Below are 57671 nucleotides of genomic sequence, written 5' to 3' on the forward strand. Positions count from 1 at the left end.
GCGAGATAGAACCGCAGCACACTCGCGTGATGTGCTGCGGTTCTATCTCGCTGCAGTTCTATCTCGCCAGGGTTCTACTTCGGCGGAGCAGGCTCCGGCGGCTCCTCGTTCATCACCGTGACGAGCGAGCGCAGGCGGGCGTTGCTGAACAGGTCCTCCAGCAGCACGACGGTGCCCGCCGAGTCCGCCAGCGGCACCCGCCAGTTCGGGTACTCGGAGTCGGTGCCGGGCTGGTTCTGCGCCCGGCGCTCGCCCACGGCGTCGGCCAGGGACACGCCCACCAGGGCAGCCGGGGTGTCCTTGAGGTAGCGGTGCAGACCCTCGACCAGCTCGCGCTCGGACGGGTCGAACGTCGTCAGGCCGCGCCGCGACAGCGCCTCCACCAGCGACTCGCGCTCCTGGCGGGCCCGCGCGCGCAGGACCTGCGCGTCCTCCGTGAGCAGCCCCAGGCGTTCGCGCAGGTCCACGTGCTCGCCCGCGAGGTAGCCCGCCGTGGGTGGCAGGTCGTGCGTCGTGACGGTGGCCAGCGCCTGGGCGCGGTACGCCTCCGGCTCGACGGGCACACCGGCGGCGTCCCGCTCGAAGAGCAGCACGGACGTGCCGAGGATGCCGCGCTCCGCGAGGTAGTCGCGGATCCACGGCTCGAACGTGCCGAGGTCCTCGCCGACGACGGCGACGCCGGCACGGTGGGCCTCCAGGCACAGGATGCCGATGAGCGCCTCGTGGTCGTAGGTGACGTACGCGCCGGCCGACGCGCGCGCCCCGCCCGGGATCCACCAGAGCCGGAACAGCCCGAGCACGTGGTCCACGCGCAGGCCGCCGCAGTGCCGCAGCACGGTGCGCAGCATCTCGCGGTAGGGCGCGTAGCCCACCTTGGCGAGCGCGCGCGGGTGCCACGGCGGCTGGGACCAGTTCTGGCCCTGCTGGTTGTACATGTCGGGCGGGGCACCCACGGAGACGCCACGGGCCAGGACGGCGGCGTCGGCCCAGGCGTCGGCGCCCTCCGGGTTGGAGCCGACGGCGAGGTCCTTGAACACGCCCATCCGCATGCCCGCGTCGAGGCCGGCGCGGTGCGCGGCGCGCAGCTGCTCGTCGGCCACCCACTGGAGCCAGCAGTAAAACTGCACGCGGTCGGACAGCGCGTTGCGCAGCGTCTGGACGCCGGACGAGCCCGGGTCGGCGAGCTCGACGGGCCAGTCGCGGCCGTCGAGGTGCTCCTTGATGGCGCACCAGGTGGCGAAGTCGACCAGGCCCCGGCCCTGGGCCAGCACGAACTCGTCGAAGGCGGTCTGCCGGGCCGCGGAGCGCGGCGCGGTGTACACGACCTCCAGCGCGGCCTTCTTGGCCTCCCAGATCGCGTCGCGGTCGATCGGGCCGGAGTCCTCGGACAGCTCCCGGACGGGCTCGGCGGCCCACTCGACGAGCGAACGGTCCGCGGCGGAGAGGTACGCCGTCTCACGGATGTCCTCGACCCGGATGTACAGCGGCGACATGAACCGGCGGGAGGTGGGCAGGTACGGGCTCGGGGTCACCGGCAGCACCGGCTCGGTGGCGTGCAGCGGGTTGACCGCGACGAAGTCGGCCCCGCCGTTGTGCGCCGTCTGCCAGGCGAGGTCGCCCAGGTCGGCGAGGTCGCCCATCCCCCAGGAGTCGCGGGAGCGCACCGAGTAGAGCTGGACCATGAAGCCCCAGGCCTGCTTGCGGGCGATCTTCTTGCGCAGCTCCAGCCGGTCCGGGGTCACGACCAGCGTGGCCTGCGCCGTCTGCCCGCCCGACTCGGCGCGCAGCGTGTGCCAGCCGAGCGGCAGGGTGTCGGGGAGCGTGAACGTCGCGCGGCCCACCTTGCGGCTGTCCACGGTGCGCGGCTCGGTGAAGACGTCGGCCTGGCGCAGCTGCACGCGCGTGCCGCGCACGGTGGCGAACGAGCCCGTCGCGGTCGTGGCGCCGGGCGCGGACACCCGCCAGGGCGTGGCGCTGACCGGGACCGCGGGCGTCTCGCTCTGCTCCAGCTCGACCCACGCGGTCACGTCCGCGCCGTCGGCGACGTGCACCGCGACCTGTACCTCGGCGCCCTCTCGCGTGACGACCGTGGGCGGGAGCATCGTGCGCCACTCGTCGTCGCGGGCCCGCTCCAGGCTGGCCGTGACGGCCCCCGGGGTCGATGCCTGGACGCCGAGCGCCTCCAGCACCGCGACGAGCGTCGAGGAGCTGACCTGCTGCTCGACGCCGTCGTGGTCGGTGTACTCGCACTGCACGCCGTGGGCGGTCGCCAGCTCGGTCAGCTCCGCGGGCACGGCGGATCCGTCTCCGGTGGCCCCGGGCATCGGTTCGTCGGTCACAAGGAAAGATCCTGCCATCTACCGACGCGTACCGGGCGCAACCAGGCCCGAAAAGCTCACCCGGCGCTGCGCCGTCAGCTGACGCCGGGCGTGTCCCCCGCGACCGCCTCGTCGAACGGCGTGGGCGCGGAGCGCGCGACGATCCCGGCGTCCAGCAGCGCCGCGTGGGCCGCGACGCGCAGCGAGCGGGCGACGGCCCACTGCTGGGCGGGGCGCACCTGGGCGTGCAGCGTGAAGGTCAGGCCGCCCTGGTCGACGTCGTCCACGCCGCGCACCGACGGTGTCTCCAGGAGGCTGTCGGCCAGCTCGGGGTCGTTCTTGACCCGGTCGACGGCGCGGCCGAGGGCGGCGCGCACCGCGTCGATGTCGGCGCCCAGCGGCACCTGCACCGGGGCGACGGCACGGCTCCACTCCTGGGTGCGGTTGCCCGCCCGCAGGATCTCGCCGTTGCGGACGTACCAGAGGGTGCCGTCGAAGGCCCGCACCTGGGTGAGGCGCAGGCCCATGGTCTCGACGGTGCCGACCACGCCGGCGCCGAGGTCCACGTTGTCGCCCACGCCGAACTGGTCCTCGATGAGCAGGAACACACCCGAGATGAAGTCCTTGACCAGGCTCTGCGCGCCGAAACCGAGCGCGACGCCGACGACACCGGCGGAGGCCAGGAGCGGGGCGACGGGCCAGCCGACCGTCTGCATGATCGAGAGCACCATGACGGTGCCGATCACGATGTTCACCGCGGAGTTGAGCACCGAGCCGACGGTCCGCGCCCGCTGGGCGCGCCGCTCGGCCGCGCGGGGGTTGACCGCGCCGAAGACGTCGGCCAGCGCCTGGGGCGTCATCAGCGCGTTCTTGCGCTTCCGCTTGGTGGTGGCTCCCGAGACGGCGCCGGGCGTGGTCACCGGGATCGTGCCCGTGGTGGTGCCCACGGGCGGCGCCGCGGTCTCGACCACGCTGCGCGGCTTCTGGCCGATGGCGATGCGCTCTGTGAGGGCGGTGACCACACGGCGCAGCACGGCGATGGCGACAGTTCCGCCGACCAGGATCAGGATGACGGTCAGGGGCTTGTCGCCGAACCAGACCCAGAAGTCCTCGGCGCTGTCGAACACGGAGGCAGCAAGAGACTCGAACACGACACGAACGCTACTCGGGTCAGCGGCCGCGATCGGGCATCTCGGCCCGGGTCCGAGGGACCACTGCGCGATTTTCACAGCCCGTTCGCGTCGCGGTTGCACGCCGCCGGGCCGTCGTGAAGCAGATCACGGGCCCGGGACGAGTCCCGGGCCCGCGCACGTCACGCTCTCTGGCTCACGCCCTCGTGATCACACCCTGAGCGTGTCGAGCTCGGCCGCGAGGTTGTCCGCCTCGGGACCGACGATCACCTGAACCACCCTGCCTGACCGCACCACGCCGAACGCGCCCGACGACTTGAGTCCGGGCTCGTCCACCAGGGACGGATCGCTCACCTCGACACGGAGCCGGGTGATGCACGGTTCCAGCTCGACGACGTTCGAGGTTCCCCCGAGTGCCGCAAGGATCTGGTCAGCCTTGGTCATGTCTCAACTCCCACCGTGCGTCGCTGCAGGTATTGGTACCACCCTATCTGTGCTGGCAAGCCCTTCGCCCGGGCAATTGTCGACTCGCTCACACGAGACCGAGTTTCACCGGACCGTCATACACGGGTGGCAGGATGACAGGCGTGACCCAGGAACCCTCCTTCTTCGACGCCGTCGGCGGCCACGACACGTTCGTGCGCCTCGTCGACGCGTTCTACGACGGCGTCGCCGACGACCCCGTGCTGCGCCCCATGTACCCCGAGGAGGACCTCGGGCCGGCGAAGGAGCGGCTCACGCTGTTCCTGGAGCAGTACTGGGGCGGGCCGGGCACCTACTCCGCGCAGCGCGGGCACCCGCGGCTGCGGATGCGGCACGCGCCGTTCAAGGTGAACCCGGACGCCCGCGACCGCTGGCTCGCGCACATGCGGACCGCCGTCGACTCCCTGGGGCTCGCGCCGATCCACGAGTCGCAGCTGTGGGACTACCTGGAGCGCGCCGCCTTCAGCATGATCAACACCTTCGAAGACTGACCAGAGCACTGAAGGAGACGCCCCGCGTGGACGCCACCACCCCTGACCCGACCGCCGGCGAGACCTCCGGACGTGCGCCCGACGCGCTCGACCGCCTCCTGGAGGTGCTCGACCTGAGGCACCTCGAGGGCTGGGGGCCGCGCGGCGAGGAGGACGTGCTGCGCGGCAACAGCATGCCCGGCCCGGCGAACCGGGCCTACGGGGGCCAGGTGCTCGCGCAGGCCATCCTGGCCGCGGACCGCACGGTGCCCGACGGCCGGCAGATCCACTCGCTGCACGGCTACTTCCTGCGGGAGGGCCGCGTCGAGGAGCCCATCGACTTCGCGGTGGAGCGGCTGCGCGACGGGCGCTCGTTCAGCGCGCGGCGCACGCACGCGATCCAGTTCGGCAAGCCGATCCTGTCGATGATCGCCTCCTTCCAGGAGGACCAGCCCGGTTACGAGCACGCGATGCCGATGCCGCGGGACGTGCCCCCGCCGGACGAGGTCGGCTCCGCCTTCGACGAGCTCGCCGTGCTGCCCCCGGGTGCCGCCGTCCGGGCCCAGTTCTGGACGGACTCGGCGTTCGAGCTGCGCCACGTGGGCGGCTCCCTGTACCTGCACCCGGACGCCGCAGTGGCCGACGGCGGCCGCCCGCCCGCCACCCAGATGGTCTGGATGCGCGCCCGGCGGCCGCTGGGCAACAAGGACCAGGCCCTGCACCGCGCCCTGCTCGCGTTCGCCTGCGACCAGCTCATGCTGGAGCCCGCCCTGCGCGCCGCGGGCAAGTCGTGGCAGGAGGTGGGCGCGTCCGTACCCATGGCCAGCCTCGACCACGGCATGTGGTGGCACCGCGACGTCTGGGTCGACGAGTGGATGCTGTTCGTGCAGACCTCGCCGACGGCGCAGGGCGGCCGCGCCCTCGGTACCGCGGCGGTCTACACGCAGGACGGCGCCCTGGTCGCCACGGCGGGCCAGGAGGGCATGATCCGCCTGCCGGGCTGACCGGGGCCCGGGGCTAGGCCCCGAGCTCCGCCAGCCGGTCGCGGGCCGCCTGCTCCGCCAGGCGCACGGTCGCGACCTCCGCCGGCGACGCCGCGACGTCCACGCGCTGCTCCAGGGCGCGCACGAACAGGGCCAGCGCCTCCCCGAGGTAGGGGCGGGCCTGGTCGGCGTGCACCTCCAGCGCCTGGTCGTAGCGGCACCGGCCCCAGTCCTGCAGGGCGTGGAACTCCAGCTTGCGCGCGTGCTCGATGCTCGCGGCGTGCTCGCCGTAGTAGTGCGCGGCCTCCAGCGCCAGGCCGAACAGCAGGTCGGCCTCCGAGAACCGGTGCCGCCACTGGAGCACGTGGGCCAGCCGCAGCAGCGGCGCCACGGCCTTCAGGGGCACGTCGGCGGCGTGCGAGTGCGCGGCCGCGGCGTCGTCCGCGGGGCCGCCCGCGAGGTCGACGGCGAGCCAGCCGAGGCGCTCGGCCTCGGCCAGCTCGGCCTCGGGCTCGTCCGCCTCGGCGGCGAGCGCCCTGGTCAGGGGCACGCGGACGGCGAGCGTGGCCGGCTCGTCGCGGGCAGGGTCCCGCGCCAGCTCGGCGAGGTACGCCCGAGCCGCCGGGACGTCGTCGAACACCTCGTGCAGGGTGACCGGGTCAAGGTAGTGCGTGGGCAGATCCACTGTTCCTCCGTGGCCGAAACCAAGGGGGATGAATTTACCAATTCGGACACACTGAGGACCAATCAGCGGAGTGTCAGACGTACAGGTCACCCGGGTGATCTGTACGTCTGACACGTCAGCCGCGGTGGCGGAAGGTGATCGGCTCCTCCTCGAACGCCTTCCAGGCCAGGCGTTCCCCCTCGGTGAGGCGGCGCGGCCGGTCGGTGGCGGCGTCGACGAACACGAGCGTGGTGGTCGCCCGCGCATAGGGCTTGCCGCCCGACGTCGGGCCGGTCTTGGGCATGCTCGCCGCGCCGTCGTGCACCTCGTAGCAGACCTCGGCGCTGGCGCCGCCGATCCGGCCGAGCCACATCTCCACGCGCACCGGCGTGCGGGTGAACAGCAGCGGGCGCAGGTACTCGATGCGCTGCCCGGCCACGAGCGTGTGCGAGTCGGCGTCGGGGCCGGTCGGCACCACCGCCGTCGGCCAGGCCTCGCCCTCCGGCGCCTCGGGGTGCAGCCAGAAGGCCGTGATCCGGGCGTCCTCCAGGAGGCGGAACATCGCCACGTTGTTGACGTGGGCGTAGGCGTCCAGGTCGGACCAGCGCAGCGTGACGGGAACGTGCAGGCGTGTCATGGTGCCTATCCTCTCCCGGCGGCGCGGGCCTCAGCTCGCGGCGACCGTCGCCGCCGTCCGGCAGCTCGCGAGCCGGGCCAGCTCCTCCCCCACGGGTTCCCGCACGAGCCGGTCGGCGACCGTGCCCACGGACTGCCGCAGCCGGCGGCGCGCGGCCATCGCCCGGCGGCGGGCGCCCAGGGCGCCGAAGATCCGGCAGACCAGGGCGAGCAGCAGGCCGAGCAGCACCCCGCCCAGCACCAGGAGCGTGGGCCAGGGGATCGTGAAGAGGTCGACGCCGGCCCCCACGTCGGAGCCCGGTTCGGGCGCGCCGGGGAACACGACGCCGCCGTCCCCCGACCAGGTCGGCAGGGTCAGCACGGGCGTCGGCAGCGGCGGGAGCTGCAGGTACGTGAAGCCGAACAGCACGAACAGCCACACCAGGCCCGTGACCAGCGCGGCGACCAGGAGCCACTGGATCACGTTCACGAGCGACCACCACACCGGGCGACGCGACACCTCGACGCGGGTCGTGGCCACGGCCTGGTCCAGGGCGTCGGGCAGGGCGTCGATGCCCGCCTGGCCGCGCGAGCGCGCCGCCAGCACCCACGGGTCGGCGGCGCCGCGCGTGACGTCCTCGACGTACCGCCGCACGGCGGACGCCGCGGTGGAGCGCACCGCCGGCCGCGCCGTGGGCAGCGACGTGCGCACCAGGTCCTCGCGGCCCGACGGCGCCCGCTGCTCCCGGTCCGCCGAGCGCAGGCCGAGCCGCCGCAGCGGGTCCTTGCGCAGCCGCCCGATCCACCGGGTCAGCGGCCAGCCCGTCGCCGCCCGGGCGTCGCGGCGCGCCGAGCCGCGCACGGCGTCCACCACCGTGGGCACCCCCGCGGCGTCCTCCAGGGCCACCACCAGGTCGCCCCTGGCCTGGCTCCCGGCGCGCGACGGCGGCGGCGTGCCGCACTCGTCGACGATCCGCTGCGCCGCGACCCGCTCGTCCGCCGCGAGCCGGGCGGTCGCCGCCTCCCGCCTGGCCGCGGCCTTGGCCAGCAGCCCGCGCAGGTCGTCCATGCCCTGGCCGGTCTTCGCCGAGACCGCGAGCACGCGCGCGCCGTCCAGGCCGTCCTCGGCCACGAGCCGCTTGAGGTCGGCGAGCATCGCCGAAGTCTCCTCCGGCGTCAGGCGGTCGGCCTGGTTGAGGGCCACGACCACCACCTCGGCGCGGCCCGCGAGCGGGCGCAGGAAGCCTTCGTGCAGCGCGGCGTCGGCGTACTTCTGCGGGTCCACCACCCAGACCAGCAGGTCGGCGCGCTGCACCAGGCGCTCCGCGCGCATGCGGTGCTCGGTCACGACCGAGTCGTGGTCGGGCAGGTCCAGCAGCACGAGGCCGGTGGTGTCGCCGGCGGGGGTGCGCCGGCGGAAGGGGACGCGGGGCTCGACCGGCGGGTTCGGCTCGACCGGCGGGGTGCCACCGGCACCGTCCCCCGCCCCCACGTGGTGCCGGCGGCCGACCTCCAGCCAGTCGAGCAGCGGGTCCGCGCCGTCGCCCCAGACGGCGGCCATGGGGTGCGACGTCGTCGGACGCCGCACACCCGGCTGCGCGATCGCGAACCCGGCCACGGCGTTCAGCACCGACGACTTGCCCGACCCCGTGGCCCCGGCCAGCGCCACGACGGTGTGCTCGGCGGAGAGCCCGCCACGCTCGCGCGCCCGGGTCACGACGGCGCGCGCCTCGGCCAGGAGCGCGGGCTCGATGCGGCCCTCGGCGGCCTGGACGGCGGTGTCGAGCGCCGAGGTGCGGGCGGCCAGGTCGAGCCGGCTCATCGGTCGCCGTCCCCGAACAGGCGCTTCCAGAAGCCCTTCCGGGCGGGCTGCTCGGTCAGGTCGCCCCGGCCGTCGACCGGGCCCGTGCCCGCCGCCTTCGCGCGGACGCCGCGCAGCCCGCGGCCCTCGACCAGGTCCTGGCCGGACGCCGCCGGACCGGACGCCGCCGAGCCTGCTGCCGCCTCCGCCTCGCCGGCCCGCGACCGCCGTTCCGCCGAGGCCGCGGAGGCGACCGCCGCTGCCGCCGTGCGCAGGCCGGGACCGCCCGCCTCCGCGGAGCCGAGCGCGTCGAGCTGGGCCGTGTAGCGGGCGGCCTGCCCGTCCATGACCGCCTGGATGCGGGCGCGCAGCCGGTCGCGGGCCTGCACGGCGAGCCGCCGCACGGCGTCCTCCCCGAACACGGCCTCCAGCAGACGCTGGGCCAGCACGGCCGAGCCGCCCGCGATGCCGACCTCGATGCCGGTGAGCCCGCCCGTCGAGGCGAACACGAAGATCATCAGCGCCACGCCCAGGCCGTTGACCCCGAACGACAGTGCGCGGGCCCGGCCGCGCTTGGACTCGCCCTGCTCGCGCACGAGCCCCAGGACGTCGCCCTGCCAGCCGCGGATCTGCTCGCCCACCTCGGCGCGCAGCGCCGCCGGCGTCCGTGACAGCTCCAGGCCCTCCAGCAGCGCCGAGCCCGCGGCGTCGCCGCGCCAGCCCTGGTAGGAGCGCTCGGCGGCCTCCTCGGCGGCGTCGAGCACCACGGACTCCAGCCCGTGGGCGATCGCCTTCTCGACCTGGGGCGCCTCCTTGGGCCTGCCGCGGAAGAACGTGCCCACCGCGTCCCGGAACCGGCCGATGCCCTCCTCCACCGCGCGGAAGAACTCGCCGGTGCCCACGAAGTCCTGCCAGCGGGCCAGCACCTCGCCGCGCAGCAGCGCCCCGTCCGACGTCGCCGCGGCCACGTGCGCCACGGCGTCCGCGTAGGCGCGGTCCACGACGTGCCGCAGCCGCACGTCGGCGGCCTCCTGCTCGTCGGCCGCGTCGGCCAGGTCGCCCGCCCGGACCACGAGGGAGTCGACCACGCCGTCGCGGGTCGCGGCGATGACCCGACGGCGCGCGTCGGCGTCACCGCCCAGCCCCGTGAGCCAGCGGGAGACGTCCCCGACGCCGTCCTCGGGCAGCATCCCGTCAGCCAGCTCGCCCTCGGCGATGACGAACAGCGGGCTGTCGGGCAGGCCGTGCTCGACCATCATGTCGCGCAGGTCGTCGGCGGTGGCCTCCGCGCCCGGGTCCACCCGGTCCAGCACCATCGCGACCTGCGCCTTACGGGCGGCGGCCTGGTTCAGCAGGTCCCAGGGGACGGCGTCGGCGTAGCGGGCGGACGTCGTGACGAACAGCCAGAGGTCCGCCGCCCCGAGGAGCTGCGCGGCGAGCTCGCGGTTGGCGGTGTCGACCGAGTCGATGTCCGGCGCGTCCAGCAGGGCCAGGCCCCGGGGCAGGGCGTCGCTCGGCACAAGACGCAGGGTGCGGGAGGGCTCGGCCGGCGCGGCCGGGGCGGTGCCGCCCGGTGCGGCGCCTCCGTTGGCGCCGCCCGACGCCGTCGTGCGCGCCAGGCCCGGCAGCACCCGGTCCGTGGAGAACCAGCGGGCGTCCAGCGGATGGTGCACGAGCACCGGCGCCTTCGTGGTGGGCCGCAGCACGCCCGGCTGCGTCACCTTCTCACCCAGCACCGAGTTCACCAGGGTCGACTTGCCCGCCCCCGTGGACCCGCCGACCACCACGAGCAGCGGCGCCTTCTGGGCGCGCAGCCGCGGCAGCAGGTAGTCGTCGAGCTGGTCCGTGGACCGGCGCAGCTCGGTGCGCGCCGCGTCCACGCCCGTGGTCTCCAGCGGCAGGCGCAGCGCGCCGAGCCGGGCCCGGAGCACCTCGAGGGCCCCGGTCAGCCCGGACTCGTCGTCGGGCAGGGCGGGCGGGGCGGGCGGGGCGGGCACTCCGACGTCGGGTCCGGCGGGCGTTCCCCCGTCAGGTCCGACGGGCCGTCCGGCGGTCTGCCACGGGCTCGCGTCCCCTCGCGGTGTGCCGGGCACCGCGCCGTCGTCGCCCTTGTCGGTCATGGCGCTCAGTCTGCCGCAGCGGCGCAGGTCAGGCGCGCCCGTGATGTGGCAACGAGGTGAAAGCTCAGCCGCCGAGGCGGGACCGCAGCCAGTCCAGCGCCGCGTGCGCCACCTCGCGCTGGACGGCGCGGCCGTGCGGGGCGCCCGGCTCCGGCGGCCGCATCGACTCGAGCACCAGCGCGCCGGCGACGACGGTCACGGCGCAGGTCAGTGCCTCGGGGTCGACGTCGGGCAGGGGGTGCCGGTCGAGCACCACCCCGGGCGGCGGCGCGCCGTCGACCCGCAGGTACGGCAGCAGGAGGACGACGTCGAGGAAGGAGGCGCCGTGCGACGGCATGAACCAGTCGACGGCGTGGGCGCTGGTCGCGTCCCAGCCGTGGTCGGTGATCAGGATCGACTCCCGGCGCAGCGCGCCGTGCACCAGGCTCTTGCCCGACATCGCCTCGCCCGCGTAACCGGCGATGTCGGCCAGGTGCTCGACCTTGTCGGACAGCCACGGCGTGAACGCCGACAGCCCGGCCGGCCGCATCGCGGCGATCGTGGCCCAGGCGTCGACGTCGATCTGGTCGAGCGCGTCGGGCAGGCCCGGGGGCGCCTCGGTCGAGCCGATCTGGATCGCGAGCTCGACGGCGGCGGCGAGGTCGGCGTCGTCCCAGGGATCGCGCGGCGGGCGGATGGGCTCGTTCCGGTAGCCGAGCACCACCCAGCGGCCCGCGCCGGGGAGCTCCTCGTCGACGTACCACTCGCGCTCCAGGCTGGGCACGTCGTCGGGCAGCGTGGCGAGCGAGGCCGCCTCGGCGGCCATGCGGTCCTGGGTCACCGGGGCCTCCGGCCCCACCGCCCGCACGATCGACCGGCCCGACGCCGTCTGCAGCACCTCGAGCGGGGCCAGGTCCGTTCCGCTCATGGGCGCCGAGCCGATCACGCGGCCCCCCATCGACTCACTGACACGAGAACGGACAGACGGGGGTAGATCGGACCAAGCCGGTCGCCGCACAGCGCTCATGGCCGGAGTGTGCCGAACTGCGCTTTCACCCGCAAACCACAGTACGTGTTGCGAGAATCGTGCGGGTCAGAAACCGAGCCTGGTCTGCAGCCACTCCACGGCCGCGCGCGCCAGGCGGTGCTGGTACGCCCGCAGCTCCGGCATGTCGGTGGGCGGCAAGTCCATCGACGACTTCACGTAGTGGCCGGCGAGCACCGCGATCCAGCACGTGACCGCGTCCCGCTCCGTGCCGGGCGGCAGGCCGTACCGGCGCAGGGTGGCCTCGGGCGGCGGCCCGTCGCTGGTGCGCACGTGCAGCAGCATGGAGACCAGGTCGAGGTACGGCGCGCCGACGCTGCCGCGGATCCAGTCCGTCACCAGCGGCTTCTCGCCGAGCCGCGCGGGCAGCAGCACGTTCTGCACCCGCAGCGTGCCGTGCTGCAGGCTCGTGCCGGCGATCGCCTGGGGGGCGTGCGCCGCGATCTCCGCGAGCCCCTCCAGCCGGTTGGCGAGCCACGGCGAGTGGTTGGCCAGGCCAGCGGGCCGCTTGTCGGCGAGGTACTCCCACGAGTCCGTGGGGAAGACCTGCTCCTCGGGCAGGAACATCGGGTCGTCCGGAGCCTCGACCTCCCCGATGCCGCGCACGACCTTGACCATGGTCGCGACGTCCTCCTCGGGCCAGGACGGGTCGATCGGCCGCACGTTGGACTTCATCGCGTAGCCGACGGCCACCCAGGTGCCGAGGTTCGGCAGGACGTCGTCCAGCGACCAGAGGAGCTCGGGGTGCGGGGCCGCGGCGGGCAGCAGCGGCGAGAGCGCGATCTCCTGCCGCAGGAAGTTCAGCGGCCCGGGCTGCTCCGTGCCGATCGCCTTGACGAAGACGTGGCCCTTGGTGGTCTGCACCTCGAAGCGCGCGCCGGGCAGGATCCCGGAGTCGTCAGGGTGCCGCGCGGCGATCACGCGGGCGCCGAGCAGATCGGTGATGCGGTCGCGCAGCAGGGGCGGAAGCTCGCGCCATCCGGGACGTAGGGCAGGGCTCACTGCGGCATCTTGTCGAAGATGTCCCCTTGCAGCAAGGAACCGATGCGAAATTCGCCCGCTATGCCGGGTTGGGCCCTCGCCTTCGAGGCCTAAGTTTCTCCGCTTTGGGGCGGCCCAGAGCGGAGAAACTTAGGCCTCGAAGGAGGGTCAGTCGCAGAGCTGGTCGCGCGACTTCCGTAGCATCCGTCAGTCGCGGGTCAGCTTGCGGTACGTGACCCGGTGCGGGCGCGCCGCGTCGGCACCCAGGCGCTCGACCTTGTTGGCCTCGTACGACTCGAAGTTGCCCTCGAACCAGTACCAGTTCGCCGGGTTCTCCTCGGTGCCCTCGTAGGCCAGGATGTGCGTGGCCACCCGGTCGAGGAACCACCGGTCGTGAGAGACGACGACGGCGCAGCCGGGGAACTCCAGCAGGGCGTTCTCCAGCGAGCCGAGGGTCTCGACGTCGAGGTCGTTGGTGGGCTCGTCGAGCAGCAGCAGGTTGCCGCCCTGCTTGAGCGTCAGCGCCAGGTTGAGGCGGTTGCGCTCACCACCGGACAGCACGCCGGCGGGCTTCTGCTGGTCCGGGCCCTTGAACCCGAACGACGCCACGTAGGCGCGCGACGGGATCTCGACGTTGCCGACCTTGATGAAGTCGAGCCCATCGGACACGACCTCCCACAGGGTCTTCTTGGGGTCGATGCCGCCGCGCGACTGGTCGACGTAGGAAATCGACACGGTCTCGCCGACCTTCAGCTCACCGCTGTCGAGCGGCTCCAGGCCCACGATCGTCTTGAACAGCGTGGTCTTGCCGACGCCGTTCGGGCCGATGACGCCGACGATGCCGTTGCGCGGCAGCGTGAACGTCAGGCCGTCGATGAGCACGCGGTCGTCGAAGCCCTTCTTGAGGTTCGTGGCGTCCAGCACCAGCGAGCCCAGGCGCGGGCCGGCGGGGATCTGGATCTCCTCGAAGTCGAGCTTCCTGGTGCGGTCCGCCTCCGCGGCCATCTCCTCGTAGCGGGCCAGGCGAGCCTTCGACTTGGTCTGGCGGCCCTTGGCGTTGGACCGCACCCACTCCAGCTCCTCCTTGAGGCGCTTGGAGAGCTTGGCGTCCTTCTTGCCCTGGACCTCCAGACGCGCCTGCTTCTTCTCGAGGTAGGTCGAGTAGTTGCCCTCGTACGGGTAGAGGCGCCCGCGGTCGATCTCGCAGATCCACTCCGCGACGTGGTCGAGGAAGTACCGGTCGTGGGTCACGGCCAGGACGGCGCCCGCGTAGCCCGCGAGGTGCTGCTCGAGCCACAGCACGGACTCGGCGTCGAGGTGGTTGGTGGGCTCGTCGAGGAGCAGCAGGTCGGGCTTCTGCAGGAGCAGCTTGCACAGCGCGACGCGGCGGCGCTCACCTCCGGACAGCAGCGTCACGTCGGCGTCCGGCGGCGGGCAGCGCAGGGCGTCCATCGCCTGCTCGAGCTGGGAGTCGAGGTCCCACGCGTCGGCGGCGTCGATGTCCTCCTGCAGCGTGCCCATCTCGGCCAGCAGCGCGTCGAAGTCCGCGTCGGGCTGCGCCATGAGCTCGGAGATCTCGTCGAACCGGGCCTTCTTGCCCAGGATCTCGCCGACGGCCTCCTGCACGTTGCCGAGGACCGTCTTCTCCTCGTTCAGCGGCGGCTCCTGGAGCAGGATGCCCACGGTGTACCCGGGCGAGAGCCGTGCCTCACCGTTCGACGGCGTGTCCAGCCCGGCCATGATCTTGAGGATCGTGGACTTACCGGCACCGTTCGGGCCGACGACGCCGATCTTCGCGCCGGGCAGGAAGTTCAGCGAGACGTCATCGAGGATGACCTTGTCGCCGTGCGCCTTGCGCGCCTTGTACATGGAGTAGATGTATTCAGCCACTGCCTGTGTTCCACCGTTCACAGAAGGTACGTCGGATGGGGTGCGCTCACGCGGAGCGGGTGCCAGGGTTCGTCCGCGCAGGAGAACCCTGGCACCCGCGGACCGCTGAGCACGACTGGCACCAGCCTACGCGGTCACCAGCTCCCGCTGCCCGGCGCCCGCCTCGTCGTCCTCACGCTCCTGCGCGTCCGGGGCGTCGACGCCGAACGGGTCGACCGGCATGCCGTCCGCGTCCCGGGGCGCCGGCGCCGGCGCCCCGTGGTGCACGACCCGCGAGTACTCGACCTTGCCCCTGGTCGCGTCGACGCCGACCCCGGTCGCCTGGATCACCAGGTCGGAGCGCGGCTCGCCCTCAGCGGTGTGCCACTGGTCGTACTCGAGCCGGCCGGTGACGACCACCGGGTCGCCCTTGCGCACCGACCTGGCCAGGTTCACCGCCGCCGTCCGCCAGGTCTTCACCGTGAACCAGAGCGTGGGGCCGTCGGCCCAGTCGCCGTCGTCGTTCACGAAGCGCCGCGTGCTGGCCACGCGGAGCATGGCGTACTCCTTGTCCTTGCCGGTGTGCAGCGCGGGGGTGTTGCCGGCGCGGCCGGAGACGGTCACCGTCACGTCGTTCATGGAGCCCTCCTGGGTGTCCCGGGCCGGCCCTCGCGGCCGACCCGTACCCAGCATCAGGCGCGGACGGAGCGCAGATCCGTCAGCCGGGCGCCACCTGTGGACGAAACCCGGATCTGGCTGCCTGTGGTCGTGTTCTCTTCCACACGGAGCGGTACGGAGGGTCCGTCGTCCCGCGCACTCTGTGCGAGCTCGCGCACGGCGCGGTGCTCGTCGAGCAGCTTCTGGGTGGGCACGCCGAGGGTCTGCTGCAGCACCCTCTCCAGGGCGGCACGGCCCGAGGCGATGACGCCCTGCGCCCGGCGGGCGGCCAGGGCGCGCCGCATCTGCATCGCCACGAGGAACACCACGAGCGCCGCCACCGCGGCGACGACGGCGGCCACGCCGAGCACGGTGGTCCAGGTCTCGCCGACGGGCAGCACGTCGATCGAGGCCAGCACCGTCGCGATCCCGAGCAGCACCGCCAGCAGCACGGCGCCGAGGGCGAGCCGCCGGGTGAGCGGCTGCGTCGTCGGGCCGCGGGTGTCCAGGGTGATGCCCTGCAGCGCCGCCGACACCGCGCTCGCGACGTCCCGGGCGCTGGCCACGCTCTCGGCGAGCGACCGCTGCCAGCCGGGCTTGAGCGACTCCCCCGAGCCCGTGAGCCAGCGCGACCTGGACAGCGCGATCGAGTCGGGGTCCGGGTTGCGGAACTCGGGCGAGCCGTAGCCGTTGCGGACCGCCGCGCCGACCTGGGCGGCGACGGACTCCAGCCCGGCGGCGCGGGCCAGGGCGTCGACCTCGCGCTCCAGCACCGTGTCGATGTGCCACGGCACCTCGGCCGGCGTCTGGCTCAGCAGCAGCGTCGCGGCGGCGTCCAGCTCGCCCGCGGCGCGGCCGGCCGAGACCGACCGGCGGGCCACGGTCTGCTCCAGCAGCCCGCGCAGGTCCTCGATTCCGATGTCCGTCTTGCTCGACGCCGCGATGACCGGCACATCGTCCAGGCCGTCGTCCCGCAGGAGGCGCTTCACGTCGTTGACCAGGTTGTCGCGCTGCCCCACGGGCACCGTGTCGATCTGGTTGAGCACCACCACGGTCGAGGCCCGCATGCCCGACGAGTCGCGCAGGTAACCGGTGTGCAGGGCGTCGTCCGCGTACTTCTGCGGGTCCACCACCCAGACCAGGAGGTCCACGAGCGGCAGCACCTTGTCCACGACCTCGCGGTGCCCGGGGGCCACCGAGTCGTGGTCGGGCAGGTCGAGCAGCACGAGCCCGCTCAGCGCCGCCTCGTCGGCGGAGTCCAGCTCGCCCGCCCGGGTGATGCGGCGCTCGCGCTCCACGCCGAGCCAGTCGAGCAGGGTCGCGGCGTCGTCGCTCCACGAGCACGCGGTGACCTTGGCGGTGGTGGGGCGCTTGACGCCGACGTCGGCGAAGGTCAGGCGGGAGATCTTGTTGAAGGTGCTCGACTTGCCCGAACCGGTGCCGCCCGCGAGCGCCACGACGGTGTGGTCGACGCCGAGGGCGAGCCGTTCGCGCACGCCGGCGACCGAGCTGGCGACCTTGCCGAACACGGTGTCGTCGAGGCGGGATCCGGCGATCTGGAGGGCGCGGCCCAGGTCCTCGGTGCGAGCGCCGAGGGTCGCGTCTTGGCTCGTCATGTCAGCCTCCTGAGCTCGGCCAGCCGCACGCGGAGCGGAGCGGCCGCGTCGTCGGCTAGCGCGGGGACGTCAAGGGCACTCTGGACAGAACGGGCCTCTTCCGCAACCGCTAGCGCGACCTGGTCGGCAAGTTCGCCCTGCAGCTCCTCGATCGCGTCGCCCGCGGTCTCGCCGAGGACGCGGTCGACGAGCGTCGTGGAGTCCTCGTTGCCGAGCGCGACCGCCTGCAGGAGCGTGGCCAGCCCGAGGTCGCCGAAGGCCTTGCGGGCGCCGGCGGCCCGGGCGGCGGCCTCGGAGCCCGCGCTGTCGGGGTCGGAGTCGGCCATGCGCCCGACGACGTCGTCGGCCCGCCGGGACCAGTCGGCGGCCGCCTGCTGTCCCCAGGCCAGGCGGTCCTTGGCGCGGCCGCTGCCGGACGGCAGGATCGTCTCGCCGGCGGCCGGGGCGCCGGGCCCGGCGAGGGCGCCGCGCAGGCTCTCCTCGGTGCGGACGCCGGCGGCGACGAAGGCCCGGGTGGCGGTGGCCTCGACCTCCTCGCGCAGCCGGAGCAGCGCGGTCTCGCGGGCCTTGCCTGCGCGTTTGGTGGTGCGGGCGATGCCGTCGCGGACCGTGACGCGGGAGATGTGGTCGGTGCTGGCGATCTCCGCGAACCGTGCGGCCACGGTGCCCTCGCCCGCGGTGCCGGACAGGACGGCGGTGCGCGCGGAGAGCTGCTCGTCCGGGACCACGGACTGGACGGCGTTGCGCAGGTCGAAGGCGGCGGTGCCCTGCTGCTCCACCGCGGTGACGAGCCCCATGACCCACTCGGGCAGGGCACCGAGCGCGCCCTTGAGGGTGCGCAGGATCACGGTGCGCGAGCGCTCGGGCCCGGCCATCAGGTTGAGCCAGCGCTGGATGGGCGCCACCAGCTTGGCGTCGAGCAGGCCCTCGTGCGGGCCGACGTCGGGCACGATGAACAGCGGGACGTCCTTCATGCCGCGCTCCCGCAGGCGGGAGTTGAGGTCGGCGCGGATCGTCGTCAGGTTCTCCTTGGGCACCCGGTTGAGCACCATCGCGACGCTCGCGCCGCGCTCCTTGGCGCGGTCCAGCGCCTGCCAGGGCAGGGCGTCGCCGTAGCGGGCGGCCGTGGTGACGAAGAGCCAGAGGTCGGCCGCCTCCAGGAGCTGGTGCGCCGTGGAGCGGTTCTCCTTGAGGAAGGAGTCGAGGTCCGGGGCGTCCATCAGCGCGGTGCCGCGCGGGACGCCCTCGTGCTTGACCAGGCGGGCCAGCTCCGTGACGGGGCCCGCCGTGAGCGTGTCGACGTCGCGCGGGTGCACGCCCACCACGGGTTCGCGGGTGGTGGGGCGCAGCACCCCGGCCTCGGACACCTCCTCCTGCAGGAGGCTGTTGAAGAGCGTGGACTTGCCGGCGCCCGTGGAGCCGGCGAGCACCACGACGGCGGGACTCGACAGCTCGGCGAGGCGCGGGAGCAGGTGCTCGTCGAGCTGGGCCAGGAGGCGTTCGCGGGACGCCTCGGCCTCCTCGGCACCGTCGACCGGCAGGGGCAGGGTCGCGGAGGCGACGTCGCGGCGCAGGTCCTGCACGACGTCGTGCACGGTGAACCCGAGCTGTTCCGCAACGTTCGGGTCCACACCACCCCGACGGCCGAGCACTGCGGAGCGTGTTCCTGAAGTCACGGCTTCATCCTGATAGGTCAAGATCGTTCTGCCAAGCCGTAGGACCTGGTAGGTATACGGAAACCGACGTTTCGTGCGAGCCGTCGGGGCGAGCCGACAACGCTCGACGACAGCAGACCAGTGCCCCCGGCAGGATTCGAACCCGCGACCTAGTCATTAGAAGTGACCCGCTCTATCCAGCTGAGCTACGGAGGCAAGCGAGCCGAGTTTAGCCTAGGTCTAGCCGGTCTTGACCATGACAAATGCGGGACTCGATCCGCGGGACGGCGGGCCTGACGGGACCTGCTCAGGCCCCCGGCGGACCGCAGGCCACGTCACGTTCCGGCAGGTCACCGGTCCGCAGGAACGCCGTCGCGAGGTCGTCGGCGCAGTCGTTGCCCAGCCGCAGGTAGGAGAGGTGCCCGCCCTGGTCGGCGGTCACCATTCGCGCCCGGTCGCCGAACGCCGCGCGCAGGTCCCGGGCGCCGGACAGCGGCGTGGCGGGGTCGCGGAGGTTCTGCAGGATCAGCACGTTGGCCGGCCCGTCGTCGGTGATCCGCACCCGCGGCTCGGCCGGCTCGGCCGGCCAGAAGGCGCAGGGGGTGATGTTCGCCGCGGCCGCCCCGAACATCGGGTGGTGGACCCGGTCGAGCGCGACGTTCACCTGGTAGCGCCACACCTGCTCCGGCCAGTCGGAGTCGTTGCAGATCACGTGGAGCTGGCTGGCGATGTAGTTGTCGGCCGGGATCTCGGCGTCCGCCGTCGGACCCGCGAGCGCCTCGGGCGCCGGGACGGGCTCGCCCCGGTCGAGCGCGCGCCAGGTCTCGGCGAGCCCCGGCAGGCCGGTGTCGTAGTAGAGGGCGGCGAACGTGGCGAACCGGAACGCCGCGCCGGTCCAGCCGCCGGGGCCGGGCTCACGGTCCAGGCGGGCGGCGAGCTCGAAGTACGTGGCCCGCACCTGGCGGGGCGTGTCGCCCAGGCCGTACTCGGGGTGGTCCGCGGCGAACCGCGCGAAGTCCGGGAACCGGTCCTCGACGCCCTCGCCGAACAGGCGGGTGAACGAGGAGTCCCAGCCGCCGGGCCCGGTGGCGCTGTCGAGCAGGAACCGGTCGCTCCGCTCCGGGTACATCGAGGTGTAGACCGCGCCCAGGTAGGTGCCGTAGGAGATGCCGAAGTAGGAAACCTTCTCCTCGCCCAGCGCCGCGCGGACCTGGTCCATGTCGCGGGCCGTGTTGGCGGTGGTGACGTGCGGCAGCAGCCACGCCGTCGACGACGCCCCGCACTTCTCCGCGACGTCGGCCACGCGCTCGGCCTCGGCGCGCACGTCGGCGGCGCCCCGCGCGTGCACGGGGATGTTGGTCGGGTGCTCCAGCGGACCGAGGTCGCAGGTCACCGGGGTGCTGTGACCGACGCCGCGCGGGTCCATGCCGATCACGTCGTACTGGTCCAGCAGGTCCTGCGGCAGCTTCAGCACGTCGCGCAGGCCGGCCGGGTAGGCCAGTCCCTCCCCGCCCGGGCCGCCGGTGTTGGTGAGCAGCACCCCGCGCCGCTCCTCCGGGTTCGTGCTCGCCAGGCGCGAGACGGCCACCTCGATGGTGCGCCCGTCCGGCTCGGCGTAGTCCAGCGGGACGTCGATGGTGCCGCACTCCAGCCCGGGTGCGGCCACCGCCTCGGGGCAGTCGCCCCAGGTGATCGCCGCGGCGGGGGCCGTGGCCGCCGCCTGGCCCGGGAAGGATGCCGGCGCGGACGACGCCGTCGACGGTGCCACGGCGGCCGCCAGGAAGGCCACGGCGATCGTCAGCACGGACACACGCATCACCCGGCCCGGTGGGGTCGGCTCCGGACGGTCAACGTCGCGCGCTGGTGTCGAGGTCATGCCTCGATCCCACCGGTCAGGGGCCGTGCGTGCCAGTGCAACCACGTCACCTCCGCCCCGTGACATCCGTCGGGCGCGGGCATGACACCGTGTCACTGGTGCGGGGCTCCGGACCGGCTGACCTGCCAGGACGGTGCGGGACCGGTGGGTGTCACAGGCTCGACGTAACCTTCCCGCATGCCCTCCGGACCGACCGACCTCTCCCCCGACGCCGCGCGCCGGCTGCGCCTGCGCACGCAGGGCCTGGTGCTGCCCGGCGGGCCGAGCACGGCGTCGCCGGCCGACGTCGTGCGCCGGATGGTCGCCCTGCAGGGGCAGGACCTGCCCGCCGTGCTGCGTGCCGTCGCGGTCCGGTCCCGGCCCGGGACCACGGTGGACGACGTCCGCGCCGCGTTCGACGACGGCACCCTGGTGCGCGGGTGGACGCAGCGCGGCACCCTCTTCGCGACCACGCCCGCCGACCTGGCCGCGCTCGTCTCGCTCACGGGCGAGCGCGTGACGCACCTGGGCCGGCGGGTCCGCGAGGTGGAAGGCCTGGACGACGCGATCGTGGACCGGGCGGAGGCCGTCACCCGGGCGGCCCTCGCGGCGTCGGACGGCGGGCTGACGCGCGCCGAGATGATCGACCGGTGGCAGCAGGCCGGCATACCCATCGAGGGGCAGCGCGGGTACCACCTGATCGTCACCCTGGCGCTGCGTGGGGTGCTGCACTGGGGGCCGTTCGCGGGCGCGCAGCAGCGCATGGTCGCGACGCCGGCCCCGGCGGGCGGCGTCCTGGCCGAGGAGCCCGCGGCGGCCCTCGCCCGCATCGCCCGGTCCTACTTCACGAGCCGCGGGCCGGCCACCGTCGACGACCTGGCCTGGTGGCTCGGCCTGCCCAAAACGCCCGTGCGCGCCGCCGTGACCGCGCTGCGCGCGGCGGAGCCGGACGCCCTGACCGACGTCATGGTCGACGGGCGGGCGATGCTCGTCGGGCGCGGGGTCAACCCGGACGGGCTCACGGAGCCCGGCGGCGTCGTGCTCGTGCCGGGGTTCGACGAGATGGTGCTGGGCTACCAGGACCGCGACCTGGTCGCGGACGCCGAGGCGATGCGCACCGTCGTCCCGTTCAGCAACGGCATCTTCCGGCCCGCCGTCCTGCTGGACGGACGGCTGGTCGGCACCTGGCGGCGCGCGCCCAAGGCGGCCGAGGAGCCGTACGAGCTGGTGCCGGGTGTCGCCGGGGCGACCCGCGCGGCCGTGGAGGCGGCCGTGGAGGCCTGGCCGCACGGTTGACGGGCTATGCCCGGCCGGGCCCGGTCGCTTCGGTGACGGTGCCCGTGAAGTAGGCGGCGGTCTCGTCGTCGGCCGGGTAGTACGACTCGATCGCCACCTCGTCGAGCGTGATGTCCATCGGGGTGCCGAACGTCGTGATCGTGGAGAAGAGCCGCAGCTCCCGACCGTCGAAGCGGATGATCATCGGGATCACCACGTCCGACTCGGCCTCGATCGACGTCTCGGGTCCGGGCGAGGGCGTGCCGGGCGCTCCGGGCGCCAGGAGCTCCTCGTAGAGGGCGGTCAGCCCGGCGTCGGGCACGGTGGCGAGCTGGCGTCGCACCCGGGAGCGGAACACGGAGCGCACGTCGGCCAGGTTCACGACCAGCGGGGCGAGCCCGCGCGGGTCCAGGCCCAGCCGCACGAGGTTGACCGGGGGCCGCAGCAGGTCGGGCGCGACGCCGGCGAAGAACCGGTCCACGGCCTGGTTGGTCATCAGGATGTTCCAGCGGCGGTCGAAGACCAGCGCCGGGTACGGCTCGTGCGCGCGCAGCACCCTGCCGACCGCGTCCCGCGCCGTGGCCAGGGCGTCGCCGCCGAGCGGGCGCTCCTCGTACCGCGGCGCGAACCCCGCGGCGAGCAGCAGCCGGTTGCGGTCGCGCAGCGGCACGTCGAGCTGCTCGGCGAGCCGGAGCACCATCTCGGCGCTCGGCCGGGACTTCCCGGTCTCCACGAGACTCACGTGCCGCGCCGAGACGTCGGCGGCGATCGCGAGGTCGAGCTGGCTCAGCCGGCGCCGCTGCCGCCACTGCCGCAGCAGCTCGCCCACAGTTCCCATGGCGTCGAGTGTCGTGCACCGTGCGGCGGAGCGCCATGAACTCCCAGTTCATCGACAGCGCGCGCCGCCCCGCCGAAGACTGCGGGCATGACAACGCAGAGCAGCACGACCGACAACACGAGCATCGTCGCCGCGGCCTTCGCGGCACTCACCGAGACGGGCGACGTCGACGCCGTCGCCCGGGTGCTGACCGAGGACTTCGTGCACCACCGGCCCGACTCGACGTCGTCGGACAGGGCAGAGTGGCTGGCCGCCGTCCGCAGGTCGCGGGAGCACATCGCGGACATGCAGGTCGAGATCCTGCACGTGCTGTCCGACGGCGACCACGTGATGCTGCACTCGCGGCGGCGGCTGCCCGCCGGGCCGGAGATCACGGTGGTCGACATCATGCGCTTCGAGCAGGGCCGCATCGCGGAGGCCTGGGAGCTCATCGAGCCGGCGAAGGAGGCCGAGGCGCACCTCACCTGGTGGGCCTGAGGCGCTCGTCGGGGACGCGGCCGGGCGGGCGCGGGTCAGGATGGAGCATGCTGCTCGCCGAGGTCGCCGCCACGTCCGACGCCGTCGCCGCCACGCGCTCGCGCCTGGCCAAGCGGGCGGCCATCGCCGATCTGCTGCGCCGGACGGCGGACGGCGGGGCCGCCGCCGACGTGGCCGACGACCTGGAGATCGTCGTCGCCTACCTCGCGGGCGCGCTGCGGCAGCGCCGCACCGGCCTGGGCTACGCCGCGCTGCGCGACCTGCCGCCGTCGGCGTCGGAAGCCACGCTCACGGTGCGCGACGTCGACGCGGCGTTCGCCGCGATGGCGGCGCTGGAGGGATCCGGCTCGGCCCAGGCCCGGTCGACGGCGGCCGGTGAGCTCTTCGGCGCCGCGACCGAGCGCGAGCAGGCGTTCCTGCGCGGGCTGGTCGCGGGCGAGCTACGGCAGGGCGCGCTCGACTCGGTGGTGGTCGACGCGATCGCGGAGGCCGCCGGCGTGCCCGCCGACGCCGTCCGCCGCGCCGTCATGCTGCGCGGCGCGACCGGACCGGTCGCGAGCGCCGCCCTGCTCGCGGAGGAGCCGCTCGCCGCCCTGGCGGGCTTCACGCTGGAGGTGGGGCGGCCGGTGCGGCCGATGCTCGCTCAGTCGGCGCCGGACATCGCGACGGCGTTCGAGAAGCTCGGGGGCGATGAGCCGACCGAGCTGTGCGTGGACGTGAAGCTGGACGGCATCCGCATCCAGGTGCACCGGCTCGGCAACGAGGTGCGCGTGGTCACGCGTTCGCTGGACGACATCACCGAGCGCGTGCCGGAGATCGTCGACGTGGTGCGTGCCCTGCCGTCCGACCGGCTCGTCCTGGACGGCGAGGCGCTCGGCGTCGGACCGGACGGCGTGCCGCGGCCGTTCCAGGAGACGGCCTCGCGGTCGGCGACGCGCGAGCAGGGGCGAGGGTCCGCGCGCGGCGCCGGCCGGGCGGCGTCGGCCGAGGAGGCGCTGGCGGACCAGTTCCAGCTCACGCCGTTCTTCTTCGACGTGCTGCACGCCGACGGCCGCGACCTGCTCGACGCCCCGCTCCGCGAGCGCCTGGCCGTGCTGGACGAGGTCGCGGCGCCGCACACGGTGCGGCGTCTGCTCACCTCCGACGCCGACGAGGCGGCGGAGTTCTTCGCGGGCGCGCTCCGCGAGGGCCAGGAGGGCGTGGTGATCAAGTCGCTGGACACCCCGTACGCGGCCGGACGCCGTGGCGCGGGCTGGGTCAAGGTGAAGCCCCGCAAGACGCTGGACCTCGTGGTGCTGGCGGTCGAGCGCGGCTCGGGCAGGCGCCAGGGCTGGCTGTCGAACATCCACCTGGGTGCCCGGAACCCGGAGGGCGGCTTCGTGATGCTGGGCAAGACGTTCAAGGGCATGACGGACGAGATGCTCCAGTGGCAGACCGAGCGCTTCCGGGAGCTGGAGGTCGAGGACAACGGCTGGGTCGTGACGGTGCGGCCCGAGCAGGTCGTGGAGATCGCGTTCGACGGCCTGCAGCGCTCGACCCGCTACCCGGGCGGGCTCGCGCTGCGGTTCGCCCGGGTGCTGCGCTACCGCGACGACAAGACGGCGGCGGAGGCGGACACGATCGACACGGTCCGGTCGCTGGCTGTCTGAGCGGGCCTACTTAGGTCTCGAAGCGCATCGCCTCCGACGACGTCAGCCCGCCGTGCGGCTCACAGGTCCGTCACGCCGTGGTCGCGGGCGAGCCGGTCCCGTTCCGCACCGGCCGCGATCGGAGCGGACCGATCGAGGATCTCCAGGGCGGTGCGCCAGGCGCGCCGAGCCGCATCCACGTCACGCACCTCGGCGTGCAGGTCGCCCATGGCGGCGTACTCGTCGGCGGCGCGGTTGGGGTAGCCGATGCGGTTCCTCGTCCGTGCCGCCCGCTGGTAGGCCCTGAGCGCTCGACGGGGCTCCTCCGCGCGCGCCCCGCAGTAGCCGAGGCTGTTCCAGGCGGCGGCCACCGCCCGCTGGTCGTCGATCTCCTCGGCCAGCCGGAGCGCTGCCTCGCACCAGCCCACTGCCTGCTCCAGGTCCCCGAGGTGCGCGAGGTCCCAGCCGATGGCGTTGCGGGCACGCGCCTCACCCCGGCGATCCCCCGAGGTCACGGCGTGTTCCAGCGCCTGGCGATCGTGGTCGAGCGCCTCGCCCCACATCCCCTGGGCCTCGGCGACGGCGCCCAGGCCCAGGTGTACGTCAGCCAGACCTGCGGTGTGGCCGAGCGCGCGGATCAGATCATCGGCACGCGCGAAGTGGTGGCGGGCCCGCACGTACTCGCCCCGACGCTGTGCCGCCTTGCCGAGATGGAACTCGGCCTGGGCCGCGACATCACGCTGTCCGGCCCGGACCGCCGACGTCAGGACGGCGCCCTGCGTGCGCAACACCTCTCCCCACTGGCCGTTCCACTCCTGCAGCTCGGTGGCCAGCACACCGAGGCGGACGCACTCGGCGTCGTACCGCAGGTCTGCCGCCCGCCGGACGACGGCGACGAGGTTCACGTGCTCCGCGGCGAACCACTGCCGAGCCTCGGGCCCGGAGCCGAGCGACGGCACGCTGACCCCCCGGACCGGACGCACGGGTGTTCCGACCAGGGCGGAGGGCTGCACGCCGAGCCGCTCCACCGCGATGCGTGCCGCGCGGGCGTAGTGGTCGAGGAGGCGGCTGAGCGCCTGCCGGTTGTCCAGACCCGCGTTCAGCTCCCCGGCGTAGGCGTGCAACAGGTCGTGCAGCACGATCCGGTCGCCGTCCAGAACCGACACGAGGTGCGCCGCCTCCAGCTCGGCCACCCGCCGGGTCACCTGCTCGACGGGCAGCCCGGCGAGGCTCGCGGCCGCCTCGATCGTCAGGCTCCTCGTCGGGTGCAGGCCCAGCAGTCGGAAGAGCCTGCCCGCCGGCGCGGACAGGGAGCTGTACGACCAGGAGTAGACGGTCCGCAGGCTGGCCGTGTCGTCGCCCACCGCGAAGTGGTCCAGCCTCCGCCGGCCGGACCCCAGCTCGGCAGCCACGGAACGTAGGTCGGCCTCGCGACGCCGCGTCGCCCGCGCGGCGACGAGCGTCAGCGCCAGCGGGAGCCGTCCGCAGTGGCCGGCGATCTGGTCCAGCGGCCCAGTCTCGTCGCCCGCACGCCTCGCACGGATCCGGCGAGCCAGGAGCTGCCGCGCGTCGGACGCCGTCAGGACGTCGACCTCCACGCTCGCTGCTGCCTCGTGCACGACGAGACCGTCGAGCCGATAGCGGCTCGTGACCACGACCGTCGACCCCGGAGCGTCCGGCAGCAGGGGACGCACCTGCTCGCTGCTCGCGGCGTCGTCCAGCACGACCAGCAACCGGCGTCCGTCGGCGAGCGCACGGAATCGAGCCCTTCGTTCCTCGGTGCTGTCCGGGGTCCGCGACGGCTGCTCCCCCAGCGACACCAGGAGGTGCTGCAACGCCTCCTCGGCCGGCATCGCGGCGCCGGGCCGGCTGCCTCGCAGGTCCAGCCAGATCTGCCCGTCCGCGAACCTGTCCCCCGCACGGCTCGCCCACTGCGCGGCGAGAGCGGTCTTCCCGACACCGGGCTGCCCCGAGATGACGGCGACCGCGGTCTCCGGTTCGTGGTCGCTCGTGCTCGTCGGTGCCAGCGCGTCGAGCCGTGCCAGCTCCGGGACCCGGCCCACGAAACCGGCCACGTACGGGACCTGACGAGGCACCACGGGTGCGGCCCGGGGCACGACGACGCCGAGGCTCAGCCCGCCGCTCATCAGCTCCTCACCGGCGAGGACTCCGGCATGCAGCTCCCGCAGCCGCGCGCCGGGCTCCACCCCCAGCTCGTCGGCGAGGTGGGTCCGCAGGCGGTCGAAGGCGCTCAATGCCTCCGGCCGCCGGCCGGACTCGCTCAGACCGCGGACGAGCTGGAACCACATGCCTTCCCGGAGGGGATGGCGCTCGCACAGGTCCTGGAGCGTCGCGATGTCCGCGGGGCGGCCGGCGGTGATCAGCAGGTCGTGCTGCCGCTCGATGGCGGTCAGGCGCAGTTCCGTCAGCCGCGAGCGCTCGGCGTCCAGGAGGTCGCTCGGCACGTCACACAGGGCCTCGCCCCGCCACTGGTCGAGGGCCCGGCCGAGCGCGGCGAGCTCGTCACCGCTTCCGTTCTGTCGGGCGGCCGCCGCCTGGTCCAGCCACCTCGCGAACCGGCCGACGTCGGTGCTCCCGGCAGGTACGTCGAGCAGGTAGCCGTCCGGGCGGGTCCGGACGACGTCGCCCTGCCGCCCGAGCGCGTTACGGAGCCGGTTGATCACCACGTGCGTCGACTTCCGGCTGTTCGACGGCGACGCCTCGCCCCAGAGCGCTCGCGCGATCTCGGCTCCCGGGACGACGGCGCCGCGTCGGAGCACGAGCAGGGCGAGGGCGGTGCGCGACTTGGGCGAGCCGATGGTGAGCCGGCCGTCGTCGGTGACGACGACCAGCTCACCCAGCACGCCGAGGTCCAACCGGACCACCCCCTCTGGCCTCCCGCCCAGGAGGCTCGGGGGCAGTATGCCCAGGTGACCGGCCGGACCTCACGGTCATTCGCGCAGGCCCGAACCTTCACCCGGACTGGATCACTTTCCCAGTCCCGGCTTCTTGCGTTCCGGGCTTACGAGCGCAACCACGCCAGGACCGACTGCGGTCGTCAGTAAGCGTCTTGGTAGTCGATGGTTCTTCCAACTGGAATACGGACCTCGTACGTCCTGTTTCTGGTCTCAACAATTTCGTTGTTTATGACCGCGTACTCGGTATCGCGCCATCTCTCGACACGATACTCGACACCCAGAACCACCTTGCCCTTACTGCCTGCACGTACTTCCACTGGCTTGCCGGGCCCCCAGTCCTTTGTCCACGACTCCACCTTACGAACCGTTGATGAGTATCCGGCTTTAAAACCGAAGTTGAGGCCCCCCCAGTCCACACCCGCCGAACCTTCGCCGCTGACCGAAACCTCTGTCTCGCGAGAGCCTGCCTCACCGACGCCATATGCGCACCCTGGGTTGTTCGTCATACCAGCGGACGGACCAGAGCATTCGAGAAAGTCCACTTCCTCATGGTCACTACTGACGTCCAAAAGCTCTGATCGCTGATATACATCGAACTTTTCGTTCGTTGCCAAGTCCCAGATAATCTCCCCACCCGGGTGCTTCCGCGTCGCAGAGGAAAGCGGTCGCTTCTTCTCAAAGCCCGGGCCGCCGCGAGGCGCCTTCCACTTCGGCTTGAACGCCGCGTTGACCGTCTTCACGAGATTCTGCATCGTCTTGAACAGCCACCCGAGGAACATCCCGTCCGGGTCCGACGCAGACGTCGGGTTGTTGTTCGAGTAGGCGTACCCGTTCATCTGCTGGGTGTCCTTGTTGTCGATCAACGGATCCACCGAGATGAACCGCCCCAGCCCCGCGTCGTACTCCCGGGCCCCGAGGTGGACCAGCCCGACGGACGCGTCGACCACACCGCCCACGAACCCCTTCTCGCTCGGCCACTCGTCCGGCTGCTCCCCGCGCGGCAGCCCGAAGGGGTCCATGCGGCGCACCGACGTCTGCATGTTCACCGAGCCGATCGCCACCTGCGCCGTCCCGTGATGGTCGCTCGCGGTCCAGGTCAGCGCGCCGGAGCTGCGCACCGCGACCGGCTGGCCGGCGTGCGAGTAGTAGCGCGTCGCCGTGAGCTCCCCGGTCGCCTTGTCCGCCCGCAGCTCCTGGCCCGGCAGGTACAGCGTGGAGGCGTCGGACTCGTGCCGGATCAGCCGGTCGCCGTCGGCCCCGTAGACGAACGAGGTGACCTCCCCGCCCTCGGTTACGGATGCGACCTTGCCGAACTGGTCCCACTCGAGCTGCTGGTCACCGCGCTGGACCGTGTTGCCGGCGTCGTCGTAGGCGTACTCGTCGAGCGCGACCTGCGTCCCGTCGGCCGACACGGTCTCGGCCGACTCCACCACGTTGGCCTGGGCTGCCCCGGCCTCCGGGTACTCGTACCGCTCCGTGGTGTCGCCCTTCACGGCGTGGTCCACCTTGGTGAGCCGGTTGCCGGACCTGTCGTACGTGAACGACTGCCAGTACGACGCCGGACCCGAGAGCTCGTCCACGCCGCGCTCGTCGTCGCACGAACCGCCCGGCGTCCACGCCTCCGTGAGCCGCCGCAGATGGTCGTACTCGAAGCACTGCCGGTCGGCCTGCTGCTCACCCGGGGTGTCGGTGATGGACAGGATGTTGCCCGCGTCGTCGTAGTCGTAGGCCAGGTCCGCCTGCTCGGGGCGCGACACCTCCGCGTCGACCACGGTGCGCTCCACACGGCGCGTGTAGTCCTCGTAGTAGGTGGTGACCCAGGCCCGGCGCGCGGTCTCGTCGCGCTCGGTGGCGCAGTCGTTCTGCTGGTCGTACAGGTCGGGCACACCGCCGAGCTGGACGCGCTGCATCTCGCCCAGGCGCGTGTACGTGGAGCAGGACGCGTAGTACGTCGTCCCGCCGGAGCCGGCGGGACCGCCGTACGTCATGGCGGGGCGCCCGGCGTCGTCGTAGGTGTGGAAGATCTCCTCCTGCCGCAGTTCACCGATGGTCGGCAGCAGCTCGGTCCTCAGGCTGCCGTCGGGGTTGTACGTGTACTCGGTGGCGTACGTCCGCGGACCGCCGGCGCCGTTGCCGAGGAGGCCCTCGGACTGCGGGATCGTCAGCAGGGTCTGCTTGGTCCGGTACGTCGCGGTGTAGGAGCTGACCTTCGAGGTGATCGTGTCGCCGTCGGCGTCGATCCGGAGCGCCGACGTCGGCCTGCCCTTGGCCACCGTCGCCGTCCCGTCGGGCCGCACCAAACGGCTGGCGTCGTAGGTCCACCTCGCCAGCTCGGCGTCGGAGTCGCTGCCGTCGCGGACGTGCGTCTTGCGGCCCAGCGCGTCGTACTCGTAGTCGAGCACCTGGCCCCGGGAGTCGGTGGTCCGCACGAGCTGACCGGCCGCGTCGAACTCCGACTCGGTCACGCCCGCGGACGGGTCGTCGCTGCGGACCTTCTGCCCGCTCAGGTCGTACGCGTACTCCCACTCGCTCCCGGCGGGGTCGGTGACCGTCTCCAGCTTGCCGGCCGGGGTGTACTCGTACCGGGTCACGTCGGCGTCGCCGGTGGGCGTCCCGCCCTCGAACTGGTGCAGCTCGGTGACCCGGCCACGCGCGTCCGTCACGGTCATGGTGGGCGTCCCGCCCTCGGGCGGCGTGACGTACGTCCGGTCGCCGCCGTACCGGGTCAGGGTCTCCCACGCGGTCTCGGTGTTGGCCTGGAACTCGGCCTGGACGGGCCGGCTCGCCGCGTCGTACTTCGTGACGTCCTGCCCCAGCGCCTCCGAGTCCGCGGCCCGCCACAGGCGTGAGTCGACCGGCGCGTCGTTGAAGAACGGGTTGGTCACGATGTACTGACGGCCCTGGGTGTCGTACCTGTGGTCGGTCAGCAGGCGGCCGCCGCCCGCCGCCGCGGCCTGCTCCTGCCGCACCCGGTAGCTGCCGTCGTAGATGGTGCGCGCCTCGATGTACTGCGGCCGCGCGTCGTTCGAGTTGGGGCCGAGCTGGCGTGCGGTCACCACGTTCGGGGCGTCGCGGCTGATCGCGTAGCCGAAGGTGGCCGACGGCGTGTCCGGGTACCGGGTCCGGGGGCGGTCCGTGCCCCACACCTTGACCAGGCGCCCCAGCGGGTCGTAGGCGTTCTCGGTCACCAGGCCGTTCGGGTCGGTCACCTTGACCGCCTGCCCGTCGCTGACCTCCAGGTCGGTCCTCGTGACGTGCTGCGCCGGGTTGGTCACCACGGTCGCCGTGGTCGGCCCACCGGTCGCGGGCGTGTAGACGGTGCTGGTCGCCCGGTCCAGGGCGTCCGCCGTCCGGGTCACGCGCCCGTGGACGTCGTACTGGGCCGTCGACTGGGCCTCGTAGACCGGGTCGGCGCCCTGGTAGCGCACCGCCTTCTCGACCAGGGTCACGTTCCCCCTCGTCGGCGCCGCGCCCACGCCCTGCCCGTCGTACCGGGTCCGCAGGTCCGAGACGGCGTGCCCGGGGTACGACGGCGTCGTGCCGCACGCCACCGCGACCGTCCGGACCCGCACGGCGAACGACAGGAGCCAGGCGCTCGTGTCGGCCGCGTAGTCCGTGGTGGTGCACAGGTCGTCGCTCGTCGTCGACACGTCTCCCCGGTCGTCGAGCGTCTCCGGCTGCCCGTGCTCGTCGTAGGTCGTGGCCCTGCGGGTCTCTACCTCGTCGCCGGAGTCCGTCGGCGTGAACGTGCGCTCCGTGCCCGTGCCGACGAAGTAGGCCTTCAGGTCGCCGCGCGCGGCGGTGGGCCCGCGCCAGACCGGGTCCGTGAGGGACTTGGTGACGACCGGCGAGTCGTCGCGGATGCCGTTGCGGGTCACCGACTCGCGCTCGAACCCCTGCAGCCAGTCGTGGTCCGTGTGGGGGTCGCCCTCGGAGTCGTCGAGCACCACCGAGCGCCGGCCGCCGTCCGGGTTCAGCCGGTCCTGGTCCATGCCGCGGTAGTAGTGCGTGTCGGTGCGGGTCTGCGGGCCCGCCTCGTCCTCCGGGTCACCCTTGATCGTGGTGACGTGGGAGAAGCCGCGGAACTCGTTCCAGTTCTTCTGCTCCGGCGCGGTGAGCTCGCTGGTGTCGTAGTGCCACGCGGCGCCGTCGTACCGGTACTGGACCTGCTGCTCGATGCTGGAGCTGATCAGGTCGCCGATCACCAGGCCGGAGACCACGTACTTGTTGAACCAGGCGGTCTGCTCCTCGTGCGTCTCGTCGGCCCAGGTCGCCGGGTAGCACCGGCGGTCGTTGGTGTGCGGGGTGGGCAGGCGGCCGGCGCCGTCCAGGCAGTTCGCGGGGGCGTAGCTGACGCTGATCACGCCCCCGGCCTCGGAGACGACGCTCGTGATCCGGTACCGGTTGATCGGCGTCTGGTTGTCGGTCACCACGCGGTTGGCCATCTGCGCGCCCTCGAACGTGACCTTGGGCAGCGCGGCTCCGGTGCCACCGCCGATCAGGCCCCGGTGCTCGATGGAGCGGAGCCAGAGGGCCGCCCCCGCGCTCCCGTCGCCGGGGCTCGGGTACGACTGCTGCAGCGTCCACCGGTCGACCGGCGTCAGCTCGCCGCCCTTGCGGACCTGGGTGGTCACCGTGTCCAGGCGCTGCCCGGTCCAGAACGTGGGCGACCAGTTCTCCGCACAGGTCGCGCCCTCGCACAGCCGGTCCAGGGGTGTGTCAGGCCAGTTCTGGTGCTGGCTGGTGCGACAGTCCTCCCCGGGGATGCACCGGTCGGCCGTATCGAACTCGACAGTCGCGGCCGGGGTGGACGCCGCCGTGGAGTGCAGGCCGTACTGGATCTGCTCCAGCCAGCCGCCACGGTCGTAGGTGATCGCCTTGTCGGCGTCGTTGAAGTCGCCGTACCTGTTGGTCTCCTTGGCGTAGTCGTAGAGCATCGTGTTCCCGTTGCGGTCCACGACCTTGTCCAGGTTCCACCGCCACGCCTGGTCGCAGTGCGACCGCTCGAACGACGCCTCGTCGAAGCACGGCTCTCCGCTGTCGTCGCCGTACACCCGGACCTTCCACACCGAGCTCGACGCCGGCCGCGACCCGAAGAAGTACTGGGTGCCGTCGGTCGTGGTGATCTTCCACCCCTCGCCGTCCTGCTGGCCGCCGTCCGGCGAGCCGACCTGCTGCACCCTGGTGTAGTCGTCGTTCTTCAGCCGCCAGGTGTCGCCGCCGGCCCGGATCATCAGCCCACCTCCGCCGTCGAACACGGACGTGGCGTTGTCGCTCCGCCAGCAGAGGTCGCCGACGTCGTCGAAGTCGGTCCCGGGCTTGCGGCTGCCTTCCTTGTCCTCCATGCACCCGCCGTACGTGCGCTCGACGAAGCTCTCCCCCAGGCCCCAGCCGTCCCCCACCCAGGAGGGCTGGTTGTTCGTCGCGCTCGTGCGGCCGTCCACGGTCGACGACGCGTAGCCCAGCGCCAGGTTCGGGCTGAGGCCGCCGGGGACCGGCGGCACGCGCAGCGGGTACGACCAGGTGAAGTCGCCCGTCTGCTCGGACACGTCCCACGTGGCCGACGGCGACAGGGGGGTCGCCGTCGGCCGGCCGCCCCCGTCGGACACCTCGCTGCCCGGGTCCTGCGGGCCGCTGAGCGCGTCGTTCGTCGAGTCGTCGGTCGCCGGGGCGTCCATGGCGCCGTCCGGCACGACGGGCACCGAGGCCATGTCGCCGACGGCACCCGGCGTGTCCGCGAACGCCTCCTGCGGCACCTGCGCCACCACCAGCAGGGTGGCGACCAGCGCGGTCGCCGGGGCGGTCGCCGTCCAGCGGCGGAGGGTCCGCCGGTCAGGGCTCGTTCGCCAGCTCATCAGTCGTCTCCCTCGGTCCGTGCCGCAGGCCCGGTCTGCGCCGCGAGATCTGCGATCTCCCGCGCCGACAGGACGCCCATCCAGGTGTCGATCTGGTCGATGTCTCCGGTGAAGTACTCCGCGTTCGCCGCGCGGACCTGCCCGCGGCCGATCGCCAGGCGGCGTTGCGCCGCGGACAGGGTCACGCCGTCCTGCACGCCCACGAGCGCGCCGTCCAGGTAGAGCCGGAGCTGCCTGGCCGGGTGGTCGTAGACGCCCACCAGGTGCGCCCACTTGCCGATCGCCGCCGGCGGCCCCGAGTAGGCCCGGGCGAACGTGGCGTCGTCGGCGTCCGTGGTCCAGCCGCCGAACGACCAGCGCCCGATGTCGCCGTCGTACTGCAACGAGAAGTCGCTCATCCGGGTCCCGTCCTGCGACACCACCGTCTGGGTGCCCGCTCCGTCGGTCACCCGCACCCGCGCGGCCACCGTGACGCTGCCGAAGGTCGGGGCGCCGGAGTACGTGGTCTGCGCGAAGCCGGGGGTGGCGGCGGCCAGCGACAGCGCGCGGCCGAACCTGCCGTCGACGAACCCGACCGTGCCACCGGACGTGGTCGGGTTGGTGCGCCACGAGCTGTCGGCGACCGTGTCGGCGTCGAACGTCCACCTCCCGTACGACGGGTCCCAGACGTCGTTGTAGACGGCGGCCACCTGGCCGTCGGACAGGCCGCTGCCGAACACGCGCACGTCGTCGATGTGCCCGTTGAACGGCAGGCCGAGGTCGTGGTGCGCACCGATCCGCAGGACGTCGGCCGCCGCCACGGCCGGGACGCCGGACACGAGCTCGGACATGCGTCCGTTCACGTAGAGCCGCATCTGGTCGAGGTTCGGCACGTACGCGAGCGCGAGGTGCGACCAGTGGCCGACCCGCACGTTCTCGTCGGAGTAGACGCCCTTGGTGACCGTCTGGCCGTCCGCGTCCGTCCACGCGGCGACGCCGCCCCACCGGTTGCCCGTCCTCGTGATCACGAAGCTGGACCCGCTCTCGACGACGACCTCCCAGCCGGTGCTGTCTGCGGGCGATCGTGGGTAGACCCAGGCGGACAGCGTGAACCCTCCGCCGGTGTCGACGGCCGGCCCCTCCGTGACCGCGTAGCTGTCCACGCCGTCGAAGGTCCGCGACTTGCCCTGCCGCCCGCCGATCACGTCGGCCGCGACCGCGTTGTGCATGGTCGCGTCCAGTCGCCCGACGCTGTCGACCGCCACGGCCGTGCCGTCCGTCTCGTCGAGCTTCCACTGGTGGGTGGGCGCGGGCGGCTCCGGGGGAACCGGGTCCAGGAGCCCGCCCGAGGCGTAGAACTGGTACAGCTCCTTGACGCGTCCGTCGTTGAAGGCCCCTGCGTAGGCCCGCACGTCGTCAACCACCCCCGGGAAGTACTCGGCCGGGTTGCCCGAGTCGTCGCGGCCACGGCCGATCTGGAGATCACCGGGAGTCTGCCAGGCCTCGACCCCGTATCCCCCGCTGGTGCGCATCGCGTCGACGAAGAGCCAGATCTGCCCCGTCGGGGCATGGAAGATGCCCGTGAGGTGCACCGGGCGGTCGAAGTCGCACGGCGCCTCGGGAGTCCCCGGCTCGCACGAGAACACCTTGACCGTCGCGGCCTTCGTCCGGTTCTGGTTGGACATCTCGAAGACCCAGTCGCCGTTCTCGTTCACAGCGTCCACGCCGCCCTGGTAGCCCAGCCGCATCCGGCTGTCGCTGCCCGCCACGCCGTCCAGGCTCAGCGCCGTGTGGATGCACTCGCCCGGCCCGGCCGGCTCCTCCCCTTCCTTCCAGCTGCAGTCCGCGGAACGGTCGATCTGGACGACGGCGGAGACCGTGAACGACCCGTCCGTCCGCAGGTCGAGGTCCTTGGCCGTCAGGTGGTCGTCGACGCCGTCCAGCTCGACCGCGTTGCCGAGCACGCCGTCCGTCCAGCCGACCTGCGCCGCGGCGGGCGCCACCGCCGTGGACCCGCCGACGGCGTCGGCCGCGGTGTCGCCCTGGCCCTCGTCCATGCGCCAGCTGTGCCGCAGGGTCAGGTCCCGCCCGGCCAGGTCGCGCACCTCGTCGGGGAACAGCGCCCTGCTGTACGCGGTGACGTCGTCGATCGCGCCGAGCACCCGGTTCTGCCGGTTGCCGGAGCCGAGCGCCGCACCGATCTGGAGCCCGCCCGCCGGGTGGTCCCACGCGACCGGGGCCGCGGCGGTACCGGCCACCTCCCCGTTGACGTACAGGGTGATGGTCTTAGCCGTCGCGTCGTACACACCGGCCAGGTGCGTCCACACCTCGGCCTGCGCGACCGGTCCCTGCGCCACGTAGGCCGTGCCGGCGCCGTCGACCGAGGACTTCTGGAACCCCCACCGCCCGTTCGACAGCTTGACGAGCTGGAACGCGCTCGTGCTCTGCCCGTCCTGGGACACGATCGCCGAGGTGCCGTTCAGGTCGTCGATCCACGCCCACGCCGTGACCGCGAAGCTCTTGGTGGTGTCCACGGCATGCGGTGCCGAGACCCAGTCGTTGCCGTTCCCGGTCAGGGCCCGGTCGAGGTTGTTCTCGTCCGAGGGCATGTCGCTCTGCCCGGGATCCCACTTGCAGGCGGTCTCCGACGTCGTGCCGTCGCAGTGCACCGTGCCGTCCAGCGCGGCGCCGGTCGCGCTGGTCGCGTCCCCGTCGAGGGCCCAGCGGCCCACGGCGACGTCGTCGCGCGTCACGATGGCCTGGACCTCGTCGGCGCCGAGGGCCCTGGTGAACGCCCGGACCTCGTCGACGGCCCCGCCCCACCGGGCCGAGGGCGTACCGTCCAGGCCCCGGCCGATCACGAACGGGCCGCTCGCCGCGAACTGGGTGCCCGCGCGCTCGACCGGGTCGCCCGGGTTGCCGTTCAGGTACAGCCTGATGGCGCCGTTCGCCCCGTCGTGGACGGCGAACAGGTGGGTCCACGTGGTCGGGTCGGCCGCGGCCACGCGGGTCACGGCGTCGGGCGCGGCGCCCTGCGCGTCCTGCCCGTACGTGGCGAACTCCCACTGCCCCGCCGTCGCACCGGTCCGTACGTAGGAGACGGTGAACCCGCTGCGCTCGGTGCCGTCCTGCGACAGAGCGACCACCCGGTCGCCGACCGCCAGGCCGTCCGCCACCGCCGGGTCGAGCCGGACGTGGCCGCCCACCGAGTAGCTGCGGTTCGTCGTCACGATTGGACCGTCCGACGAGACCACCTCGCCGTCGGCGCCGCCCACGTGCACCGCCCGGCCGACGGCGCCCTCGGCGACGCTCGGGTCCTCGGAGCCGTCGGCGTCGCAGTCGCCGCAGAGGTAGGCGTCGGGATGGAGCACGCCCGCCTGGCCGCCGGGGACGCTGTTCAGCGTGGTGCTGCTGCCGGGCTTGTCCTCGAACTTCCACTGGGCCACCTGCACGTTCGAGCCCGCCACCGCCGCCTGGACCTCGGCGGCCGTCAGCGTCCGCTCGTAGAGCCTGACCTCGTCCACCAGGCCGTCCCAGTGATCGCGCGCCGCATCGCCGCCCCACATCGTCCGGCCGACCTGGACGTCACCGTTCGCGTCCCAGTCCGGGCAGGCCGCGCCGCGCGTCACCTCACCGGCCTTCTCGCCGTCGACGTAGAGCGTGAGCTTGCGCGTCCGCGCGTCGTAGGTGCCGGCGAGGTGGGTCAGCACGCCGGTCTCCGACGGTTCGGCCGAGGAGGCGATGGACGTGCCCTTGTACTCGACGTCGGAGCAGGCCATGCCGAAGGCCCAGCGGCCGCCGTCGTCCTCGCCGTCGCCGTCCTCGTCCGGTCGTTGCCAGAGCACGAACCCGGAGTACCTGGTGCCGTCCTGGCTCACCGCGGCCCTGGCCCCGCTCGCGTCGTCGAGCCGGACCCAGGCGGACACCGAGAAGCTCGCGTCGGTGCGGACGGCGTTCGGCGCGCTGGCGTGCCCCGACTCCCCGTCGAGCAGCAGGCCCCGGTTGATCGCGCCGTCGACGTAGGACGCGCCGTCGGCCGGCTCCATGTCGCGGTCGCCGAGGTAGGCGCGGTCCTTGCCCGTGCCGTCCAGCGACCAGTCCGCGTAGGCGCCGTTGCCCGGACGCACGCGCAGGTGCTGGGTCACCACGGGGCTCTTGTTGCCCGCGCGGTCCACGGCCTGCACGAAGAAGGACCGCGGGCCGTCGCCCGGCGGCGCCGTCCAGAGGGTGGCGTTCCCGCCGAGCGCGTCGGCGTCGGTCTTGTTCGCCGGCGGGCTGGACCACCCCCAGAGGTAGTGGTCCACGTCGTCGTCGCCCGTGGCGTCGGTGCAGCGCCCGGCCTGCACGAGCGCGTTCGTGCACGTCCTCAGGTCGAAGCGGCCCTCGACGCCCGCTCCGCCGTGCCACCGGTTCTCGTCGGTGTACAGATAGCCGTCGACGACCGGCGCGGGCGGCGCCTTGCGGTCGACGACGAACCTGGGGCCGGTCGCGACGGGCCCGTCGTTGTTCCAGTCGCGTGCGTTCACCTGCCACGTCACGGTGTTGACGGCGTTCTCCGCGGTCGTGACGGGGCGGGAGTGCACCGTGCCCGACGCGGAGGCGCTGGGGCTGACGTAGCTCGTGGTCTGCCCGTTGCTCGTGTACCGCCACACGCCCCGGAGCGCGTCCCGGTCCTGGTCGGTCAGCGTCGCCTTGATGCTCACGCTGGAGTCACTGATGTAGGGCACCCCCGCGCACCACTTGCAGGGTGTCCGCAGCGGCGGGTCCGTCACCAGCCCGGACGGCGCGTCCGGCACGGTGTTGTACGTCGTGACGAGCTTGGCGTTGTTGTTGTACTTGCGCCACCACGGCGAGTTCTCGACGTCGGCGTCGTCCGCGGGCGCCACCAGGAACGACGTGTGCCCGCCGCGGTTGACCCGCGAGGTGACGTCCGCCGCGGCCGTCTTGGCCCCGCCGCACCCCCAGCTCGCGTTGACCTTGGGCACCAGCATGTTCACGTACGTGGACTCGTACCCCGGCTTGGTGTTCCAGGTGGTGCCCGACCCGGGGTGGGCGGTCGCCTTGTGCACGTGGTGGTACCGGGCGGTCGCGTTGCAGTCCGGGCTGTGCTCCACGACGGCGTTCAGGTCCGCGTTGACCACGACCTTGCCGGCCAGGAAGCTCGTGTCGAACCGCCAGTAGGTCCAGGCGACGCCGATGTTCCGCAGGCCGCACGCACCCCAGCCCGACCAGCACCGGCCCACCTGCGCCAGCGGCGGCTCCCCGCTCGTGTTCCAGCCGTTGAAGGTCGGCAGGCCCGAGAGCACCGTCGCCCAGCCGTACTTGTCCGCCGTGTGGTCCTTCAGGATGGTGATCGGGAACTCGGTCCCGCCGTCGACGGCCTCGTCAGCGAGCGCCAGGCGCACCGAGCCCGGCTCGGTGCCGGGGTCCAGCGCGACGGCCCGTCCGTCGGCGTCGAACGCCGACGGCGGTGGGGCCGAGATCGACCCGTCCCCCTCGGCCGCCTCGACCTGGAGCCCGCCGGCGCGCTCGCGGACGGCGTCGTCGCCCCCGGAGACGCCGAGCGTGAACGGCTTGGCGGCGAGTCGTTCGGCCGCCTCACGGTCGTGCACCACGAGCCGGGTCGAGAAGCCGTACGAGTAGGCGACGACCTGCAGGTCCACCCCGGGCCGGACGTCCTCGTACGTGGCCGTGCCGCCCTTGGTCGAGGGGGTGGGGAGGTCCTCCGCCGGCTCCAGGGCCAGTGTCGCCCCGCCCTCCTCCATCCGGGCGAGGTCGGCGCCGGGTCCGCCCGGTGAGAACGCTAGGTCGACCGCTGTCGCACCCGGGCGGAGCAGACCGTCCGCACCGGTGCCGAGCTCCGTGTCGATCTTCCGCCACTTCCCGTCCTCGCCCTTGGCCCGGACCGGGGCGGAGCTGAACTCGGCGACCATCCTGCCGTCGGGCTTCGCGTACACCGTCTGCGTCTCGGTCCGCAGCTCCGGCGCCTCGACCCGGCGTCCGGTGGCCTGTGCCTCGGCCACCGCGCGCTCCTCGGCGCGCTGCTCGCGGGTCACCGGCGTCAGCAGGTCGGGCGCGGAGGGCTCCGTGGCGGCTTGCGCGGGAGGACGGGACGCGGGCTGCTCCGCGCGTGCGGGAGCCGGGAGCGTTCCGACGCCGAGGGGCACCGCGACGGCCAGCGCGGCCAGCGCTGCGAGTGCGCGGTGTGCCGCGGGACCTGGTTCCGGCCTTCGCCGGGAAGCGGCCTTGGCGCGGTCCCCGGAGCCCGTACGTGCACGCATCCTTCATCCCATCGTCGTCGTCCGGCGCCGCGTTCCAGCAGCGCACAGGGGTGAGCATCGACCGGCCGGGTAACAGATCGCTCTCACTTCGCCGACGACCGAATCACCCGCGCGCAGCGGGTCCGGGGCGTGGCCACGGGCCGTACGGTGTGCGCGGCTCGCCGGCTGTCGACGGCGCCGCGGAGCCGTGATCCGTCTCGTGACGCCGGGACCCGCACGGCCCGGCCAGGACTGGGGAGACCACGATGAGCAGAGTCCCGGCGCGGCACGGCGGCGCTCGGCGGCGGGTGGCGCGCGTCGTCGCGGCCGCGGCGTGCCTGAGCTGGCTCCTCCTGCCGGTGCCCCCGGGGTCCGGGAGCACGCCACCGCCGGCGGCGCCGGCCGTGCTGGCCGCGGGCGCGCGTGCCGGATCGATCCCGGGCGAGTACATCGTGGTGCTGGAGGACAGCGAGGGCCCGGGGCCGGTGTCGCTCGGTGCCACGGCCCGGGGACTGGCGCACCGGTTCTCGGGCACGGTGCGGACCACGTTCGCGCACACCGTCCGGGGCTTCAGCACCACGATGCCGGAGGAGGAGGTCCGCCGGCTCGAGGACGATCCGGCGGTCGCCTACGTCGAGCCCAACCGGCGGGTGAGCGCCGCCGACGTCCAGTCGCCCACGCCGAGCTGGGGCCTGGACCGGTCCGACCAGCGCACCCCGCCCCTGGACTCCTCCTACGCCTATGCCAACACCGGCGCCGGGGTGACCGCCTACGTCATCGACACCGGGATCCGGGTGACCCACCAGGACTTCGAGGACCGTGCCGAGTCGGGGGTGGACGTCGTGGACGGCGACGCCGAGGCCGACGACTGCAACGGACACGGCACCCATGTGGCGGGCACCCTCGGCGGGGAGGCCCACGGGATCGCCAAGGACGTGTCCCTGATCGCGGTGCGGGTGCTCGACTGCGCCGGGGACGGCACGACCGAGGACGTGATCGCGGGCGTCGACTGGGTCACCGCCCACCATAGGCCGGGCGAGCCGGCGGTGGCCAACCTCTCGCTCGGGGGCGGCTTCTCGCAGGCGCTGAACGACGCCGTGTCGGCGTCCGTCGCGGACGGGATCACGTATGCGGTGGCGGCGGGAAACGAGAACGGGGCGGACGCCTGCACGCGCTCGCCGGCGTCGGTGCCCGACGCCCTCACCGTGGGCGCCACCACCCGGAACGACACCCGGGCCGCCTACTCGAACATCGGCGTCTGCCTCGACCTCTTCGCGCCCGGGTCGTCGATCACCTCGGCGTGGGCGGACGACGACAGCGCGACCGGCACGATCAACGGCACCTCGATGGCGGCGCCGCACGTGGCGGGCGCCGCGGCGCTCTACCTCGGCGAGGACCCGGCGTTGACGCCCGCCGCCGTCTCGGCCGCCCTGCTCGGTGCCGCGACGCCCGACGTCGTCGCCGAGGCCGGCAGCGGCTCGCCGAACCGCCTGCTGTACACCGGGAGCGTTCCGCCGCCGCGGCATGACTTCGCGGTCTCGATCGACCCGGCCGAGGCGATCGTCCAGGCGGGTGCTCCGATGACGTCAGCCGTCTCGACCCGCACCACGCTCGGCGACCCGCAGCAGCTCGCCCTGACCACGCACGGGCTCCCGCCGGGGGTGACGGCCCGGCTCGACCCGGCAGTCGTCACGTCCGGCGGGCCGTCCGTGCTGACCGTGACCGCCTCGCCGTCGGCGGCTCCGGGCACCTACGGCGTCCAGGTCCGCGCACGCGGCCGGACCTGGCACTCCGCCACCTACCGTCTGACGGTGGCCGGACCGCCGGGCTGCAGCCAGACGAACGGCAGCGACCTGCCCGTCCAGGACGGCGGGACGGTGGAGTCGGTCGTCCAGGTCACGGGCTGCGGAACCACGCCCAGCTCCGCGGCCACGGTCGACCTGGCGATCGTGCACAGCTACGTCGGCGACCTCTACGTGGACCTGGTCGCGCCGAGCGGCCGGGCCCACCGGCTCCACGGCGGCACGGGCGGCGGCGCCCACGATCTCAAGGGCACGTACACGCTCGATCTCTCGGGCGAGACCGCCGACGGCGTCTGGCGGCTGCGGGTCCGCGACACCCAGCCCGGCGACACCGGGTTCGTCGACTCCTGGGCCCTTGACCTCGATCCGCGGCAGCAGGACGTCTGCGAGGGTGAGAACACCACACCGGTACCGATCCCGGACAACGCCACGGTGCACAGCCCGATCACGCTGACGCCGTGCCCGGGCAACGCCTCGGGCGCGGCCCAGGTCGGCGTCGACATCACGCACACCTACCGGGGTGACCTGGTGGTCCGCCTGGTCGCTCCGGACGGCACCGCCTACCCCCTCCTCGACCGCGAGGGCGCTGGGGCGGACGACGTGCACCAGACGTTCGTGGTCGACCTGAGCGACGAGCCGGCCGACGGCACCTGGCGCCTTCAGGTCCAGGACACCGCCACGGGCGACACCGGGGTACTCACCCGCTGGTCCCTCAACTTCGAGGCCTAAGTTTCTCCGCTTTGAGCCGGCCCAAAGCGGAGAAACTTAGGCCTCGAAGGGGAGGTGCGCCACGGCAGCCGGATGATGAGGACTCCGGGTCGGAGCTCAGGACTCCGGGTCGTACATGAGCTCCCGGACCTCCTGGGCGCAGCGGCAGCCCTCCGCGATCCGGGCCGCCCACTCCAGCGCCTCGTCGCGGTCGGCCACCTCGAGGATCGAGAACCCGCCGAGCACGGCCTTGGTCTCCGGGAACGGCCCGTCCGTCACGGTGCCGTCGGTCGCGACGACCGACGCCTGCTGCCGCTCCAGCCCAGCACCGAAGATCCAGACGCCGGCGTCCTTGGCCGCCTGCACCACGGCGTGCGAGGCCTCGGCCACCGCGGGCAGGTCCTCCTGCGGGAACGTCATCGCGCCGTCATCGAACGAGATCAGGTATCGCGGCATCGCAGTCCTCCAGGTCTCGGCGGCCTCGTCGGGCCGATCTCCACGGGGTTGACGGCGTCCGCCCGGGAAACTCATCGACCGGTGCCCTGGCAGGCGGCCGGGCTGTGCCGGAAGGATGACCCCATGGAGTCCTACGTCGAGCGCCCGCCCCGGCCCGCGCTCTCCGGCGTGGTGCGGACGGCGTGGGTCCTGCGCGCGGGGGAGGCACCGTACGTGCAGCGGAACCTGCCCACGGGCGGCGTGGAGATCCACCTCCCGATCGGTGGTCGGCCGCAGCTCGTCGGGCCGTTGACCGGCCCGGACGTCGAGGTGGTCCCGGCGCGCACCACCGTCGTCGGCGTGCGGTACCACCCCGGCACCCCGCCGCGCCTGCCGACGACGCTCGACGACCTCGTGGACCAGCGCGTCGACCTGGCGGACCTCTGGGGCGGCTCGGTGGACGAGCTCATCGACCGGACCGCCCTGGCGCCGACGCCGGAGCACGCGCTGCGGCTCCTGGAGGACCGCCTCCTGGGAGACCTCCGGACGTTCCGGCCCGACCCGTTGGTGGGTGCGGCGGTCGCCGCGCTCATGCCGTGGCGACCGGTCACCGTCGACGCCGTGGCCGGTCACCTGGCGCTCTCGCCGAGCCAGCTCCGCCGGCGCTGTCTGCGGGCCCTGGGCCTGAGTCCCAAGGTGCTGCAGCGGACCCTGCGGTTCCAGGGCTTCCTGGCCCTCGCGCAAGCCGGAGCGGTGGCCACGGGGCGGCGCGGCGCGGACGGCATGGCGGGCATCGCCGTCGACACCGGCTACGCCGACCAGGCGCACCTGGGCCGGGAGTGCGTGCGCCTGACCGGGCTGACCCCGCGCCGGCTGCTCGGCGGCAGCGCCGACCGGTGCGCGTGCGACCACGAGCACGCGGCGTCGTACGGGCCGTTTCTCGCCGCCCGACGCCGGACGCCGCTGCTCGCCTGAGCATGCGCGTTTTGTTCAAGACGGGCCGCCGGCCGGTTCGTAGGTTGGGCCCGCCACCACCGCTGAAGGAGCCCAACATGCTCGAACCCGCAGTCCGCCGCGTTCTCGACGGCACCTCGATCGCCCACGTCGCCACGGTCCTGCCGGACGGCGCGCCCCACGCCGCCCCGGTGTTCGTCGGCACCCACGGCGACCGGATCGTGTTCTTCACCGGCCCCACCATGCGCAAAGCCCGCAACCTGCGCCGCGACCCGCGCGTGGCGCTGTCCGTCGCGCCCGCCGACAACCCGTTCGAGCCCGTCGTCGTCCGGGGCAGGGTGGTCGAGTGGCTGGACGGCGACGCGGGCTGGGCGATCGTCGATCAGCTCGCCCGCAAGTACACCGGCGAGCCGTACTCCCGCGAGCAGGAGCGCATCGTTGCCGTGATCGAGCCCGAGCGGCAGCACGTCGGCGTCGGCTGATCCGTGCCGGGAGGGCGCCGACACCGCAGTGGTGCCCGGCCGGACGGCTACGGGGCGGACGTTGTGCCCACGGGTAGATAACGCTGAGCTAGCAGTGCTCGCTCAGCGTTACCTACCTGGGAGCGCACAGCTCTCCCCGGGGGTCGGGCCCCACCGCGGCCACTTCCCCCGCCCGGTCGGCGGCCCTAGAGGCGGACGGCGTCCCGGAGCTGCCGCGCGTACGGGTGCGCCGCGTCCTCGAACACCGTCGACGCCGGGCCCTGCTCCACGATGCGGCCCTCCTGCATCACCGCCAGGTCGTCGCTCATGTGCAGGGCGACGCCCAGGTCGTGCGTGATCAGCAGGTAGGCGAGGTCGCGCTCGCGCTGGAGCCGGTCCAGGAGGTCGAGGACCTGCGCCTGGACCGAGACGTCGAGCGCCGAGACCGGCTCGTCCAGGACCAGCACCCGGGGCTCGGCCGCGAGCGCCCGCGCGACGGAGACGCGCTGCCGCTGCCCGCCGGAGAGGTGCAGCGGACGCCGTGCGGCCAACGCGGGGTCGAGGCCCACGGTGCCGAGCAGGTCCGCGATCTGCGCGCGCACGGGTCCGGGCCGGAGCGACCGGCCGCGGGTGATCGCGTCCGCCAGGACGGCGCCGACCGTCCAGCGCGGGTCGAACGAGCTCAGCGCGTCCTGGAAGACCGCGCCGATCAGGTGCCGGCGCGGACGGCGTCGGGCCTCCGGCAGCGGGTTCCAGGGCTCGCCCAGCAGCGTGACCTCGCCGGCGTCGGGGTGCTCGAGCCCGAGCAGGAGCCGCGCGGTGGTCGACTTGCCCGAGCCGGACTCGCCGACGAGCCCCAGGGTGCGGCCGGCGCGGAGCGTGAACGACACGTCGTCGGCGGCGACGATCTCCCGCCCGCCGACGTGGAACACGCGCGACACCCCGCGAGCCTCGACCAGCACCTCGTGCTCACCACCGCCGCCGGCACCGGCGCCGGCGGACCCGCCGAACGTAGGGATAGTCGCCTTGTCAGCGCTCAGAGCGCGACTATCCCTACGTTCAGCGGCCGCAGCCGACGGCGCAGCCAGCGACTCGCCGCGTGCCCGGCCCGCCGGCACCGCGTCGACCAGCTTGCGCGTGTACGGGTGCCGGGGGCGCTCGAACACCTCGGCCGGTGTGCCCTCCTCGACCACCACGCCGTCGGTCATCACGAGCACGCGGTCCGCCACCCCCAGCACCGCCGACAGGTCGTGGCTGATCAGCAGCACGGCGGTGCCCTCGTCGCGCAGCTGCCCCAGCAGCCGGAGCACCCCGGCCTGCACGGGCTGGTCGAGCGCCGTGGTGGGCTCGTCGGCGATCACGAGCCGCGGGTCGGCCGCGATACCCGAGGCGATCAGCGCCCGCTGCCGCTGCCCACCCGAGAGCTGGCCGGGTCGCTGACCGGCCCGGAGCTCGGCGTCGGGCAGGCCCACGCGCTCCAGGAGGGCGACGGTGCGCGCGCGCCGCGCGGCGGCGTCGAGGTCGGTGTGCAGGGCCAGCGTGTCGCCGATCTCGCGGCCGACGGGGCGCAGGGGGTCCAGGGAGACCAGCGCGTCCTGTGCGATGAGGCCGACGACGCCCCCGCGCAGCCGGCGCAGACGCCGTCCGGACAGGGAGAGCACGTCCTGCCCCGCGACCGAGAGCCGCGCGGCCGAGACCCGCGCCCCGTCCCCCGCCAGGCCGACGACGCTGCGCGCGGTCACGCTCTTGCCCGACCCGGACTCGCCGACGATCGCCACGCACTCGCCCGCGGCGACGCGCAGGCTCACGCCGTCGACCACCCGCCGTCCGCCGAACGACACGACGAGGTCCCGGACGTCGAGCACCGGCTCGCCCGGCGTCGGCAACCCCTCGCCCGGCCCAGAAACACTCACGAGGCACTCCTGTTCCGCTTCTGGATACCCCGGCCGATGACGGTCGCGGCGGCGGCGCTGGCGACGATCGCGAGGCCGGGGAAGAACGTCATCCACCAGAAGTTGGCGATGTACGTGCGGCCCGCGGCCAGCATCGCGCCCCACTCGGCAGCGGGCGGCACTGCGCCCAGGCCGAGGTAGCTCAGCGACGACACCCAGATGATCGCCTGCCCCAGACCGAGCGTGGCCAGCACGAACAGGGCGGCGGTCACGTTCGGCAGGATGTGGCGCGCGGTGATCCACAGCCGGCTGCGCCCCAGCACGCGGGCGGCCTCGATGAACTCCGCGGACGCCGTCCGGCGCACCTGGGAGCGGATGATGCGCGCGTAGCCGGGCGCGGTCGCCAGCCCGACGGCGATGGTCGAGCTCAGCACGCCCGGCCCCGTGACCACGATGAACAGCAGCGCGAGCAGCAGCCCGGGGAACGCGAACAGCACCTCGACCACCCGGGTGGTGCCGAAGTCGAGCCAGCGCGGCCCGAGCCCCGCGACGAAGCCGAGCACGATCGCCAGGCCGATGCCGATCGCGGTGGCGAGCACCCCGATCAGCAGCGACTCCGAGGCGCCGTGCACCACCCGCGTGTAGATGTCGCGGCCCGACTCGTCGGTCCCGAAGAGGTGGGTGAGCGACGGCGGCTGGAACGCGTCGGCGTGCGAGACGGCGAGCGGGTCGCCCGGCGCGAGCAGGCTCGGCCAGAGCGCCGCGACCACGAGCAGCAGGAGCAGGACGCCGGCGATCGCCTCGGCGACGGTGGGCCGGAACCTCATTCGGCCACCGCCCGGGTGCGCGGGTCGATGACTCGGTCCGCCAGGTCGGTGACCAGCGTCATCACCGCGTACGCGAGCGCCACCACCAGCACGATGCCGGTCACGAGCGTGACGTCGCGCAGCTGCACGGCGGACAGCAGGCTGCGCCCGAGACCCTGCCGCGCGAACACGGACTCGACCACCACGGCGCCGCTGATCAGCGACCCGAAGGCCCACCCCGACAGCCCGACGGCGGGGATGGCCGCGTGCCGCAGGGTGTGCCGCCAGAAGATGCGCACCTCGCTCTCGCCGCGGGCTCGCGCCGTCGTGACGAAGGGCGACTCCATGGCCGTGAGCAGGGACTCGCGCATCACCTGGCCCAGGAACCCCGCCAGCGGGATCGCCATGGTCAGCGCGGGCAGCACGATCCCCAGCGGCCCGGGCACGCTGACCGGCGGGAGGATGCCGAGCGTCAGGCTGAAGAACAGGATCAGCACGGTCGCGAGCCAGAAGTGCGGCACGGCGGCGGCGACCAGCTCCAGCCCGGAGCCGATGGCCCAGGCGATCCGCCCGCCCCGCACGCTCCACGCCGCCAGAGCGCACGCGAGCGCCCACGCCAGCGCCAGCGAGACCAGGGCGAGCGTCAGGGTGGCGCCGAACTGCTCGCCGATCGCGGTCAGCACCGGCTTGTGCAGCGAGTACGACTGGCCCAGGTCGCCCGTCACCAGCCGCCCGAGGTAGGTCAGGTACTGGACGACGAGCGGCTGGTCCAGGCCGTACTCGCGGCGCACCTGCGCCAGCGCCTCGGGGCCTGCCTGCGAGCCGGGGCCGCCGAGGATCGCCTCCGCGGGGTCCCCCGGCACGAGCCGGAGCGCGAAGAACGTGATGGTCGCCGCCGCCCACAGCACGAAGAGGACCCCGCCGGCGCGCAGGAGCAGCCAGTGCCGGTTGCCCGGCACCGGCCTCCTGCGCGCCCCGGTGGTGGGGACCGGAAGGGTCAAGGCACCAGCCAGGCCCCGGCGAAGGTGGGCGTCGACACCGTCGGCATCGCGCGCAGCCCCTGCACGCTCGACGAGCGCAGGAAGTGGTTCTGCTGGTCGTACAGCGGCAGGATGTAGTAGCCCTCGAGGATGATCTGCTGCGCCTCCTCGTAGAGGCTGGCCCGCTCGCCGGCGTCACCGGTCGCCGAAGCCTGGGTGAGCAGCTCGTCGAGGTCGGCGTCGTCCACCTGCGCGAGGTTCGCGAAGTAGCCGCTCGGGGCGGGCGTGATCGAGTCGGAGTGGTACAGGATGCGCAGCACGTCCGGGCCGACCTTCGTGTACGGCGCGCTGACCAGGTCGTACTCGTTCTCGGCGAGCACGCCGTACCAGCTCGACAGGTCCAGCGGCTGGAGCTTGACCTCGAAGCCGGCGGTCTTCGCGTCCGCCTGGATCTGCTCGAACAGGGACTGCTCGGCGGGGATCGACTGGTTGGTGCTCACCGGGAAGTCGAGGGTCAGGCGCTCGCCGTCCTTGACGCGGTAGCCGTCGGCGTCGCGCTCGGCCCAGCCGGCGTCGTCCAGCAGGTCGGACGCCGCGTCCGTGTCCACGGTGAACAGGTCGGGCAGGCTCAGGCCCAGCGGCTCGACGCTGGACAGCGGCGAGTAGGACCGCTCGGCGGTGCCGAAGAACAGGCTCTCGATGCCGTCGTCCACGTTCACGGAGCGAATGAACGCCTCGCGGACGCGCTCGTCGTCGAACGGGGCCTTGCCCGAGTTGAGCTCGATGCGGTTGGACGCGCCGGGGCGCGGGGCGTCGAGCTCCTCGATCGCGTCGTCCGACTCGGCCGACTTGATGGTGTCCGGCTGCGCGTTGTCGATGACCTGCACCTCGCCGGACTGCAGGGCGGCGTAGCGGCTCGCGGAGTCGGGGATGAACCGCCACACGATCGAGTCGAGGTACGGCAGGTCGCTGCCCTCGGTCGCCTCGGCGACGTCGGCCGGCGGCGAGTTGTAGTCGTCGTTGCGGACCAGGGTCACCGAGTCCTGGCGCTCCCACGTGTCGACGACGAACGGGCCGGTGCCGACGGGCGCGGCGCAGTTCTCCTCCTGGCTGCGCTCCAGGGCCTTGGGCGACTCCATCGCGACCCACACCTGCGACAGCGACTCCAGCAGCGCGGAGTCGGGGGCGCTCATCTCGAACCGGACCAGGTGGTCGTCGACGGCGACGACGTCCTTGATCTTCGCCAGCGCGAGGTACCCGGTCGACGACGCCGTGGCCGGGTCCTGCACGTGCGCGATGTTCGCGGCGACGGCCTCGGCGTCGAACGGCGTGCCGTCGGTGAAGGTGACGTCGTCGCGGAGCGTGAACTCCCACTCCAGGCCGTCGTCGCTCGCGTCCCACTCGGTGGCGAGCCACGGGACGACCTCGCCGTCCTCGTCGAGGGAGACCAGCGACTCCAGGTACTGGGTGGCGATGAGCGCCTGCGGGTAGTTGCCGCCGACGTGCGGGTCGAGGCAGGACGGCTCGGCGTCGCCCGACGCGTAGGTCAGCGTGCCCCCGGTGACGGGTTCGCCCGACGGTTCACCGGTGCTCCCTCCTCCCCCGGAGGTGCAGGCGGCGAGCAGGAGGGCGACGGCTGCCGTGACGACGACGGCGGCACGCGGGCGGGAGAACCGGCGCGAGGGCATGGCTTCGTGTACATCCTGTCTGGAAGGGTGTCCGAACAACTGCGTTCATGCTCCCAAACCCCGGGCCCCGGCGGGCCTATTCCGCGGGAGGCCGCCGGGTGAGGCGCACCACACCCAGCAGTCACCCGGGCAACCGACCAGCCATGGTGGTCCCGCGATCACGCAGCCGAGTACCGCTGCCGAGCGGCCTCGCCCGTGGTGCCCAGCGCCTGGCCGACGACGTTCCACGACAGCCCCTGCGCTCGGGCCTGCGCAACTGCGTCTCGGACGGCCTTCTCGGCCTGGCTGGTCAAGTAGATGCGCCGGGCCGCTGCTCGCTGCAGTTCGAGCAACGCCGGTTCGGTCGGTCGCAGCTTCTCTGCGTAGTCGTCGGTGACGGCCTTGGCCGCCATCTCCTCGCCCCAGGCCTCGAGCTCTGCCCGCTCCTCAGGTGTCAGGTTCAGGTCCTCGATCTTCATGCTCACCTCAACGCACTCGGCAAGACCAGGATGCCCTCAACTTCATCCATTTGGCAAGGCTACTTGCCAAGGCATCTTGCCGCACGGGATGGGTCCCGTCCGACGTCGGCCCAGCAGTCACCCGCTCCCCCGGGAACTCTGTCCGGCGCCCCCTCGTTCTCACCCCGCCGAGCAGCGCTTCCGCCCTCGAAGACGGTAGCCCGCGGCATATACTCGCCGCGTTCGGACGCCCTATCTCGAGGAGCACCGATGACCGAGCCGATGCCGCTTCAACCCCCCGCGCCAGCAGAGCCGCTCGTGCTCACCGCGCCCGACCCGGTACAGCCCGTCGCGAGCACCCAGGCGCCCAAGATGGCGCCCAAGGTGGACCCCGCCGTGGCTCCCGCGCTCGACCAGAAGGTCAGCACCTACCTGGACGGCCTGCTCGGCACCGACACCCGCTCCCCCGAGTTCGCCCAGCGCGCCGACGACGTGCGCACCATGGGCGATCAGGACATCCGGCAGGCCGCCGACTCCAGCAACCGCCTGCTGGCCACGCCCGTGCGCGCCCTGAAGGAGGGTGGCCTGGCCGACGGCTCGAAGGTGGGCCAGACCCTCCTGGAGCTGCGCCGCACGGTCGAGGACCTCGACCCGTCCGAGGCCAGCGTCGGCCGCAAGATCCTCGGCGTCATCCCGTTCGGCGACAAGATCCAGGACTACTTCCGCCGCTACGAGTCCGCCCAGGGCCAGCTCAACGCCATCATCCAGGCCCTCTACAACGGGCAGGACGAGCTGCGCAAGGACAACGCCGCGCTCAACCTGGAGAAGCAGAACCTCTGGGACACCATGACGCGGCTCAACCAGTACATCTACGTGGCCGAGCGGCTCGACGCCCAGCTCTCCGCGAAGATCGCCGAGCTGCAGATCGCCGACCCGGAGCGGGCCAAGGCCCTGTCCGAGGACGTCCTGTTCTACGTGCGCCAGAAGCACCAGGACCTGCTCACGCAGCTCGCGGTCTCCATCCAGGGCTACCTCGCGATCGACATCATCATCAAGAACAACATCGAGCTCACCAAGGGCGTGGACCGCGCGACCACGACCACGGTCTCCGCGCTGCGCACCGCCGTCATCGTGGCGCAGGCCCTCGCGAACCAGAAGCTCGTGCTGGACCAGATCGGCGCCCTGAACACGACGACGTCGAACATGATCGCGTCGACCTCGAAGATGCTCGCCGACCAGTCGGCGACCATCCAGGAGCAGGCCGCGAGCTCGACGGTCGGCATCGAGCAGCTCCAGACGGCGTTCGCGAACATCTACGCGACGATGGACTCGATCAGCGACTTCAAGACCCGCGCGCTGGACTCCATGTCGCAGACCATCGGCGTGCTGCAGACCGAGACGACCAAGGCCTCCGAGTACGTCGAGCGGGCCCGGCGCACGAACACCGACGGCGTGGCGAGCGGTTCGCTCGATCTCGGCAACCGGTGACGGCCGCAGGCACGGGGGAACGTATGGGCTGGTGGCAGCGGATCTTCGGCGGCGGACGCCCCGAGGTGGAGCAGCCCGTCGCCGTCCCGGCACCGCCCACGACCGAGCAGATCGTGACGTCCGTCGACGCCGTCCTGGCCCGCGCGTCCGGCAAGGCCCCCGCGGCCGTGACCGCCCGCGTGCAGCGCGTGGTGGAGACGGTGCACGAGATGGTGCCGCGCCTGGACCGGCTCGGCCCCGGCTCCCAGCAGGCGCACACCGTCGTGGCCACGGCCACGAGCTACCTGCCCGAGGCCGTCGACGCGTACCTGCGGCTGCCCCGCGACTTCGCCGACCGGCGCGTCGTGGACCGCGGCAAGACGTCCCTGCTGATCCTCTGCGACCAGCTCGACCTGCTGGGCGCCACGCTCGACAAGATCTCCGACGCCGTCTCGCGCGCCGACGCGGTGGCCCTCGTGGCCCACGGGCGGTTCCTGGAGGAGAAGTTCGGCACCTCGGGCCTCACGCTCCCGGGCCAGATCCAGCCCGGCCAGTCCCTGCCCGGCCCGGGCACGGCAGGCCCGGGCCCGACGTCGGGGCCCGCCCCGCTGGAGGCCCCGTGACCACGACGGCGCTGGCCACCGCCCTCGACGCCCTCGCCCGGGCCGGCACCGACGCCGGCGTGGGCGGCCCGGCGGCCCGCGCCGAGGGCGAGCGGCTGGCCGCCGCCGTCGCCGAGTCCTCCCCCGGCGCCCCGGCCGACTGGCTCGCGGCGACGTCCCCCGGCCGGCCGGCGTCAGCCACGCTGCAGCCGTTCTTCGACGCCGCCGTGGGCGCCCGGCGCTGGCGCTCCGCCCCGACGGACCTGCTCGCGGGCCTCGTCGCGGACGGCTCGGCGCACGCGGCCGGGTACGCCGAGGCGCTGGCCGCGGTGGTCGACGCCGCCGCCGGGCTCGGCGACCCGAGCATCAGCGCCATCGCCGCCGCCGAGGGCACCAAGGCCGTGCACCGCAGCGCGGCGGCGGGCCGCGCGGCCGCGCCCCGTCCGGCCGGCGACCAGGGGCTGGAGTTCGGCGCACCGGCTCTCACCACGACACCGACCCACCCCACGCCGTCGGCCACGGAACCCGAGCCGGCCACCCAGGCCACACAGGCCGCCGGGACCGGACCCGCGCCGGAACCCGCGGACGAGCCCCGCCCGCTGGCCGAGCTGCTCGACGAGCTGGACCAGCTCATCGGCCTGGGCCGCGTCAAGGACGAGATCCACCGCCAGACCGAGCTGCTGCGGATCGAGCGGCTGCGCGCCGAGGCGGGTCTGACCTCCCCCACGCTCACGCGCCACCTGGTGTTCACCGGCAACCCCGGCACGGGCAAGACCACGGTGGGCCGCCTGGTGGCGGGCATCTACCGCGCGCTGGGCCTGCTGGACAAGGGCCACCTCGTGGAGGTCGACCGCTCCGAGCTCGTGGCGGGCTACCTGGGCCAGACGGCGGAGAAGACGACGGCGGTGGTGCAGCGTGCCCTGGGCGGCGTGCTGTTCATCGACGAGGCGTACGCCCTGGCCGAGGACCAGTACGGCCGCGAGGCCGTGGACACCCTGGTCAAGGACATGGAGGACCACCGCGACGACCTCGTGGTGATCGTGGCGGGCTACCCGGGCCCCATGGCCCGGTTCATCGCGACGAACCCGGGCCTGGAGAGCCGGTTCGCGCGGACCATCACGTTCGAGGACTACTCGCCCGAGGAGCTGCGCCGCATCTTCGCGGCCATGGCGGGCTCCGCCGACTTCGAGCCGGAGCCGGCCACCCTGGACCGGTTCGACCGGCTCGCGGCGGACCAGGTGCGGGGCGAGGGCTTCGGCAACGGCCGCTGGGCACGCAACGTGCTCGACTCCGCGATCGCCCGGCACGCCTGGCGCCTGCGGGACGTTGAACGACCGACGGTGGACCAGCTGCGCACGCTGGTCCCGGAAGACCTGGAGGACGTCGTGGACATCGGGACAGACAGCGAGGCCACCCTGTGACCGCACCCCTGACGACCACGGGCCCGCCGCCGGCCGACCCGGACCCGGCGGCCCCGCCGGCCCCCGGAGACACCCCGCCCGCCCGCACCGGCATCCGGGACCGCATCACGGCGGAGCTCGCGACCACCCCGGGCCGCCTCGCGCTGGCCACCGCCGTCGCCGTGGTGGCGTGCCTGCTGCTGGCGGTCACCGGGTTCCTGGCGGGCAACAGCCAGGCGGCGGCGCTGCGGGACGCGCAGCGCGACGCCGCCCAGCTCGTGGGCACGCAGGAGCTGCGCAACGACCTGGTCTCGGCGGACGCGACGGCGACCAACGCCTTCCTGGTCGGCGGGCTGGAGCCCACCGAGGCCCGGGAGCGCTACGAGGCCAGCCTGTCGGAGGCCGCGCGAGCCCTGCCCACCCTGTCCGCCACGGCGCAGGGCACGGACGAGACCACCGACCTGGCCACGGTCTCCGACTCCGTGCAGCGGTACGCGGGCCTGGTCGAGTCGGCCCGGGCCAACAACCGGCAGGGCTTCCCCGTGGGCGCCGCCTACCTGGACCAGGCCTCGGCGGCCCTGCGCGACGAGGTGCTGCCGACGCTCGACCAGGTGGCGGTCTCGACGTCCGAGCGGGTGGACTCCGACCTGACCTCCGTCTCCCTCGCCCAGGCCCTGCTGCTTTTCGTGCTGCTGGGCCTGGTGGCGCTGGCCGCCGTCCAGCTCTGGCTGGCGCGGCGCACGCGCCGCCGGCTCAACCTGGGCCTGGCCGCCGCGAGCGCCGCCCTGCTGGTGGGCGGCATCGTGGCGACGGTCGCGGTGCTCGGTGGCAACGGCGTGGCGCGGTCGGTGGCGAGCGGCCCGTACGCGGCGACGGTCGCCACGTCCCAGGCGCTGTCGCAGGCCACGGACGCCAAGTCGATGGAGTCGTTCACGCTGATCAAGCGGGGTTCCGGCGCCGAGTTCGAGGAGACGTACCAGACCGCGGTGGCCGACGCCCGCAACCTGCTGGACGAGGCCGCGGACGCCGTCCCGAGCACCGGTTCCGGCTCGGACTCGCCCCGCGAGCTGCTGGACGCGTGGGACGCCAAGCATGCCGAGATCCGTGACCTGGACGACGGCGGTGACTGGGAGGGCGCCGTCGAGGCGGCGACGTCCACGGCCGACGACTCGGCGGGCGCGGCCTTCACCGCGTTCTCCGACCGGGCCCACGCCGACGTCGAGGCCACGAGCACGGACGCCGTGGGCCGGCTCGGCTCCGCGGCGACCACCGCCCAGATCGCGGCCTGGGTCGCCCTCGTGCTCGGTGTCGCCGGGGCCGTGGCCGCGGCCGCCGGGATGAACGTCCGCCTGAAGGAGTACCGATGAGCACGCGCGCAGCCCGCAGACCGATCGCCGCCGCCCTGGTGGCGCTGGCCCTGGTGGGCGCGACGGCGGCGTGCGCGCCCCAGCCCACGACGCAGCTGCTGACCGGTGCGGCCGCGGCGGGCTCCGCGCAGGAGTCCGTCCAGGACACCGCGCAGGGCACGGCCCCGCGGGCCGCGACGGGCGGGACGGCGGCGGGCACGGCGACCGCGGCGGCGGACTGCAGCGACGGGCTGCCGGCCGTCGCCTCGGCGGACCCGGACGGCAGCCCCGAGGTGACGTCGGGCTCCACGATGGCCGACATCCGCGAGCGCGGGGCCCTCCGGGTCGGCGTCTCGGCGGACACCCTGCTCATGGGCTCGCGCAACCCGTTCAACGGCGACATCGAGGGCTTCGACATCGACGTGGCGCGGCAGATCGCCGACGCCATCCTGGGCGACCCCGACAAGATCCAGTACCGGGTCATCACGTCGGGCGACCGGGAGACCGTCCTGGAGGACGGCGACGTCGACGTCGTGACGCGCGCGTTCACGATCAACTGCGACCGGTGGGAGAACATCGCGTTCTCCGCGGAGTACTACCACGCGGGCCAGAAGCTGCTGGTGCCCTCGACGTCGGACGTGGAGAGCATCGACGACCTGGACGGGCAGCGCGTGTGCGCGCCGGAGGGCACCACGACCCTGGAGCGGCTGCAGGAGTGGGAGGGCGTCGAGGCGGTGCCCGCGGCCACCCACACCACGTGCCTGGTCCTGTTCCAGCAGGGCGCGGTGGACGCGATCACCGGTGACGACACGGTCCTGGCGGGCTTCGCGGCCCAGGACCCGTACGCCAAGGTGGTGGGCGACGCCGTGAGCGACGAGCCGTACGGCGTCGGCATCCCCGCCGGCCAGCCGGACATGGTGCGGTTCGTCAACGGGGTGCTGGAGGACATGGTCTCGAGCGGGCAGTGGGAGAAGTCCTACGACCGCTGGCTGGGCGACGCGCTCGGCAGCGCCCCGGACGCCCCGGAGCCCGTGTACGGACGGACGCCGTGAGCCGGACACAGCGCGCGCCGGCGCCGCCCGGCGCCCTGGGCGTGGCGGCCGAGCCCGCCGCGCTGCTGACCTACCTGTCCGACCTGCAGGCCTGGCTCGACGTGCGCCGGGCCGACCTGGACCGGCTCGACGCCGCGGCCCGGCAGGCCGGCGCGGACGCCGTCACCGCCGACGTCGTGCTGGCCCTGACCCTGTGGCAGGCGGTGCGCACGCGTACCGACGAGCTGGTCGAGGTGTGGGACTCCGGCCGGGCCGACGCCGTGGCGCGCGAGCGCATGTCGCAGCTCGTCTGGGGCCGCCTCGGCGGCGACCCCGCCACGTCCCTCCTCTCCCTGGTCGACGCCGCCCGGCTGTGCGACGCGCAGGCCGACCAGCTCGCCACCAGGCTGTCGTTCGACCCGCACGCCGCCGACGTCACCGCCCGGTTCCGGGCGCTGGCCGCCGGGGTGGTCCGCGCCGAGGACGCCGCGCGCGCCACGGCCACCACGGAGGACGACGCCGCGGTGGCCCGCCTGCGCGACCGGCTGAGCCGGCTCAGGGCGGACGCCGCCCGCGGCGCCGACGTCACCGGCCCGCTGGGCGCGCTGGAGGACGAGGTCGCGCGCACCGAGCGGGACCTCATCGTGCACGCGGCCCGGAGCCGGTCGCTCGCCAAGGACCGGGAGCGCGCCGTCGAGCTGCGCGCCGCCCTGGCGGGCCGGGCGCCGGGGCTGGCGAGCATCGCCGACCGCTGCCGCCGGGAGGTCGTCGACCCGCCGCGCCTCGCGATCCCGGACGTGCTCCGGCTCGGCGAGGTGCCGCACGAGCAGGCGGCGCTGACGACCTACGTCCAGCGGTTGGGCGCCGTCGAGCGCGCGATGGAGAAGGTCGAGGACGCCTACACCGCACCGCTGCGGGAGCGCGCCGAGCTGCGCTACCGCGTCAAGAACCTGATGACGAAGGCCCAGGGCAACGGGCGCTCGTCGTCGCCGGCCGTGAAGGCGGGCGAGGACGAGGTGCGCGACGTGCTCGACGCGACCCCCTGCGACCTGGCCCTGGCCCGGCACTTCACCGAGCAGCTCGAGACGCTCGTGCGCGACCTCCCGGAGGGACACCGATGACCGAACAGAAGTGCGCCGAGCCCGGCTGCACCGGCACCATCGAGGACGGCTACTGCAACGTCTGCGGCACGCCCGCCGGCGGCAACCCCGACGGCGACGCGCTGGCCGCCGTCGCGGCGTCCTGGGCCGAGGGCGACCTCGACGCGACCACGGTCCGCGCCTCGGGCTCGGCGCCGAACGGCTCCGTGGCGAACGGCTCCGTGCCGAACGGGATGGCGGAGCCGTCGACCGGGCGCACCAGCTCCTCGCGCCTCGCGTCCACCGCCCTGGGCTCGGCCCGCGTCACCGGGGGCACCAGCCAGACGCGCCGGGTCGGTACCGGCTCGACGCGCCTGCGCGGGCACCGCCTGGGCGCGGGCCTGACCACCGTGCCGCACACCCCGGTGGCCGATCCGCTGCAGGCCGTCATGGCCACGCCGGAGCTCGCGGAGTCCAAGCGGTACTGCCCCACGTGCGGGCAGCCCGTGGGCCGGGCCAGGGACGGCGTGCCCGGCCGCATCGCCGGGTTCTGCGGGCACTGCGGCGCGCGGTACGACTTCGCGCCCGCGCTCAAGGCGGGCGACCTCGTGGCCCGGCAGTACGAGGTGGTGGGCTGCCTGGCCCACGGTGGCCTCGGCTGGATCTACCTGGCCCGGGACCGCAACGTCAGCGGCCGCTGGGTGGTGCTCAAGGGCCTGCTGAACGCGGGCGACACGGAGGCGTACGAGGCCGCCGTCGCCGAGCGGCAGTTCCTCGCCGAGGTGGAGCACCCGCTCATCGTCGAGATCTTCAACTTCGTGCTGCACGAGGGCCTCGGCTACACCGTCATGGAGTTCGTGGGCGGCCGGTCGCTCAAGGACGTGCTCAAGGACCGCCGCGAGCAGGACGGCGGCCAGCCCCGCCCGCTGCCGGTGGACCAGGCCATCGCGTACATCCTCGAGGTGCTGCCCGCGTTCAGCTACCTGCACGACCACGACCTGCTGTACTGCGACTTCAAGCCGGACAACATCATCGCGCAGGGCGACGGCGTCAAGCTGATCGACATGGGCGGCGTGCGCCGCACCGACGACCTGACGTCGGCCATCTACGGC

At 73.5% G+C, this 57671-nt stretch carries 39 protein-coding genes and 1 tRNA gene (1 of these 40 running past the window's edge); 15 read left to right on the forward strand and 25 right to left on the reverse strand.

Features of this window, described 5'->3' with window-relative positions:
- Nucleotides 1-74 precede the first annotated feature (74 nt).
- The 3 genes from malQ to ACFU5G_RS05335 all read right to left on the reverse strand — a co-directional run bounded on the left by malQ (nucleotide 75) and on the right by ACFU5G_RS05335 (nucleotide 3892).
- Nucleotides 75-2324, reverse strand: coding sequence for a 4-alpha-glucanotransferase (gene malQ, locus ACFU5G_RS05325; protein ID WP_377241604.1), 2250 nt, complete (start codon nucleotides 2322-2324; stop codon nucleotides 75-77).
- An 89-nt stretch (nucleotides 2325-2413) separates the two neighbouring features.
- Nucleotides 2414-3469 (reverse strand): mechanosensitive ion channel family protein, encoded by a 1056-nt coding sequence (locus tag ACFU5G_RS05330; RefSeq protein WP_377241529.1) that lies wholly within the window; start codon nucleotides 3467-3469, stop codon nucleotides 2414-2416.
- A 189-nt stretch (nucleotides 3470-3658) separates the two neighbouring features.
- The gene (locus tag ACFU5G_RS05335) at nucleotides 3659-3892 is read right to left on the reverse strand and encodes a glucose PTS transporter subunit EIIB (protein WP_020018155.1); all 234 of its coding nucleotides are present in this window, start codon (nucleotides 3890-3892) and stop codon (nucleotides 3659-3661) included.
- 134 nt (nucleotides 3893-4026) lie between these two features.
- Here ACFU5G_RS05335 and ACFU5G_RS05340 point away from each other — a divergent pair, with 134 nt between their 5' ends.
- Both ACFU5G_RS05340 and ACFU5G_RS05345 read left to right on the forward strand, forming a co-directional pair.
- Complete coding sequence (locus ACFU5G_RS05340; RefSeq protein ID WP_026366179.1) at nucleotides 4027-4422, forward strand: globin; 396 nt, start codon at nucleotides 4027-4029, stop codon at nucleotides 4420-4422.
- Between the two features lie 26 nt (nucleotides 4423-4448).
- Nucleotides 4449-5405 (forward strand): acyl-CoA thioesterase, encoded by a 957-nt coding sequence (locus tag ACFU5G_RS05345; protein WP_377241531.1) that lies wholly within the window; start codon nucleotides 4449-4451, stop codon nucleotides 5403-5405.
- 13 nt (nucleotides 5406-5418) lie between these two features.
- Here the strand turns inward: ACFU5G_RS05345 and ACFU5G_RS05350 are convergent, their stop codons facing one another.
- From ACFU5G_RS05350 to ACFU5G_RS05405, 12 genes are all read right to left on the reverse strand, one after another.
- Complete coding sequence (locus tag ACFU5G_RS05350) at nucleotides 5419-6069, reverse strand: hypothetical protein (RefSeq protein ID WP_377241533.1); 651 nt, start codon at nucleotides 6067-6069, stop codon at nucleotides 5419-5421.
- A gap of 115 nt (nucleotides 6070-6184) precedes the next feature.
- Nucleotides 6185-6685, reverse strand: coding sequence for a thioesterase family protein (locus ACFU5G_RS05355; protein WP_020018159.1), 501 nt, complete (start codon nucleotides 6683-6685; stop codon nucleotides 6185-6187).
- A gap of 30 nt (nucleotides 6686-6715) precedes the next feature.
- A complete protein-coding gene (locus ACFU5G_RS05360) occupies nucleotides 6716-8485 on the reverse strand; it encodes a GTPase (protein WP_377241535.1) in 1770 nt (589 codons plus the stop codon).
- Nucleotides 8482-10584 carry a dynamin family protein gene (locus ACFU5G_RS05365; RefSeq protein WP_377241537.1) on the reverse strand — a complete coding sequence of 701 codons (2103 nt, stop codon included), beginning with the start codon at nucleotides 10582-10584 and terminating at the stop codon, nucleotides 8482-8484. Before ACFU5G_RS05365 ends, ACFU5G_RS05360 begins: the two co-directional genes overlap by 4 nt.
- Before the next feature lie 64 nt (nucleotides 10585-10648).
- Nucleotides 10649-11491, reverse strand: a complete 843-nt coding sequence (locus ACFU5G_RS05370) for a hypothetical protein (RefSeq protein WP_377241539.1) — start codon at nucleotides 11489-11491, stop codon at nucleotides 10649-10651.
- Nucleotides 11492-11656: 165 nt separating this feature from the next.
- Complete coding sequence (locus ACFU5G_RS05375) at nucleotides 11657-12610, reverse strand: phosphotransferase (RefSeq protein ID WP_377241541.1); 954 nt, start codon at nucleotides 12608-12610, stop codon at nucleotides 11657-11659.
- Nucleotides 12611-12796: 186 nt separating this feature from the next.
- Nucleotides 12797-14479 carry an energy-dependent translational throttle protein EttA gene (ettA, locus tag ACFU5G_RS05380; RefSeq protein WP_377241543.1) on the reverse strand — a complete coding sequence of 561 codons (1683 nt, stop codon included), beginning with the start codon at nucleotides 14477-14479 and terminating at the stop codon, nucleotides 12797-12799.
- A gap of 126 nt (nucleotides 14480-14605) precedes the next feature.
- Nucleotides 14606-15097, reverse strand: coding sequence for a single-stranded DNA-binding protein (locus ACFU5G_RS05385; RefSeq protein WP_377241545.1), 492 nt, complete (start codon nucleotides 15095-15097; stop codon nucleotides 14606-14608).
- Between the two features lie 53 nt (nucleotides 15098-15150).
- Nucleotides 15151-16731, reverse strand: a complete 1581-nt coding sequence (locus ACFU5G_RS05390) for a GTP-binding protein (protein WP_377241547.1) — start codon at nucleotides 16729-16731, stop codon at nucleotides 15151-15153.
- Nucleotides 16728-18407, reverse strand: a complete 1680-nt coding sequence (locus ACFU5G_RS05395) for a GTPase (protein ID WP_377241549.1) — start codon at nucleotides 18405-18407, stop codon at nucleotides 16728-16730. Before ACFU5G_RS05395 ends, ACFU5G_RS05390 begins: the two co-directional genes overlap by 4 nt.
- Before the next feature lie 121 nt (nucleotides 18408-18528).
- Nucleotides 18529-18602 (reverse strand) — tRNA-Arg (locus ACFU5G_RS05400).
- A 91-nt stretch (nucleotides 18603-18693) separates the two neighbouring features.
- Complete coding sequence (locus tag ACFU5G_RS05405) at nucleotides 18694-20262, reverse strand: alpha/beta hydrolase (protein ID WP_377241551.1); 1569 nt, start codon at nucleotides 20260-20262, stop codon at nucleotides 18694-18696.
- Between the two features lie 177 nt (nucleotides 20263-20439).
- On the opposite strand from ACFU5G_RS05405, the gene ACFU5G_RS05410 reads away from it, so the two are divergent.
- The gene (locus ACFU5G_RS05410; RefSeq protein WP_377241553.1) at nucleotides 20440-21537 is read left to right on the forward strand and encodes a winged helix DNA-binding domain-containing protein; all 1098 of its coding nucleotides are present in this window, start codon (nucleotides 20440-20442) and stop codon (nucleotides 21535-21537) included.
- A gap of 4 nt (nucleotides 21538-21541) precedes the next feature.
- On the opposite strand, the gene ACFU5G_RS05415 is transcribed toward ACFU5G_RS05410, so the two are convergent.
- Nucleotides 21542-22354, reverse strand: coding sequence for a helix-turn-helix transcriptional regulator (locus tag ACFU5G_RS05415; protein WP_377241555.1), 813 nt, complete (start codon nucleotides 22352-22354; stop codon nucleotides 21542-21544).
- Nucleotides 22355-22441: 87 nt separating this feature from the next.
- Here ACFU5G_RS05415 and ACFU5G_RS05420 point away from each other — a divergent pair, with 87 nt between their 5' ends.
- Both ACFU5G_RS05420 and ACFU5G_RS05425 read left to right on the forward strand, forming a co-directional pair.
- Nucleotides 22442-22831, forward strand: coding sequence for a nuclear transport factor 2 family protein (locus tag ACFU5G_RS05420; protein ID WP_377241557.1), 390 nt, complete (start codon nucleotides 22442-22444; stop codon nucleotides 22829-22831).
- A gap of 47 nt (nucleotides 22832-22878) precedes the next feature.
- Entirely contained in the window at nucleotides 22879-24480 is a 1602-nt protein-coding gene (locus tag ACFU5G_RS05425) for an ATP-dependent DNA ligase (RefSeq protein WP_377241559.1), read from the forward strand.
- A gap of 59 nt (nucleotides 24481-24539) precedes the next feature.
- Here ACFU5G_RS05425 and ACFU5G_RS05430 read toward each other — a convergent pair whose 3' ends face one another.
- The 3 genes from ACFU5G_RS05430 to ACFU5G_RS05440 form a co-directional block, all read right to left on the reverse strand.
- Complete coding sequence (locus ACFU5G_RS05430; protein ID WP_377241561.1) at nucleotides 24540-27344, reverse strand: BTAD domain-containing putative transcriptional regulator; 2805 nt, start codon at nucleotides 27342-27344, stop codon at nucleotides 24540-24542.
- Nucleotides 27345-27517: 173 nt separating this feature from the next.
- The gene (locus tag ACFU5G_RS05435; protein ID WP_377241563.1) at nucleotides 27518-33232 is read right to left on the reverse strand and encodes an RHS repeat-associated core domain-containing protein; all 5715 of its coding nucleotides are present in this window, start codon (nucleotides 33230-33232) and stop codon (nucleotides 27518-27520) included.
- Nucleotides 33232-39492 (reverse strand): LamG-like jellyroll fold domain-containing protein, encoded by a 6261-nt coding sequence (locus tag ACFU5G_RS05440; protein WP_377241565.1) that lies wholly within the window; start codon nucleotides 39490-39492, stop codon nucleotides 33232-33234. The genes ACFU5G_RS05435 and ACFU5G_RS05440 overlap by 1 nt, the downstream gene beginning before the upstream one ends.
- A 245-nt stretch (nucleotides 39493-39737) precedes the next feature.
- On the opposite strand from ACFU5G_RS05440, the gene ACFU5G_RS05445 reads away from it, so the two are divergent.
- A complete protein-coding gene (locus tag ACFU5G_RS05445; RefSeq protein ID WP_377241567.1) occupies nucleotides 39738-42002 on the forward strand; it encodes a S8 family serine peptidase in 2265 nt (754 codons plus the stop codon).
- A gap of 96 nt (nucleotides 42003-42098) precedes the next feature.
- Here the strand turns inward: ACFU5G_RS05445 and ACFU5G_RS05450 are convergent, their stop codons facing one another.
- Nucleotides 42099-42437 (reverse strand): YciI family protein, encoded by a 339-nt coding sequence (locus ACFU5G_RS05450; protein ID WP_377241569.1) that lies wholly within the window; start codon nucleotides 42435-42437, stop codon nucleotides 42099-42101.
- Between the two features lie 123 nt (nucleotides 42438-42560).
- Here ACFU5G_RS05450 and ACFU5G_RS05455 point away from each other — a divergent pair, with 123 nt between their 5' ends.
- Together ACFU5G_RS05455 and ACFU5G_RS05460 are read left to right on the forward strand one after the other, a co-directional pair.
- On the forward strand, nucleotides 42561-43391 hold the full coding sequence (locus ACFU5G_RS05455; RefSeq protein WP_377241571.1) for a helix-turn-helix domain-containing protein: 831 nt from the start codon (nucleotides 42561-42563) through the stop codon (nucleotides 43389-43391).
- A 77-nt stretch (nucleotides 43392-43468) separates the two neighbouring features.
- Nucleotides 43469-43852 (forward strand): TIGR03618 family F420-dependent PPOX class oxidoreductase, encoded by a 384-nt coding sequence (locus ACFU5G_RS05460; protein WP_377241573.1) that lies wholly within the window; start codon nucleotides 43469-43471, stop codon nucleotides 43850-43852.
- 185 nt (nucleotides 43853-44037) lie between these two features.
- Here the strand turns inward: ACFU5G_RS05460 and ACFU5G_RS05465 are convergent, their stop codons facing one another.
- The 5 genes from ACFU5G_RS05465 to ACFU5G_RS05485 form a co-directional block, all read right to left on the reverse strand.
- Nucleotides 44038-45744: a dipeptide ABC transporter ATP-binding protein gene (locus ACFU5G_RS05465; protein WP_377241575.1), complete on the reverse strand. Its 1707-nt coding sequence runs from the start codon at nucleotides 45742-45744 to the stop codon at nucleotides 44038-44040.
- Nucleotides 45741-46550 carry an ABC transporter permease gene (locus tag ACFU5G_RS05470; RefSeq protein WP_377241577.1) on the reverse strand — a complete coding sequence of 270 codons (810 nt, stop codon included), beginning with the start codon at nucleotides 46548-46550 and terminating at the stop codon, nucleotides 45741-45743. Before ACFU5G_RS05470 ends, ACFU5G_RS05465 begins: the two co-directional genes overlap by 4 nt.
- Complete coding sequence (locus ACFU5G_RS05475; protein WP_377241579.1) at nucleotides 46547-47530, reverse strand: ABC transporter permease; 984 nt, start codon at nucleotides 47528-47530, stop codon at nucleotides 46547-46549. Before ACFU5G_RS05475 ends, ACFU5G_RS05470 begins: the two co-directional genes overlap by 4 nt.
- Nucleotides 47527-49197 (reverse strand): ABC transporter substrate-binding protein, encoded by a 1671-nt coding sequence (locus tag ACFU5G_RS05480; RefSeq protein ID WP_377241582.1) that lies wholly within the window; start codon nucleotides 49195-49197, stop codon nucleotides 47527-47529. The genes ACFU5G_RS05475 and ACFU5G_RS05480 overlap by 4 nt, the downstream gene beginning before the upstream one ends.
- 158 nt (nucleotides 49198-49355) lie before the next feature.
- Nucleotides 49356-49655, reverse strand: coding sequence for a hypothetical protein (locus ACFU5G_RS05485; RefSeq protein WP_377231427.1), 300 nt, complete (start codon nucleotides 49653-49655; stop codon nucleotides 49356-49358).
- A gap of 249 nt (nucleotides 49656-49904) precedes the next feature.
- Here ACFU5G_RS05485 and ACFU5G_RS05490 point away from each other — a divergent pair, with 249 nt between their 5' ends.
- The 7 genes in view from ACFU5G_RS05490 to ACFU5G_RS05520 are tightly spaced (at most 23 nt apart) and all read left to right on the forward strand, a layout consistent with a single transcriptional unit that may run on beyond the window.
- Complete coding sequence (locus ACFU5G_RS05490; protein WP_121385630.1) at nucleotides 49905-51122, forward strand: toxic anion resistance protein; 1218 nt, start codon at nucleotides 49905-49907, stop codon at nucleotides 51120-51122.
- A 23-nt stretch (nucleotides 51123-51145) separates the two neighbouring features.
- Complete coding sequence (locus ACFU5G_RS05495; protein ID WP_377241584.1) at nucleotides 51146-51724, forward strand: hypothetical protein; 579 nt, start codon at nucleotides 51146-51148, stop codon at nucleotides 51722-51724.
- The gene (locus ACFU5G_RS05500; protein ID WP_377241587.1) at nucleotides 51721-53124 is read left to right on the forward strand and encodes an AAA family ATPase; all 1404 of its coding nucleotides are present in this window, start codon (nucleotides 51721-51723) and stop codon (nucleotides 53122-53124) included. Before ACFU5G_RS05495 ends, ACFU5G_RS05500 begins: the two co-directional genes overlap by 4 nt.
- Nucleotides 53121-54470: a hypothetical protein gene (locus ACFU5G_RS05505; RefSeq protein WP_377241589.1), complete on the forward strand. Its 1350-nt coding sequence runs from the start codon at nucleotides 53121-53123 to the stop codon at nucleotides 54468-54470. Before ACFU5G_RS05500 ends, ACFU5G_RS05505 begins: the two co-directional genes overlap by 4 nt.
- Nucleotides 54467-55501 (forward strand): glutamate ABC transporter substrate-binding protein, encoded by a 1035-nt coding sequence (locus ACFU5G_RS05510; protein ID WP_377241592.1) that lies wholly within the window; start codon nucleotides 54467-54469, stop codon nucleotides 55499-55501. The genes ACFU5G_RS05505 and ACFU5G_RS05510 overlap by 4 nt, the downstream gene beginning before the upstream one ends.
- Nucleotides 55498-56601 carry a hypothetical protein gene (locus tag ACFU5G_RS05515; protein ID WP_377241594.1) on the forward strand — a complete coding sequence of 368 codons (1104 nt, stop codon included), beginning with the start codon at nucleotides 55498-55500 and terminating at the stop codon, nucleotides 56599-56601. The genes ACFU5G_RS05510 and ACFU5G_RS05515 overlap by 4 nt, the downstream gene beginning before the upstream one ends.
- Nucleotides 56598-57671 carry the 5' end (the start) of a tetratricopeptide repeat protein gene (locus tag ACFU5G_RS05520; RefSeq protein ID WP_377241596.1) on the forward strand. It continues 1248 nt past the right edge of the window, so only the first 1074 of its 2322 coding nucleotides appear in the window; the start codon lies at nucleotides 56598-56600; its stop codon lies beyond the right edge, outside the window. Before ACFU5G_RS05515 ends, ACFU5G_RS05520 begins: the two co-directional genes overlap by 4 nt.

Source organism: Promicromonospora sp. NPDC057488 (assembly GCF_042802395.1).
Classification (GTDB): domain Bacteria; phylum Actinomycetota; class Actinomycetes; order Actinomycetales; family Cellulomonadaceae; genus Promicromonospora.

What these genes read in the sequence shown, in the direction of transcription:
- malQ (WP_377241604.1), bottom strand. Translation starts at nt 2,324, where the DNA reads ATGCCCGGGGCCACCGGAGACGGATCCGCCGTGCCCGCGGAGCTGACC.
- ACFU5G_RS05335 (WP_020018155.1), bottom strand. Translation starts at nt 3,892, where the DNA reads ATGACCAAGGCTGACCAGATCCTTGCGGCACTCGGGGGAACCTCGAAC.
- ACFU5G_RS05340 (WP_026366179.1), top strand. Translation starts at nt 4,027, where the DNA reads ATGACAGGCGTGACCCAGGAACCCTCCTTCTTCGACGCCGTCGGCGGC.
- ACFU5G_RS05355 (WP_020018159.1), bottom strand. Translation starts at nt 6,685, where the DNA reads ATGACACGCCTGCACGTTCCCGTCACGCTGCGCTGGTCCGACCTGGAC.
- ACFU5G_RS05360 (WP_377241535.1), bottom strand. Translation starts at nt 8,485, where the DNA reads ATGAGCCGGCTCGACCTGGCCGCCCGCACCTCGGCGCTCGACACCGCC.
- ACFU5G_RS05365 (WP_377241537.1), bottom strand. Translation starts at nt 10,584, where the DNA reads ATGACCGACAAGGGCGACGACGGCGCGGTGCCCGGCACACCGCGAGGG.
- ACFU5G_RS05370 (WP_377241539.1), bottom strand. Translation starts at nt 11,491, where the DNA reads ATGAGCGGAACGGACCTGGCCCCGCTCGAGGTGCTGCAGACGGCGTCG.
- ACFU5G_RS05385 (WP_377241545.1), bottom strand. Translation starts at nt 15,097, where the DNA reads ATGAACGACGTGACGGTGACCGTCTCCGGCCGCGCCGGCAACACCCCC.
- ACFU5G_RS05390 (WP_377241547.1), bottom strand. Translation starts at nt 16,731, where the DNA reads ATGACGAGCCAAGACGCGACCCTCGGCGCTCGCACCGAGGACCTGGGC.
- ACFU5G_RS05405 (WP_377241551.1), bottom strand. Translation starts at nt 20,262, where the DNA reads ATGACCTCGACACCAGCGCGCGACGTTGACCGTCCGGAGCCGACCCCA.
- ACFU5G_RS05410 (WP_377241553.1), top strand. Translation starts at nt 20,440, where the DNA reads ATGCCCTCCGGACCGACCGACCTCTCCCCCGACGCCGCGCGCCGGCTG.
- ACFU5G_RS05415 (WP_377241555.1), bottom strand. Translation starts at nt 22,354, where the DNA reads ATGGGAACTGTGGGCGAGCTGCTGCGGCAGTGGCGGCAGCGGCGCCGG.
- ACFU5G_RS05420 (WP_377241557.1), top strand. Translation starts at nt 22,442, where the DNA reads ATGACAACGCAGAGCAGCACGACCGACAACACGAGCATCGTCGCCGCG.
- ACFU5G_RS05425 (WP_377241559.1), top strand. Translation starts at nt 22,879, where the DNA reads ATGCTGCTCGCCGAGGTCGCCGCCACGTCCGACGCCGTCGCCGCCACG.
- ACFU5G_RS05435 (WP_377241563.1), bottom strand. Translation starts at nt 33,232, where the DNA reads ATGAGCTGGCGAACGAGCCCTGACCGGCGGACCCTCCGCCGCTGGACG.
- ACFU5G_RS05440 (WP_377241565.1), bottom strand. Translation starts at nt 39,492, where the DNA reads ATGCGTGCACGTACGGGCTCCGGGGACCGCGCCAAGGCCGCTTCCCGG.
- ACFU5G_RS05445 (WP_377241567.1), top strand. Translation starts at nt 39,738, where the DNA reads ATGAGCAGAGTCCCGGCGCGGCACGGCGGCGCTCGGCGGCGGGTGGCG.
- ACFU5G_RS05450 (WP_377241569.1), bottom strand. Translation starts at nt 42,437, where the DNA reads ATGCCGCGATACCTGATCTCGTTCGATGACGGCGCGATGACGTTCCCG.
- ACFU5G_RS05455 (WP_377241571.1), top strand. Translation starts at nt 42,561, where the DNA reads ATGGAGTCCTACGTCGAGCGCCCGCCCCGGCCCGCGCTCTCCGGCGTG.
- ACFU5G_RS05460 (WP_377241573.1), top strand. Translation starts at nt 43,469, where the DNA reads ATGCTCGAACCCGCAGTCCGCCGCGTTCTCGACGGCACCTCGATCGCC.
- ACFU5G_RS05470 (WP_377241577.1), bottom strand. Translation starts at nt 46,550, where the DNA reads ATGAGGTTCCGGCCCACCGTCGCCGAGGCGATCGCCGGCGTCCTGCTC.
- ACFU5G_RS05480 (WP_377241582.1), bottom strand. Translation starts at nt 49,197, where the DNA reads ATGCCCTCGCGCCGGTTCTCCCGCCCGCGTGCCGCCGTCGTCGTCACG.
- ACFU5G_RS05485 (WP_377231427.1), bottom strand. Translation starts at nt 49,655, where the DNA reads ATGAAGATCGAGGACCTGAACCTGACACCTGAGGAGCGGGCAGAGCTC.
- ACFU5G_RS05490 (WP_121385630.1), top strand. Translation starts at nt 49,905, where the DNA reads ATGACCGAGCCGATGCCGCTTCAACCCCCCGCGCCAGCAGAGCCGCTC.
- ACFU5G_RS05495 (WP_377241584.1), top strand. Translation starts at nt 51,146, where the DNA reads ATGGGCTGGTGGCAGCGGATCTTCGGCGGCGGACGCCCCGAGGTGGAG.
- ACFU5G_RS05510 (WP_377241592.1), top strand. Translation starts at nt 54,467, where the DNA reads ATGAGCACGCGCGCAGCCCGCAGACCGATCGCCGCCGCCCTGGTGGCG.